This window comes from Cryobacterium sp. Y11, assembly GCF_002929535.1.
Taxonomy (GTDB): Bacteria; Actinomycetota; Actinomycetes; order Actinomycetales; family Microbacteriaceae; genus Cryobacterium.
On the sequence record NZ_PJJO01000049.1, the window covers coordinates 1 to 57,671 of the forward strand.

Sequence of the window (57,671 nt, forward strand, 5' to 3'; positions counted from 1 at the left end):
CGGAAGCTAAGACTCTCAGCGCCGATGGTACTGCAGGGGGGACCCTGTGGGAGAGTAGGACACCGCCGGACTTAACTTAGAAACACCAGGAAAGCCATCCCTCACGGGATGGCTTTCCTGCGTTAACGCGCCACCCCCGGGTGGCCATTCTGCGTTAACACGCACGCCCAGGTCCCTCGACCAACCCACCCGGCCTCGAGACGCCGACGGGCTGGCCCCTCGACCCCGTCGTGATGGCCTGGGCCCACGTGGCCGCAGCCACTAGCGGCGACGAAGTCCATCCAGGGCAACGGCGAGCACATCGTCGCCGAGCTGAGCGGCATCCTCTATGCCCTCGGGGCGGTACCACTCAGCGATCGAATTGACCATGCCGAAGAGCAGACGCGTGACAACGCGCGGGTCGATGTCGCTCCGCAGCGATCCCTCGTCTCGGGCCTCAACGACGAGGGCAGAGACGGCACGGTCGAAGGTACGTCGACGCGTCAACGCCAGACGCTCGACTTCGGTGTTGCCTCGCACTCGAAGGAGGAGGGTCACGTACGGGAGGCGCGACGTCAATACATGCACTGCGCCGCGAAGGACATAGGCCAGACGGTCGATGGCGCTACCGGTCAGGGCACCTGACTCGAGCAGCACCCCTTCGAGGCCATTGAGGGCCTCGTCGAGGGCGAGTTGCAACACTTCATCCTTTGAAGAAAAGTGGTGGTAGATGGCTGCCTTGGATAGCGACAGGCGCGTCGCGAGCACTCCCATCGAGGTCGCGTCGTAGCCGAATTCGTTGAATGCGGTGACGGCAATCTCGAGAATGGCCCGCTGGTCGTAACCGGGGCGCCCGCGCTTGGGGGTGTGTACTTCAGACATAGATCTTGAGTCTCTCACGCAGGCGTGCCGGTCACGACACCTAGCGGAGGTCGTAAACGCGTTTGTGCTTACCGGTACTGCGTTCCAAGGTGCCCGGTTCGACGATAAGCACGTTCACGCTCGAACCGATTCGGTCCTTGATGACTGCGATGAGCAGGGCGCGCGCGAGCGCAGATGCTGCTTCGTCGGCGTGCTCGTGCCGTTCGATGCGCACGGTGAGCTCGTCCATGCGCGATGGCCGGGTGAGTTCGAGCACAAAGTGTGGTGAGAGGTGTTCGATCCCGAGCACGATCTCTTCGATCTGAGTCGGAAACAGGTTGACCCCGCGCAGAATGATCATGTCGTCATTGCGGCCGGTAATCTTCTCCATCCGGCGCATTCCGGGGCGTGCGGTGCCCGGAAGAAGACGGGTTAGGTCGCGGGTGCGATAGCGGATGACGGGGAAGGCCTCCTTGGTCAGCGACGTGAAGACGAGCTCGCCCGTTTCACCGTCCGGCAGGGCGTGTCCGGTGTCACCATTGATGATCTCGGGCAAAAAGTGGTCTTCCCAGAGGTGCGGACCATCCTTGGACTCGATGCACTCATTGCCAACGCCCGGGCCCATGACTTCGCTGAGCCCGTAGATGTCGAGCGCGTCAAAGTCGAGGCGGTCTTCAAGTTCGAGACGCATCTGGTTGGTCCACGGCTCGGCACCCAGTACGCCGACCTTCAGGCTTGAGCGGCGTGGGTCGAGGCCCGCGGCCACCATCGCATCGGTAATCGTGAGTAGGTAGCTGGGCGTCGACAGAATGACGTCTGGTTCGAAGTCGGTGATCATCTGCACTTGCTTGTTGGTCTGGCCACCTGACATGGGAATCACGCAGGCGCCGAGCGCCTCAATTCCGGCGTGGGCGCCGAGACCCCCGGTAAACAGGCCGTAGCCGTAGGCGTTGTGCACCCTCATGCCGGGGCGTACACCCGAGGCGCGCAGGCTTCTTGCCACCAGACCCGACCACATGGCGAGGTCGTTTTTGGTGTAACCGACCACGGTCGGCAGGCCGGTCGTGCCCGAGGAGGTGTGAATGCGTGCGACCTGGTCCATCGGCACCGCGAACATACCGAACGGGTATGAAACGCGCAGATCCTCCTTCGTTGTGAACGGCAGCAGTGCCACGTCTTCGAGCGTGCGAATGTCGTCGGGGTGCACTCCGACAGCATCAAATTTGCGCGTATAGAGAGGTACGTTCTCGTAGGCGTGCTGCACGGTGTGCTTGAGGCGAATCAGTTGCAGCGCGCGGATCTCGCCCTGGGACATCCTCTCGGCCGCGTCGAGCTCTTCGATTGCCGGTGCGTGCAGACGGGTCTTGGTCAGCGTTGACATGGTGCCTTCCGGAGGAGTTAGAGGTGAGTGCGGGCGGGAACGGGCAGGTTGGTGGTGCGACTGTGGCCGCGAAATTCGGCCACAGTGACGTCGTCGTCCATCGTGACGCGCACGTCATAGATGCCGCTCCGACCGCTCTTTACCCGTAATAGCGCGGTCGCGGTCAGCTTCTGACCGCTCGTGGTGGGTTTCAGAAACGTGATGTCGGCGCCGGCGGCGAGCGTGACGTGGTTCGAATCGTTGCAGGCGATGGCGAAGGCCGTGTCGGCGAGGGCGAAGATGAACCCGCCGTGGGTGACGTCGAAACCGTTGAGCATGTCGTCGCGCACGATCATCGAGACGACGGCGTGCCCCGGTTCATCACGCTGCACGATCATTCCCAGAGAAGCGGATGCCCGGTCGTGCTGCATCATGGCCTGGCTGCCAACGGGCGGTGCTTCCGTCATACGCTTCTCCTCATTGAGTTGCCGTGCGGGTCGGGGGGTTGCCCGCCCGATAACGTGACTATATACTAACTGAACGATCGGTTGGTAATACATTGCCGTTCAGTGTGCAAAATTCCTGACGTGCGTCACCTTAGCGCCACCAGCTTGTACACGATAAAGATCCGATCACCGTAGTCAACGTAGACCAGGAGCCGATGATGACAAGCACCATCACGCCCGATCCGAGCGCATCCGCCGTGATTAGCGTCGAAGAACAGCACTTCAACGACTTGATCGACGCCGATTCGCGCATTGAGCCACGCGACTGGATGCCCGAGGGGTATCGCAAGTCGCTCGTGCGTCAGATCTCGCAGCACGCGCACTCCGAAATCATCGGCATGCAGCCCGAGTCGAACTGGATCACCCGCGCCCCGAGCCTCAAGCGCAAGGCCATCCTGATGGCCAAGGTTCAAGATGAAGCCGGCCACGGCCTGTACCTCTATTCCGCCGCGCAGACCCTCGGTGCCACCCGCGACGACATGACGGATGCCCTCATCGCCGGCAAGGCTCGCTACTCCTCAATCTTCAACTACCCCACCCCGAGCTGGGCCGACATGGGCTCGATCGGCTGGCTCGTCGACGGCGCCGCAATCTGCAACCAAGTGCCGCTCTGCCGTGCAAGTTACGGCCCGTATGGTCGCGCGATGGTTCGCATCTGTAAGGAAGAATCCTTTCACCAGCGGCAGGGCTTCGAGATTCTGCTCGAACTCATGCAGGGCACCGAAGAGCAGCGCCAGATGGCCCAGGACTCGGTCAATCGCTGGTACTGGCCGGCGCTCATGATGTTCGGCCCGCCCGATGACGACTCGCCCAACTCGGCTCAGTCGATGGCTTGGAAGATCAAGCGCCACTCCAACGACGAGCTGCGTCAGCGTTTCGTGAACATGCTCGTTCCCCAGGCTGCTGTGCTGGGTATCACTCTGCCAGACCCCGAGCTGCATTTCAACGAAGACACTCAGCAGTGGGATCTCGGCGTGATCGACTGGACCGAGTTTCACGAGGTGCTCGCCGGTCGCGGCCCGAACAACGCTCAGCGTCTGCAGCGTCGGCGCGACGCCCACGATAACGGAGCGTGGGTACGCGAAGCCGCGGCGGCATATGCACGTAAACAGTCCGCACGAACTAAAGAAATGGCAGCCTCATGACCACTCCCGGCGATTCTGCAGCAGAAATCTGGCCCCTCTGGGAAGTCTTCGTGCGCTCCAACCGCGGCCTCAGCCACGTGCACGTCGGCTCCCTGCACGCTCCAGACGGGACCCTCGCCGTGCGCAACGCCCGAGACCTATACACCCGTCGCAGTGAGGGCGTCTCGGTCTGGGTCGTACCCGCCTCCGCCATCACCACGAGTGATCCAGACGCCAAGGGCGCCTTCTTCGAATCGCCCGCTGGCAAGAATTACCGCCACGCGAACTACTACTCCAAGAGCGAGGGAGTCAAACACCTATGAGTGAGCGCAGTGAAGCGGATGCCCACGGCCACGTGGCCGTCGACGTCACCACTCTCGACGCCGAGCTGATCGAGGGCCCGTCCGTGGCAACCTCCGACGTGGCCGAGTACGCCCTATGGCTCGGTGACGACTCGCTTATTCTGGCCCAGCAACTCGGCGCCTGGATCTCCCGCGCCCCCGAGCTCGAAGAAGACGTGGCCCTCGGCAACATCGGCCTCGACCTGATCGGGCATGCGCGATCGCTGCTGCACTATGCCGGTACGGCATCGAACCGCACCGAGGACGACCTCGCCTACTGGCGCACCGAGCCCGATTTTCGTTCCCTGCACATCGTCGAGCAGCCAAACGGGGACTTCGCGCACACGATCGCGCGCCAGTTCATCGTGGCCCACTACCTGTTTGAGCTGTACAGCCGGCTACGGGCATCCGCCGACGCTACCTTCGCCGCGATCGCCGCGAAGGCCGTGAAAGAGGTCGACTACCACCGTGACCACGGCGTGCAGTGGGTGCTGCGCCTCGCGCACGGCACCGACGAGTCACGGCGGCGCATGATCACCGCGCTGAGTGACCTGTGGCCCTACGTCGAAGAGATCTTTCGCGACGACCCGCTCATCGACCGCCTCGAAGGAATCGCGGTTCGCCCCTCGAGCCTGCGACCCGCCTTCGACGAGGCCATTGCTCCGGTACTCACCGAGGCCGAACTCGACATTCCGCGCGGGTTCGTCGCCTCCGGTGGCGGCCGCACCGGCAAACACTCCGAGCACCTCGCCTTTCTCCTCGCCGAAATGCAGGTACTCACCCGCGCCCACCCCGGAGCGTCATGGTAACGGTCGAGCGCCGCGCTGCTGAGGTGCGTGAGGCCCTCGCGCGCCCGCGTCCCCTCGACGCTGCATCGCAAGCCGCCTGGGCGATTGCGGCTCAGGTCGTCGACCCCGAGATTCCGGTGCTCACCATCGAAGACCTCGGTGTGCTGCGCTCGGTAACAGTCACCGGCGACGCCGTTGCGGACTGCGCCGTCACAGTGACCCTGACGCCGACCTACAGCGGATGCCCCGCCATGGATGCCATGCGAGCCGACGTTCTCGAGGCGCTCACCTGCGCCGGCTACGAGAACGTCTCGGTCAGCCTCGTGCTCAGCCCCGCGTGGACCACGGACTGGATGAGCGAGATCGGCCAGAACAAGCTGAGGGAATACGGTATCGCCGCCCCGACTGGGCATGCCACCGTGCGCGGCTCCGGGCCGATCCGGCTAAAGATGGCCGTGAAGTGTCCGCGTTGTTCCTCGCTCAATACCCGCGAGCTCGCCCATTTCGGGTCCACCTCCTGCAAGTCCCTCTACGAATGCCGAGACTGCCTCGAGCCGTTCGACTACTTCAAGGTGCTCTAATGACTGCAACACGTCTTGAATCCACGAACAGTGCGCCGGTCAAGCGCCGCGCGCGCTTTCACACCCTGACGGTGGCCGAGGTGCGCCAGCTCACAGCCGACAGCGTCGAGGTCACCTTCACCGTGCCGCCCAAATTGCAGGGCGCGTTCGACTACCTACCGGGCCAACACCTCGCCCTCCGCGCCACGATCAACGGCCAAGAACTGCGTCGCAGCTACTCGATCTGCCGGCCCGCTGCTGCTAAAACCGGCGCATCCGGTCAGATCAGCGTCGCGATCAAACGCGACCTCGGCGGAGCCTTCTCCACCTGGGCCAACAGTGAGCTGCACGCTGGCGACGAACTCGACGTGATGAGTCCGCAAGGCAGCTTCACATCCACCCTGCGTGACCTCGATTACAAGCACGTCGTTGGCGTGGCAGCCGGTTCGGGAATCACCCCGCTGATGGCGCTCGCGCACACCGTGCTCGCCGCCTCGGCAACCTCGAGCTTCACCCTCGTGTACACCAACCGCACGGCGCTCGACGTGATGTTCCTCGACGAACTGGCCGAGCTCAAGGACCGCTATCCGGCTCGCGTCGCCCTGTACCACGTGCTGTCGCGCGAGCAACGGTCTTCATCGCTGCTCTCCGGTCGCATCGATGAAGAGAAGTTTCGGCGCATGCTCGATACGATTCTGCGCCCGGCCACGGTCGACGAATGGTTTCTGTGCGGTCCGTTCGAACTCGTGCAACTCTGCCGTGACACCCTCGAGAGCGCCGGCGTTGACCGGTCGCACGTGCGCTTCGAACTGTTCACCACGGGTGAGCCGTCGGCGGCGAACGGCGATCGTGGTCGCCCGGTCATCATCGGCAGCGGCGACAAGACCATCCAGATCGAGTTCACGCTCGACGGCCAGAGCAACACGGTCACCACGCCGGTCAACGCGAACGAGAGCATCCTGAATGCTGCCCTGCGGGTGCGGCCCGACGTGCCGTTCGCCTGCGCCGGCGGAGTCTGCGGCACCTGCCGCGCGAAACTGGTCAGCGGCGACGTCACGATGACCGAGAACTACGCGCTTGAGCCCGAAGAGCTCGCCCGCGGATACGTCTTGACCTGCCAGTCCCACCCGACCACCGACACCGTCGTCGTCGACTACGACGTTTAACACCGTGACGTCTAACCGATCAAGAAAGCGGATGCCGTGATAGAGCTCTCGATAGACAACGACGTCGCCCACGTGGTGCTGAACGCGCCAGACAAGCTCAACGCCCTCGATGAAGCCGCGATCGTCGAACTCGACGCGGCCTACCAAGCCGCCGAGCGGGCCGGCGTGCGGGCGTTGGTGCTGCGCGGTACGGGGCGGGCGTTCTGCGCCGGCCGCGACATCGCAGGCGTCGACCCGCGCACCGACGACGTGCTCGGCTACCTCTGCGACCTCGTCACCCCGCTGCTCGAGCGGATGAGCCGATTTCCGGCACCGACCTACGCTGCCGCCCACGGCGCCTGCCTCGGAGTGGGCCTCGGCCTGCTCATCGCCACCGATGTTGTCTACGTCGCCGACACTGCCAAGATCGGCTCGCCGTTCGCGAACCTCGGCGCCACCCTCGACTCGGGTGGACACGCCCTGTTTGTGGAACGCCTCGGCGCTCATCGCACCCTCGACCTGATCTACAGCGGCCGTCTCATGTCCGGGGCGGAGGCTGTCGCCGGCGGCCTGTTCAGCCAGGTGTTTCCGGCCGCGGAGCTGACCGAGGCGACCGTGCAGGCGGCCACGCGCGCGGCATCCGGTGCAACTCAGGCTTTTCTGGCGAGCAAGGCGCTCGTGCAGTCACTGCGTGACAAACGACTCGGGCTCTGGCAGAGCATGAGTGACGAGACCGCAGCGCAGGCCGCGCTCTGCGCTACCGGTGACTACCGCGAGGGCTTCGCCGCGTTCCAGGAGAAGCGCAAGCCCGCCTTCACCGGGCGCGCCTGACCAACCGGCCGATTCGGGGGCGAATTCAGGAAAACTGTCCATGTGCTGATCTCAATCTCCCGAATTCATGCGGTTGAGGTGCGTGGTTCGCTGTGGATTTCCTGAATAAGCCACGGGCCAGGCGGCGCTCGCGTCAGGCGAGAGCGAGCGTTCCGAGCCTCAGCGCACCGGCACGAGGCCTCTCGTGAACGCGGCGGCGACGCACGGAATCAAGCCGGATAATGCGCCTCAGAACACAGCCGACGACGAGCACTCGTCGTCCCGCAGCGCCAGTCTTTTTGCAGGGTCTGTCAGCTACTCTGAGGGAAACGGGAGAGGGGCCGAGATGCACACACGCTGGGCCCGTTTCGCCCGCGGCTGGATCGTCGCCGCGTTCTCCACCTTCGTCGCCGCTCTGTCACACACCCTGGGTGGTGGCTCGGCACCCGGCCTGTTAGCGGTTGTCGTGTCGCTCGCCTTCGCCGGTATGGTGTGCGTCGCGCTCGCAGGTCGTACCCTGGCGTTCTGGCGCGGCGCCGTGTCGGTTCTGGTCAGCCAGGTCATTTTTCACGGACTCTTTTCGCTGGGGGCACCGGGCGGTGCGCTCGGAGCTGACGCCCTTGCCGCGTCGGGTGCCCACCAGCATGCGGCGTTGCCCGGTCTGATCGATCCGATCGTTCTGAGTTCGACCACACATGTCCTCCACGATGGCGGAATCATGTGGTTCGCCCACTTCGGTGCCGTCATCATGACAATTCTTGCGCTGCGCTACGCCGAACGCGCGTTCTGGAGCCTCGTCGACAACGTTCGACTAGACATCCGTACGCTATTCGCGCCCGCACAACTGGCCGTGCCAATGGCGGCACCGCAGCGCATCCGGCACGATGCGCCGGTGTTCACGCCGCGCAATCTGGTTCTGGTGTTGTCGGCCATGCGCCATCGCGGCCCGCCCGCCGTCGCGCTCGCCGCCTGACGAACACACCAACCAGACCATTTCTTCCGCCGCACCGAACGCGTAGCAGAGGCCTCGCCGGCGCCGTTCGGATTGCACCGGACACCCCATGTTTAAGGACAATCAATCATGAAGTTCACGGCCCCCAGCAGCTCCCGTACAACACCCACCGCCGTCCCCGCTGCCCCGCTCGCCGCGAGCCGTCGGTTTGTCGTGGTGCGAAGCGCCACCACTTCAGCTCGCGACGAGACGGACCTCACCCGTCGAACTGCGGATTATAGCCGGACCCGCCAGTCGACTGGGCCGGCGGCGATCCGCGCGGCCAGAGCCGTGTTCGCGATCGTCGTCGTCGCCGCGAGCCTCGGCTGGGGCGCGATCCCGGCATCCGCTCACAACAACGTCGTCGGCTCATCGCCGGCGGCCGACGCGGTCGTCACCGAGCAGCCCGGTGTGTTCTCCGTCACGACCAGCGATCTGTTACTCGACCTCGGCGGAACTGGTGCCGGCAGCGCCATGGTCATCACCGGCCCGGCCGACGCGCCGCTCTTCTACGGCGACGGGTGCGGAACGGTCTCCGGCTCCACGGTCGAAACATCGGCGCAGCTCGGCGCGGCCGGGCAATACACGGTGATCTGGCAGACGGTCTCCACCGACGGCCACGCGATCTCCGACGAGTTCACCTTCGACTGGCAGCCGGCCGCCAACCAAGCACTCGCCGACGGGGCTGCCACCGCCCCGATCTGCGGCACCGAAGCGGATGCCGCCACGACGGATTCCGGCACCGCGCCCCCCGCAGATTCCGGCGCGACCACCGGCGGAGGCAGCTCGCTCGCCACGGTCGCCTGGATCGGGGGAACCCTCGGCGCCGTGCTCCTCGCAGGCGCCGTGATCCTACTCATCCTCCGCCGCAAGCCCCGTCCCTAACGCTCCTACCTAACTTCTCACGAAAGCGGGTGAATGGTTGCCTCAACACCCTCAAAGCAACCATTCACCCGCTTTCGTAGATCAGATCAGCGCACGGGGAACGTGTCAGGGGGGGCGGGTAAAGTTGTGTCCGTGAGTTGGAACGCTGAGCTGCCCTGGAACCCCGACGACGTTGAACCACCCCGCGACTTCGACGGCCCGGGTAACTTCGATGCTCCGAGCGACTTCGACGCCCCCGATGACTTCGACGCACCACCGCCAGAGGCCGACCGCCAGTTCGCCGACCGCCAGTTCGCCGAGCGGCAGCCGGCCTACTCGGGCGGAGCATCCGCTTCGACCCGCCCCGTCACCCGTATCGCCGCGCCTGTGCCAGTCACCCGCATCCGCGCCGCAAGCCGCAAGTTCACCACCGCAGCCGAAGCCCTGCACACCGTGTTTGGCTACGACTCCTTCCGCGGCGACCAGGCCGAAATCATCGCGCAGGTCGTCGACGGCAAAGATGCCGTCGTGCTCATGCCCACCGGCGGCGGCAAGAGCCTGTGCTACCAAATTCCCGCGCTCGTTCGGGCCGGCACCGGCATCGTCGTCTCGCCGCTCATCGCCCTGATGCAAGATCAAGTGGATGCCCTCACCGCCGTCGGCGTGCGCGCCGAGTTTCTCAACTCGAGCCAAGATTCGCAGACTCGCAGTCAGGTCGAACGTGACTACCTGAACGGCGACCTCGATCTGCTCTATGTCGCTCCAGAGCGCCTCTCCAACGAAGCCACCAAACAACTGCTTGACCGCGGAACCATCGCCCTGTTCGCCATCGACGAAGCCCACTGCGTGTCTCAATGGGGGCACGACTTTCGGCCGGACTACCTCGCGCTCAGTGAACTCGCCGACCGCTGGCCAGACGTTCCGCGCATCGCCCTCACCGCCACCGCCACGGACGCCACCCACCAGGAGATCACCACCCGCCTGCAAATGGGCGACGCCAAGCACTTCGTGGCGAGCTTCGACCGGCCCAACATTCAGTACCGCATCGTCGGCAAGTCCGAGGTGCGCAAGCAACTGCTGTCCTTCCTGCAGACCGAGCACCCCGGCGACGCCGGCATCGTCTATGCGCTCAGCCGCAAGACCGTCGACCAGACCGCCGCGTTTTTGCGCCAGAACGGCGTGAACGCCCTGCCGTATCACGCCGGACTCGACGCGGGCCTTCGGTCCCGCACCCAGTCCCGGTTCCTCCGCGAGGAGGGCGTCGTCATCGTCGCCACCATCGCATTCGGCATGGGAATCGACAAGCCAGATGTGCGTTTCGTCGCCCACATCGACCTGCCCAAATCGGTCGAGGGCTACTACCAAGAGACTGGTCGCGCCGGCCGCGACGGCGCCCCGGCCACGGCCTGGCTCGCCTACGGCCTGCAAGACGTGGTGCAGCAGCGCCGCATGATCGACGAGTCGCCCGGCGACCTCGGCCATCGACGCAAGCTCTCCGCGCACCTCGACGCCATGCTCGCCCTGTGCGAAACCGTGCACTGCCGCCGCGTCAACCTGCTGCGCTACTTCGGCCAGACCAGTGAGCCCTGCGGCAACTGCGACACGTGCCTCGAACCGCCCGAAGCTTGGGACGGCACCGTTCCAGCCCAGAAGCTTCTCTCCACCATCGTGCGCCTGCACCGCGAGCGCAATCAGAAGTTCGGCGCCGGCCACCTCATCGACATCCTGCGCGGCAAAGAAACCCCTCGCGCTACCCAGTACCGGCACACCGAACTCAGCACCTGGGGCCTGGGAGCCGACCTCAGCGACCAGGCCTGGCGCGGAGTCGTACGCCAGATGCTGGCCCAGGATCTGCTGGCCACCTCGGGTGAATACGGCACACTCGTGCTGACGGATGCCGCGGCCGAGGTTCTCAGCGGCCGTCGCGACGTACAGCTCCGGCGCGAACCCGACCGCCCTGCCCGTTCCAGCGCCGCCCGCCGCCCGGCCGCCGCCAAGGTTGCAGCGGCCGACCTCAGCACCGCGCAAGAGGCCCTGTTCGAGGCGCTCCGCGCCTGGCGGTCGGCCGAGTCGAAGGAGCAGGGCGTGCCCGCCTACATCGTGTTCGGTGACGCCACCCTGATCGCCGTCGCCGCGGCCGGCCCCACGACGCTCGCCGCACTCGACGGCATCACCGGCATCGGAGCCAAGAAGCTGGAGGCCTACGGCGAGGCCCTGCTCGCGGTCGTCGCCGCCGCCTCCGCCTGACCGCGTGCGCTTGTGGGGGAGAGCAGGCAGGAACAGCAATAAGTTGTCGTTATCCTACAAAACGGATGCTGCGCGCGGCATATATCGTTGTCGTCCCGCACCGCGCATTTCGCGACAGTGACCCGCAGTCCTAACGTTGCGATCACCACTTTCGCGCGATCAGTTAGGACCAATCATGGTTGATACCATCCAGAGCTCCAGCAGTCGATCGAAGAAGATCATCCCCGTCCTGGACGTCAGCGTTGACACTGGCCCCATCAAAACCATCGGCGATCCGACTGCCCCTACCGTCAACGTCGCTGCGCTTGGCCGCCAGCTGCTTGGAACCTGGGCCGACGTGCGCCTCGCCGCCCGCGACGTCACCGCGCGCCCCGACATGCAGCGCATCGACGGCCTTTCCATGGCCGAGCACCGACTGCGCGTACTCGAGCAACTTAAGGTGCTCGCCGCCACTGGCCACGTGCTGCGCGCCTTCCCCACGTATCTGGGCGGGCACGACGACCACGGCGGAAACATCGCGGGCTTCGAAGAGCTCGTCATCGCCGATCCGAGCCTGCAGATCAAGGGCGGCGTGCAGTGGGGCCTGTTCGGGGCCGCCGTGCTGCACCTCGGCACGAAGAAGCACCACGACAAATACCTGCCCGGCATCATGGACCTCTCTGTTCCCGGTGCCTTCGCCATGACCGAAATCGGTCACGGTTCCGACGTCGCGAGCATCGCTACCACTGCAACCTTCGACGCCGCGACCGGCGAGTTCGTCATCAACACCCCGTTTCGCGCCGCCTGGAAGGATTACCTCGGCAACGCTGCAAACGACGGCATCGCTGCCGTGTTGTTCGCGCAGCTCATGACCCAGGGCGTCAACCACGGCGTGCACGCCTTCTACCTGCCTATTCGCAATGAGAACGGCGATTTTCTGCCCGGCGTCGGCGGCGAAGACGATGGTCTCAAGGGTGGTCTGAACGGCATCGATAATGGTCGCCTGCACTTTGATAACGTGCGTGTTCCGCGCGAGAACCTGCTCAACAGGTACGGCGATGTCGCCGAAGACGGCACCTACTCCAGCCCGATCGGCAGTCCGGGCCGCCGCTTCTTCACCATGCTCGGAACCCTGGTGCAGGGTCGCGTGTCGCTCGACGGCGCCGCCACCGCCGCATCCGCTCTCGCCCTGACCATCGCCATCACCTATGGCAGCCAGCGCCGCCAGTTCACCGCCGGCAGCGGTACCGACGAAGAAGTCATCCTCGACTACCAGCGGCACCAGCGCCGCCTGTTTCCGCGACTGGCCACGACCTACGCGCAGACCTTCGCGCACGACGAATTTCTGGTGAAGTTCGACGACGTGTTTAGCGGAAAGGCCGACACCGACGACGACCGGCAAGACCTCGAGACCCTCGCAGCTGCGCTCAAGCCGCTCTCTACCTGGCACGCGCTCGACACCCTGCAGGAGGCCCGCGAAGCCTGCGGCGGCGCCGGATTCATGGCCGAAAACCGTCTCGTCGGCCTGCGCGCCGACCTCGACGTCTACGCGACCTTCGAGGGCGACAACAACGTGCTGCTGCAGCTCGTCGCCAAGCGGCTGCTCACCGACTACTCTCGCAAATTCGCCACAGCGGATGCCGGCGCCCTGGCCCGCTACGTCGTACAGCACGCAGCCGGTCGCGCCTACCACGGCACGGGACTGCGCACCCTCGGGCAGGCGGTGTTCGATCGTGGTTCAACGGCGCGCTCCATCGGGGCCCTGCGCGATACCGACGTGCAGCGTGAGCTGCTCACGGACCGGGTCGAAAGCATGATCGCCGAAGTCGCCGGCAAGCTGCGCGGGGCCACCAAGCTGCCCACGAAGCAAGCCGCCGACCTGTTCAATGCGCACCAGAACGAGCTCATTGAAGCGGCCCGCGCCCACGGCGAACTGCTCCAGTGGGAATCGTTCACTCGGGCGCTCGACGTCACGACCGATGCCGGCACCCAGCAGGTACTCACCTGGCTGCGCGACCTGTTCGGCCTCGGACTGGTGGAGAAGAACCTGGCCTGGTACCTCATCCACGGTCGGCTCTCCGCGCAGCGCGCCCAGGCCGTCACGGCCTACATCGACCGGCTGATAGCCCGTATTCGTCCGCACGCGCTCGACCTCGTCGACGCGTTCGGCTACTCGCCGGAGCACCTGCGGGCCACGATCGCGACCGGCATTGAACGCGAACGCCAGACCGAAGCCCGAGAGTACTACGCCGCTCAGCGGGTCGCCGGAACAGCCCCAGCACCCGAAAAACCAGTCAAGCGATAGGTCCGCACGCGTCGTACTCAGGTACGACAGATGTGGCGCATCAACCATCCCCACGGTTGATGCGCTACATTGGCCGTAAACCATACCGTTTGGTATGGGGGCTTCAACGTAGTGAAACGGGGCCTCACCCACTAACGGAATGAGGCAGTTGTGATCCAGGCACAGTCCCTGACCAAGCACTACGGAAGCAAGACCGCCGTCGACGCGGTCGACTTCACGGTGCAGCCCGGCAAGGTCACCGGCTTTCTCGGGCCGAACGGCGCGGGCAAGTCCACCACGATGCGCATGATCGTCGGCTTGGACCGCCCGAGCGCCGGTACGGTCATCGTGAACGGTAAGCCGTACCACGAACACAAGGCTCCGCTGCGTGAGGTGGGCGTGCTGCTCGACGCCAAGGCTGTGCACACCGGTCGCAGCGCCTACAACCACCTGCGCGCTATGGCCGCAACCCACAACATCCCCACCAGCCGCGTGAACGAGGTGATCAACCTTACCGGCCTCGAGTCCGTCGCCCGCAAGCGCGTCGGCGGATTCTCCCTCGGCATGGGCCAGCGCCTCGGCATCGCCGCCGCGCTGCTCGGCGACCCGGCCACACTCATCCTCGACGAGCCGGTCAACGGCCTCGATCCGGAGGGCGTGCAGTGGGTGCGGAAGCTCACCAGGCAGCTCGCCGCCGAGGGTCGCACCGTGCTGCTGTCTTCGCACCTGATGAGCGAGATGGCGCTCACCGCCGATCACATCATCGTCCTCGGCCGCGGTCGGGTGATAGCGGATGCCTCGGTCGCCGACATTATCTCCTCGGCCGCGCAGAACACGGTTCGCGTGCGCACCCCACACACCGCAGCACTCGCCACCCTGCTCGCCCAGCCCGATGTCACGATCATCAACATCGAGCAGGATGTGCTCGAGATCAGCGGACTGACCGTGAACGAGATTGGTGATCGCGCCGCCGCCGCCCAGATCTCCCTGCACGAGCTCTCTGCGGTGAGCGCCTCACTCGAAGACGCCTACATGAAACTCACCCAGAATGAAGTGGAGTATCGCACCGGCGATGCGTCCTCTCACACCGAAGCGGAGGTCTCTCGATGAGTACCGTAACACCCACCCAGCAGTCGGCGGCCCGCACAACGTTTGTGTCGGCGGGCTTCGGCCTCAGCTTCATTGGCCTGTTGAAATCCGAAACGATCAAACTGTGGAGCCTGCGCTCCACCTACTGGACCTATTCCCTCGTCATCGTCGCCTCGATCGGCATTGCAGTACTCATGTCATTTGCGCTGTCAGCCACGGCCGGATTCGATCCGGCCACCGGCGCCGCAATGCCGATGGACGACGCTCAGATCTTCGTGATCGCCTCCACTTCTGGTTTGGTTCTCGGCCAACTCATCGTCGCCGTTCTGGGCGTTCTTTCGATCAGCGGTGAGTATTCAAGTGGCATGATCAAGTCCACCCTCACCGCAGTCCCGAATCGTCTGGCGGCACTCTGGGCCAAGGTCAGTGTGTTGTTCGTTTTCACTTTCCTAATCGGCCTGGTCAGCGTCGTGGGATCCTTCTTGGTGGCTATTCCCAGACTGGGCGCCGAGGACATTACCGCGAGCCTGTTTGACGTTGATGTGCTGCTGCCGCTGCTCGGCAACGTGTTGTTTCTCGCGCTGATCGCGGTGTTCGCCGTCGGAATCGGCGCGATCGTTCGCAGCAGTGCGGGCGGCATTGCCACGGCGCTCGGCATCCTTCTTCTGCTCCCCACCGTTGTCGGTCTGTTTTCGCTGGCGGTGGAATGGGTCAATGACATCGTGCCGCTCCTGTTCACCGTGGCGGGCTCGGAAATGGTCTACCCGAACACCATGGAATCCTGGCAGGCGTTCCTGGTTGTCCTAGCCTGGGTGGCCGTGAGCCTCGGCGTGGCCGCGTTGCTGCTCAAGCGCCGGGACGCCTGACCCGTACCATCGAAGAATGAGCCGTAACATTTCTCCCCCCGGGCGCGCACTGGCGCCGGGGGGAGAAATGCGTCTGCCCACCCCGCCCGGGGCGGTACGGCGCTTCTGGACCAGGCATCCGCACTTGGCCGACGGCCTCGTCGCTGCGATCTACATCGTGCCGATGGCACTCACCCTGGTACTGAACCTGCGGGGTGACGACCCTGCTCCACTGGCGGACGTGTCGCTCAACGCCGGCATCATGCTGCTGCTGGCCGCCGCCCTGTTCGTTCGCCGACGGATGCCGCGGCTCGTCCTGGTCCTGACGTGGATCGGCCTGTTCACCTTTGCCGACTATGGTGAAGTGCACCTGATCGCGCAGCTTCTGGCGCTCTATGCGGTCGCGGTGTATTCCGACGTACGCAGCGCCTGGAGCGGCTTCGGCGCATCCGTAATGCTGGCCGGACTGGCTGCCTGGCTCACCGACGATCCGGCCGAGATCCACTGGCTTACGGTCGCCAGCCAGGTGGTGATCATGCTGCTCGCCGCGACTCTGGTCGGAGTGAACATGGGCAACAGTAAACGCTATGTGGCGTCGCTGCTCGACCTGGCGGCGCAATTGACTCGCGAACGCGACCAGCAGGCGCAGCTCTCTCGAATCTCCGAGCGCGCGCGCATCGCCGGTGAGATGCACGATGTGGTCGCCCACAGCCTCTCCGTTATGGTGGCGCTCGCCGACGGTGCCCACGCCATCGCCCCCAAAGACGTGGAGCGATCGCGCGCGGCGATGCTCGATGTCGCGGCCACGGGGCGTCGGTCTATGAGCGAGATGCGTCGGTTGCTCGGAGTGCTCGAGGTGGACACCGATAAGGCTCCGCGCGCTCCGCAGCCGGGCATCGACCAACTCGCCGACCTCGTCGGATCATTCCGGTCGACCGGGCTCCCGGTCGTGTTGGAACGCAGCGGGCGCGAGCCCAGCAACGCGAGCGTGCAGCTGACCGTCTTTCGACTCATTCAGGAGTCGCTGACCAACGTACTGCGCTATGCGGATACCCCGACCCGGGTGATCGTCAGCCTGATTTGTTCGCCAGGAGCCGCCCAGGTCACGATCAGCGACAATGGCCGAGAGCCGGCAGTGGCCAGCGTTCGCGGTGTCGGACGCGGCCTGATCGGAATGCAGGAACGGGTAGCGATCTACGGCGGAACCTTAGAGGCGGCGCCGGGAGTCCACGACGGCTGGCGCGTACACGCGACTCTGAACTTCGAGGACGAGCAATGACCACCCCTACCGCACCGATTCGCATCATGCTTGTCGACGACCAAGCCCTCTTGCGGGTCGGTTTTCGAATGGTTTTGGAGGCCGAAGGCGACTTCACCGTCGTCGCCGAAGCGAGCGACGGGGCGCAGGCGATCGCCCTCGCCGACAGCACGCATCCCGACGTTATCCTGATGGACGTGCGCATGCCGGGGCTGGACGGCATCGACGCGACCCGGCAAATCATGGCGGCCCAGCCCGAAACCCGCATCATCATCCTCACCACCTTCGATCTTGACGAGTACGCCTTTGGTGGCCTGCGCGCTGGTGCGAGCGGGTTCCTGCTGAAAAACGCCGAGCCGGGGGAACTGATCGCGGCGATCCGCACGGTGGTCTCTGGCGAGGCATCCGTTTCACCGCGCGTGACAAGGCGACTGCTCGACCTCTTCGGTACCAGGCTGCCCGGGAACGACGTTGGTGGCCAATCGGCACGACTCGCGGTGCTGACCGAGCGCGAGACCGAGGTCTTTCTGGCCATCGCCGAGGGGCTTTCTAACACCGAACTTGCCGAGCGGTTCTTTCTCTCCGAGTCGACGGTGAAGACCCACGTTGGCCGCATCCTGCACAAACTCGGCGTCCGTGACCGAGTGCAGGCGGTCATTCTGGCCTACGAACTCGGCCTCGCCGGCCAGTGATACGGCTTGCGTTACCGACGGCGGCCTTCGACTGCCCTGGCGCAGTCGATGCACAGCTCTGCCGTCAGAAGGGCAGACAACCGGGCGATCCCGATGGGTGTACCGCAGCGGATGCACGTACCGTAACTCCCGTCAACAATTCGGGCCAGTGACCGATCGATTGCAGCGACTTTCTCGTCGAACTCGCCGTGAACACCGACAATTCGCGACCACTCACTCGACAGGGTAGGACCTTCTGGATCGTGCTCATCGTCGGCCGACCCGTCGCTCCTGGCCTCGCGCACGCTCGTGAGCGATTCCGCCAACCGGTTCAGCTCGGTCCCGGTCACGTCGCGCTGATCCCTGAGAGCCTGGGCGAAGTGCCGGAGCTCGGCATCAGTAAGAGAAGTGCTCGCCATGATCTATCGTCGCACGTGTCGATCGCTTTGTTCCTGCGATGATCGAGTGGAGTTTTTCAACCGATGATCGGAGGAATAGGCTCAACGCATGCGTACCTTCTACCCCGAGCTTGAACCCTATGAGACCGGCATGCTCGATGTTGGTGACAATCAGACCATCTATTGGGAGGCCTCTGGCAACCCAGATGGCAAGCCGGCGGTGTATCTGCACGGCGGTCCGGGCGGCGCGTCCAGCCCTGATCAGCGTCGCGTGTTCGACCCGGCGAAGTACCGCATCATTTTGTTCGACCAGCGCGGTTGCGGCCTCAGTACTCCGCACGCGAGTGAGCCAGACGTTGACCTGAGTGTCAACACTACCTGGACCCTCGTGGCCGACCTGGAGAGACTACGCGAGCATCTCGGCATCAACCGCTGGCTGGTCTGCGGCGGGTCCTGGGGTAGCACCCTCGCGCTCGCCTACGCCGAGACGCATCCCGACATGGTCACCGAGCTCGTCGTGCGCGGCATCTTCACCCTGCGCCCGATCGAACTCGACTGGTTCTACGAGGGTGGTGCAGCGGCGATCTACCCCGACCTGTGGGAATCGTTTATTGCGCCCGTTCCCGAAAACGAACGCGGCCATCTGATCGAGGCCTATGGCCGCTTGCTGCACGACCCGGATCGGTTCGTGCGCGAACGTGCCGGTGTGGCCTGGTCCACCTGGGAATCCTCCACCATCACCCTGCTGCAGGAGCCGGCCAAAATCGCGCACTTCTCCGATCCGGCATTCGCCGTGGCGTTTGCCCGAATTGAGAACCATTTCTTCGCCAATAAGGGCTGGTTCACCCCGAACCAACTCATCGACAACGCCTCCAGGCTCGCCGACATCCCCGGCGTCATCGTGCAGGGCCGCTATGACATGTGCACCCCGGCGTTTACCGCCTGGGACCTGCACAAGACCTGGCCAGAGGCAGAATTCAAACTGATCCCCGACGCCGGCCACGCCTTCGACCAGCCCGGCATCCTCGACGCCATCATCGAGGCCACCGACCGCTTCGCAAGCTAGCCCGCTGGCTTTGAGACCGTCCGGCGGCGCCGGGCGGTCATCCGCTTGATGAAACGGGCCAGGGTGGTGAAGTCGTGCCGACGCAGCCCGTAGAACTGCAGCGGATTGATACCAAATGTTCGGTACAGGAACACCAGGTTGAGATTGCTCGAGAGCACGTTGCCGACCAGTGTGGCCAGGGCTGCCCCCATGGCACCGAGTGTTGGGGCCAGCAGGATGAGCATCGCAATATTGACCAGACAGGCGACCAAGAGGGATATGCTGCGCAATCCCGGGCGTCCGCGGGCGCTCAACCCCGAACCGGCGATTGAACCGGGCGTGCCCAGCACGACAGCGGCCAGCAGCACGGCGGCGACCGGGATGGACGGCCGAAATCCGTCGCCGAACAGAAATGGTATCCACCACAGCATGGTCACGCCGAGAAAAAGTGCGGCGGTGGCGCACAGAAAGGTTGATATGCGCGCGGACGAGCTGAGCCGGGCGTCGACCGAGTCCGCAGCATCGGTGACAAACGTGACATCTCGCACGGCCTGATTGATGATCAGTGGCAGTTCGCTCACGCTCACCGCGACCACATAGAGGCCCAGCTGATAGGTGCCGGCGAACGGCGTCATGAGCACCTGGTCGAGGCGGGACAGAAGAATGCCCGATAGCGACCCGACCCAGATGCGCACCCCGTAGTTGAGCAGACCAGAGACACGCGCCTGCTGGGGCACCTCCGCGGCTCGCGGATCGAGGCTGCGCATACGTCCGATATAAACGAACAGGCCCAGTACGGGCATGGCCGCGACGGTAATGGTCGCCACCAAGGGCGTGAGCGTGCCGGTGAGCCAGAACGGGACCAGCACGGCGAGCCGCAGCGATGAGGTCACTATCCGCTCGATCGCCACGAGCCGCCAGCTTTGGGTAGCGGATGCCACGCCGCGGAACACCCCGACGAGCAGGTTGGGCACGATGGCCAGGCTGGCAACCAGGATCAGCTGCTGCACGGTCGGATCATTCCCGCTCAGCCAGGTGGCCGAGAGGAGTACGGCGCCCATGGCCAGAATTCCCGCCACCGTGAGAATAAGTACTCCGCGGCTGGCCGCGTTCCGTGCCAGGCCCGGCGACTTCGCGATCGCCCAGGTCACGGCCTCTGGCACTCCAAACGTAGCCAGGGTGACGATCAGAGCCAGCGGCGCCGTTGCCGCCGCCACGGCACCGCGTCCGTCGACTCCGAGCGACTGGGCCAGGATCGGCCCCGAGAACAGTGCGACCAACGGAGGGAAGGCGTTTCCGATGAGGGCAATGCTCATATTGCGGGAGACCGAACCCGCACGGGCACCCGGTTTAGACGCCGAAGGGGCCGGAACGGGCGCTCTGCGCAGCCGGTTAGCCGCCATCAACGGCCACCGTACCGACCCCGGGAAGAGGGCCGAAGTCCTGGGGATCATCGCGGCGCATCCGTGCGATTTCAGCTAGGCCGACCGAGGCGGCCCACTGGGTATCGTTGCCTCCGTCCGCCACATTCTGCCGGTAGAGCGTGCCTCGTTGGGTGCCCGGAATGGCTGGATATTCGGCTTGGTGCTGGCCAACCTGGCGGGCGCGAATGCCGTGACGAACCGCGACAGCGTGCACCCACAGGTCGTCGGCGCGCGGGGCCGACTGTTGGAAGGCCTCGCCTTCGAGCCGCAAGGCGTTCAGCAGTGCGAGCGGATAGTAGATTCCGGAGACGCCCGTGCAGAGTCGGCGAAAGCTGGACTCCGTACTGCTCGCGCGCGCCCATCGGGAGTAGGGGGCGACCGCATCGCCCTCGAAGACAATCGTGTGTGCCCGCTGTCCGCAGACATCGCCCGGGTGCCGTGCGGCCGCTGAGAGCAGTTCTGCCAGCCACACTCTCGGGTAGAGCACGTCGTCGTCGGCAGCGACCAGCGGGAGCTGTGCCTCCGTCAGGGCGTAGGGGTACTGCTTCTTATGCGGACCATAGTCAGGGCACGGCAGAATTTCGAGACCGCGAGCTTGCAAGCGTACGAGTTGGGCGGGCAACTGGGCGAGTGTTTTTTCGTCGTCCAGCCACAAAATGAGGCGCCGTGGTTTCACCGCCCCGGCGGCGATGGATTCCACGGCGTAGTACACGGAATCGATGCGGTGCCCAAACGAGGTGAGGTTCACGGCTGCCAGACCACGACCGGTCACCGGGCGTCGACTGACCCGATTCACCAACCGGAGCCGCGCCAGCAGGAGCTTGACTCGAATTCTGTCCGCGACGTCGACCGGGTCACTCGCCAGATCGACCAGGAGTTTTTTTACTCGGTGTGTCACCAAAATCTGCTTCCGTTTTCGCGGTCAATGTCTACGTGAAAACGCCACTGTACACGCAGCATGCCAGCAGGGGGCGACCCCCGATCGGGGGGAACCGGCATGCGAATTGACCCGGCGTCGGCCTTGATCCCGTGCCCACATGGACCTACTGTTAGGCCGATGCGGTCGCGCGGCATGAACAATACTCGAATTGTTTCGGGCGCGGCCCGGTGCGGGGCCGAACGACCTATATGCGTGAGACGACCAAACAGACCGTGACAAAACAGCACACGAGCGCACACGAGACGCTCGAACGGCCCGTGCCGCTCGACGCGAAATCTGACGACGAGCGGGTGCCATCGACCGCGCAACGCGTGCCGCGCTCGACCAAGATTATTGCCGTCGTCGTATTGGTTCTCATCGGTCTGCGCCTCGACCTGCCGATCGGCATCACCGTCGGCTATCTGGCGGCCGCCGCGCTGTTTCCGCTCTGGCTGCCGGCGCTGGGCCGATATCGGGGCGCGCTCACCCTCGTGCTGATCGGCGTCGTCGCCGTCGGCTCTGGCATCTGGCTGACCGTGCTTGCCGCCCCAAACCACGTCATCGCGGTGAGCGAACTGGCTGGCAACTCCATCGGACTCGTGGGCCTGTTGTGCTCATTCGGATTCGTACTCTGGACCCGCAGCGTGCTGCCCGACTCGTGGGTGGCCCTCTGGTTTGGGCTCGGTCTGCTCGGTGGAGTAACCACAGACAACGCCCGGTTCTATGAGAATCCGTGGCGTTTTGGATTCTCCTTCGCGCTGACGGTGGTTATCCTTGCCATCGCGCACATCCTTGATCGTCGATGGTTCGACCTGCTTGCGGTGCTCGGGTTGACAGTCGTGTCAATGATCACCGATGCGCGTTCTTCCTTCGCGATCTTGCTCCTGACCGCCATGCTCGTGGCCTGGCAAATGCGGCCCACCAGTCGACTTCGTCCCCTGCGCAAAAGATCGGGCGCCGGGGTTATCGTCGCCATCGGCGTGCTCGCGGGCGTCGTGTACTATCTGGGGCAAGCTGCCATTGTCGCGGGGCTGTTGGGCGAAGCCACGCGCGCCCGCACCGTCGACCAGCTCAACACCGCGGGGTCGCTCATTTTGGGTGGGCGACCGGAGCTGGCCGCCACGGCCTCCCTGATGGCCCACCAGCCATACGGGTTCGGGGCCGGCACGCTGCTGAATCCCACCGATCTGCTCGCGGCGAAGACGGGAATGGAGTCGATTAACTACGCGCCCAACAACGGCTACGTCGAAAACTACATGTTTGGCGGCAACATCGAACTTCATTCGGTGCTCGGCGACCTGTGGGCGCGCTTCGGCATTCCCGGTGTCGTGCTGGCCGTCTGCATCCTCTTTCTGGTGCTGCGCGGCATCGGAGCGGCAGTGGCCGCGAATCGGGCCAGTGGAATTTTGCTCTTTCTCGTCGTGAACACCGTGTGGATGTTCTTCTTCGGCCCGCTCTATACCGCAGCGCGACTGCTCATCCTGGTGCTTGCGCTGACGCTCATTCCCAAGGTTCCCGCAGTAACGAAACCCGTCCGGCGCAAAGTAGCAGGTCCGGTCCCCGTCGGTAGGCCTCATGAAACCGCGCCCCGTGACTGACTCAGCAGTGTTCGCCGCTCGCGGAACGCCACGCGAGGCTTGGATCGACGTGGCAAAGGGGATCGCGATCACCCTCGTTGTGCTCTATCACGCGGTCATGTACCTTGACGCGGTCGGTCTGGCTGGTGCTATGGCGCCGCTCAACCCGCTGCTGGACACCTTCCGCATGCCTCTGTTCTTCTTCATGTCCGGCATCCTCGCGGCCAAGGCCATTCGATTGCCATACTGGGAGCTGTTTCGTAAGCGGATGTCCCTGCTGCTGTATCTCTACGCGGTCTGGGTCGCCGCCCAAACCCTTTTCCTGCTGGCCCTGCCGCCGATCGGCCCCGACGGGCCCAATGCCAGGTGGACCGACTTGGTTACCCTATTTATTCGGCCGAGTTCGAACCTCTGGTTTATTTACGCCCTGCCTATTTTTCTTACCGTGGCGTGGCTGACTCGGCGCTGGCATCCGCTCATTGTCATGTCTATTACGGGGGCGCTCGCCGTGCTGTTCGGGTCGCAGATTCTGCACACCGCCACGCCGTGGGACAAGATGGGCCGTTACCTGGTATTTTTCTTGGCGGCGATTTGGTTGGGTCCGCGCGTTCGGCGCCTGATTCCGCGGCTGCGGTTGTGGCATGTGGCCGTGCTGTGCGGGGTTTACGGCAGCGTTGTGCTGATTATGGTGAAGCAGTCGTTGACGCGGGTACCGTTCGTGCTGCTTGTCGTGAGCATCCTGGCAGTTCTGGTGGGAATCAGCGTGGCCGTCGTTTTGTCTCGCACTCCGCTGTTCGATTTCGTGCGTGTGTTGGGCAGTCACACGTTGCCCATTTATTTGGTGCATACCCTTCCTATGACGGCCTTCGCTGCGATCCTCCTGGCTGGCGGCGTGACGCTCCCGGAGGGCGTCGCGACGGCGCTCCCGCTGCTGCTGTGCGGCGCGGCAATCTTGCTCGCCCTGGCCGTCTACCGACGATTCGCCGCCGTGCCGGGAGTGTTCACCGTGCCGGTTACCTCCTGGGTAGCGCTGCCGAGCAGGGCCGTGCGGGCTGAGCAAACCGAAACATCCGCTTAGCGGCTGGAGGGTGTGGAGGCGGCGGTAACGATGCGAAAAGTCCATGGCGCTACATTGACGTTTTCTCACTTTCCGGTAACACTCGAATAACTATCGGTGACTCCCTACGGTTGCCTCACGCGCGTACCCGAGCGTGCACGACACGAAATGACTCCATGCCAAATCGCGCAAGAGGAAACAAGTCGAAATTACCCACAGGCCGACCCGTCGACGAGGGTGTGCCCGCGACCAGAAGGCGTCGCCGCGCCACCCGCAGACTGGCGCGTGCAGCAGCAGCAGCAGCGGTCGTCGTTATCGGACTGACCGGCATCGGCTTGGGAGTCAACCAGGCCCACGCAGCGGTGTCTGCCGCGGTGGGGGACTCCACGTCAATCCTTGACGGACCGCACGCCGCGCCGGCCGATGGGCTGCCGGTTGACGCGTCCGTCGACTGGGTCCCTCTCGACGCGCGCACAGACACAGCCCCGGTTGCGTCTTCCACCGCCGGGTGGGACCGGGGCGAGTGGGAGTGGCTCATCGCCTGGCTATTCCCGGCTAAACCGGTGCCCGTCGATCCTGCTCCCACGCCGATTCCTCTCCCCGACCCCACTTTTACCCCGGTGCCGATTCTGATTCCCGACCCGGCGCCCGTCCCGATTCTGATTCCAGACCCGATTCCCGCGCCAATCGTGGTTCCAGTACCAACCCCCACTCCAGTTCCCGACCCCATATCAACCCCTGACCCCACACCCATCGTCGCTGATTCTGGCGCGCCCAACGCCGGCAACACGGGAGTCCCCGCTGGCACCGCCCTGACCATTCACGACGGTGATCTTCGAATCACCGAACCGGGAACGATCATCAGCGGCCTGGACGTTCGGGGCATGATCATTGTCGAGGCGCCGAATGTGACCATCGAGAACTCGATCGTGCGCGGGCGGGATCTCAACGGGCCAATGGCTCTGATCGGAAACCTCGGAGGGTTTGTGAATCTGAAAATTATCGACACGGAATTGTTCCCCTCAACGCCCTCGCCCCATATGCAAGGTATTTACGGCTACAACTTTGAAGCCACCCGCCTGAACATTCACGGCGTGATTGACGGCATCCATCTCACTGGCGGCAACGTGGACATTATTGATTCCTGGCTGCACGACAATCTTCACTACCAACGGGACCCGAACCATGGCGGTACACCGAGCCATGATGACTCGATTCAGATTCAGGAAGGTTCCAACATTCGCATCGATGGCAATAGGTTCAGCGGCGCCTGGAATGCCACCGTCCAGGTCACCCAGGACCGTGGGGACGTGGCAGATCTGACCTTCACGAATAACATCGCCGACGGCGGTAAATGTTCCATCAATATTGCCGAAAAAGACCATGGGCCGGTCAAGGGTGTTGTCATCTCCGATAACTCGTTTGGCCGAAACACCCGCGTCGACGATTGCGCCGTGATTGCACCGTCATCGACCAAGGTGTCCATGGCGCGAAACTACTACACCCCCGACGACGCCCTGGTTCAGGTGCGCGCCGGATGACTCACCCGATCAGACGAAAAGAATGGGTTCCTTGGTCGAGGAACCCGTTCTTTTCGTCTGATGATTGCTCGTCGACGGTTAGGGGACAATCGTGCGCGGTTGTCGCAGAGCGACCGCATCGGGGCGGATGAGAGCGTCGAGTGCGCGACGCAGAATTGTGCTGGAGGTATTGACCGTGTACGGGAAGTACACCACCGCAACGCCGACGGCCGCGAACTCGCTCTCGAGGTGCACCCCGCGCGGGGTGCCTCGCCAATCGTCGCCTTTGAAGAACACGTCAAAACGGATGTCGCGCCACGTGTCGAGCTTGTCTTCGACGACTTCGGCGACCGCTTCGTCCACAAAGGAGATGTGGCGAACAATTTCGAGACGTTCGACCAGCGGTACGACGGGGGTGACGCCCTTGGTGAGCTGGAGCATCTCGTCGGACACAACACCGGCGATCAGATAGTCACATTGGCTCTTGGCGTGCTTGAGAATATTGAGGTGTCCAACGTGGAAAAGGTCATACCCGCCGGCGGCGTATCCGATCCGCAGGCCGTTCTGACGGGCCGAGAATCGCCGAGCAGACTGATCACCAGCGGACTGTGCTGAGCCGGGCCGGTTGGTCTCCGTCGTGGTTGGCGAGGGGGAAATCGAGTGGATCGATCGGTCTTCTGGCAGCTGGCTAGTGAGGGGGTGCTTGGGGGTCACTGGGGCTCAGATTTCTCTCAGGCTGCAGCGCGAGCTTCAACAGGATTCGGGTAAGAGAGGTGGTGAGAAATCCTAACCTTTTTCCGGCGGCATGACTAGGGGTGGCCGAACGACCAAGCGACGGCCGCGCTCGCGCCCGCCTCCATCTGAACTGGGTAGGCAATTGATTCTTGGTACACGTAGCGCAAATTACGAGTCGAAGTATAATTCCTGCACAATGGGGGCCACCCGAAGGTCGCCATCCAAACTGAGTAGAGGTTCTCTTATGGCGCCGAGCTTTCGGTCTCCGGTAGTAACCATCATCGCCGCAGCAGTAGTTGCTACGGCGATCGTTTTCGGCGCAGGGGCGGCTCAAGCGGACACGGCGCCGCCGAGCGCATCCACCCCTAAAACCGTATCGGCTGATGCTTTGCCTACTGCCCAAATCAACGGGGTGGTGTGGACGCAAGTTATCGTGGGAAACACGGTCTATGTCGGCGGTGAGTTTACGCGCGCGCGGCCCGCTGGAGCCTCGGCGGGTACGAGCGAGGTCACGCGCAATAATCTCATGGCGTACAACCTGTCGACCGGTGTCATGACGGCATTTAATCCCAGTCTGAACGGTGCCGTGCGGGCGATCACCGCCTCGCCAGACGGATTGCGCATCTATGTCGGGGGAGCCTTTACTAAGGTCGGTGCCGTGGCGCGAAGTCGCTTGGCCGCCTTCGCGACGGACACTGGGGCACTCCTGTCTGATTGGAAGCCAACAGCCAACGGTACAGTCAGGGCACTTGGCGCGTCGGGGAGCACCGTCTTCGCTGGGGGGAGTTTCACCTCGGCCAATTCACAGTCGCGCCAGAGGATCGCCTCGTTCATTGGCTCGACCGGCACGCTTGGAGCGTGGAAAGGCAAGATTCCCGATGGTGCGGTGCAGGCACTGACGGTTTCGCCAAGCGGCGACCGGGTTGTTATTGGTGGTTCGTTCACGTCCTACAACGGTGCGACGACTCCGGGCTATGGAATGGCGGCCACGAATTCCACCTCCGGTGCGGGTATGACCTGGAATATCGGAAAGCTCATTAAGAATGCCGGCCCTAACGGTGCCATTTTGTCGCTCACCTCCGATGCCGACGGCGTCTACGGCACCGGTTACGATTTTGGCAGCGGAGCTATGTTTGAGGGCACGTTCCGGGCCAGCTGGACTAATGGCAACACCGTTTGGATCGAGGACTGCCATGGTGACACCTATTCGGCCGTTCCGGTTGGCGACGTCGTGTACACAACCGCTCACGCGCATTTCTGCGGCAATATCGGCGGGTTTAAGGAGACGGTCCCACGCAGTTATCACCGCACGCTGACCTTCACCAAGGTGGCAACCGGAACCATCACCAGGAACGTCACGGGTGGGAGCTACTTCAATTTCGCCGGAAAGCCCAGGCCCACCCTGCTGGCGTTCTACCCGGACATCAACACCGGCACCTTCACCGGGCAGGGGCAAGGCCCGTGGAACGTGGCAGCGAACTCTCAATATCTGCTCTACGGCGGCGAGTTCACGATTGTAAATAACAAGAGGCAGCAGGGGCTCGTGCGCTTCGCGGTGTCTTCGATCGCCCCGGACAAGGAAGGGCCGAAGGCAACCGGCGCCAGCTTCAAGCCCACGCTCACCACGCCCAGCGCTGGAACAGTCACGGTGAGGTGGACCTCCAATTACGATCGCGACAATGAGCTACTTCGTTACGAGGTGCTCCGAAACGGCGTGGTCGTGCATACCCAAACGGGACTTTCCGTGGACTGGAGCCGCCCGGCGATCAGCTGGACCGACACCGGTCGTACGCCCGGAACGACGTACTCGTACCAGATTCGGGTGAGTGACCCGTTCGGTAATACCGTCACCGGCGACGCGGCCACCAAGAGAGCTCTCGGCGTCACCACCCTCAAGGAAACACCGGGCGTGACTGTGCCCACCGAACCGAACCTCGCTCCCGACGTGAATCTGTTGCCAGCTCCCGAGGTTGCCCCCGATGCGAATGTCGCGCCAGCCCCTGAGGTCGCGCCCGATGCGAACGTCGTGCCAGCCCCTGAGGTCGTGCCCGATGCGAACGTCGTGCCGGCGCCCGAGATCGTGCCCGACCTCGACGTCGTGCCGGTTCCTGAGGTCGTACCCGATGTGAACGTGGAACCTGCGCCGAAAGCCGGGCGGGAGTAGTCGGGCACGGCCACCGGGCACGATTAGCGCGAGCGCACAGCGAGCCGGGTCGGCCGGGCAGCGGCCCGCTTGAGAACCTGGGTCAGCAACGTCAGGCGGCGCTCCTTCGTAAAGAGCGGGTTGACCGTCGACGGTTCGGGCAAGGCTTCCCGCGCTCGGACGGACCGTTCTAGCGTGAGAATCGCCGTCGAAATGTCCGTCATGGGTGCATCGGTGCGCGCTACGGCGATGCCGCCGACAAGGGGCAGCACCTCACCGGGCCCACCGTCGGCGAATCCCGCGGCTCGCACCCCCACCCGCCATGCTTCAACGGGAACGAGGCCAAACGACTCGGGCATGGAGGGAAAGCAGGCAACAGCATCGATCTCTCCGGCGATGGCTGCTACGGATTTTGCCTCGCCGCGGTACTCGATGCGTGGGTCGCTCTCGATCAGGTGCATCACAGCGTCGAGAGCGGACTCCTGCCCAGGAAAGGGGGCGCCGAACAGAAGCAGGCGCCACGTGGAACCGGAAACGGGAAGGTGGGAGGGCACCGCCGGCCACAGGGACTGCAGCGCCTGGGCTACCTCGAGGTGGCCCCGTCGCCCATTGACCCGGCCGACGACGGCGAGGGTGAACGGGGCGTGCAGTGTCGGTGCTCTGACGGTAGTTACCGGGTCGAACACGGGCGATGTCACGGTCAGCCGCGTGCGGGCAACCCCGTTGCGCTCGAGCCACGCCGCCGTTGCCTCACTGCAGGCGCAGACAGGAAAGCGGCCAGGGGCCAGAAGCAGCCGCACCAGGAGATTTCCCAAGCGGCTGGGCAGGAGTTCGTGCACCGACAGGTAAAAGCTCTTGCGTTTCAGGCGCAGCAGGGGGATATACGCGGCGAGGGCGAGAGTCCACAAGACCACGACGTCAGCGTCGGCAATTTCCGGCCGAAGACGAATCGGATGCAGGAGGTCTGCGATTTTACTGAGCCTCAGGACGGCCAGCCCCGGGTCCACGATGACTGTCGCGGCTAGACCGGCCTGATCAAACTCTTCGGCCAGCGGTCCGGGGTTTGGCACGATGACAGCCACGGTGTGACCAAGGCTGAGAAGGCAGGAGATTTCCTGAATGAGTACACGGGAGGCACCGTAGGCGTCATTGTTTCCGTGCAAGATAGCGATGCGCATGTGTTGGCCTCATCAATTGTCGGCAGGTTTCACACACTGTACAGCGTGGGCGCGTACCCCAAAATGGGCGCAGACGCCCCCTTGGAAAGAAAACCCCACCCGTGTATTAATAGCTCAACGACGTCTCACTCGATTCGCTTTTTTCGATCGGGTCCCTAGCTTGGAGTTCGATCATGGCCGTGCACCACCCCGCCGATACTGGCCCAGATACCGGCCCCGACAGTGCGGGTCAACGGCGCAGACTGTGGTGGATCGTGGGGGCAGGCCTGCTCGTGCTGCTCGTGGTCATTCTGCTGGTAGCAAACGGATGGGCGTCGCAGCGCGCCGATTCGGCCGACGCGTCCGCGACTCCGTCAGTGACGAGTCCGTCCCCGTCCCCGTCCCCGTCCCCGTCCCCGTCTTCGACTTCGTCCCCAACGCCAGGTACCACTCCGGCGCCGTTGGCCAGCCCGGCACCGACAGCTCCGGCATCTCCCGCGCCGGCCGCTCCCGATCCGAGCGCCGGGATCGGTGTTCCGTCTGGCGATGTCGCTCCACCGCAGATCCTGGCTCCCGTGCCCCTGGCCGACGCGGCAGCGGCCGTGCCCGGTGTCGTGTTCAGCATCAGTGATCTCGAGGCCGTCGATGGGGTGGCCCGGGGACCGGGCGAAGTCGCCGGGCCGTCGCTCCGTTTCGCCGTCTCGGTTCGCAATGACACCGCGTCAACGGTGTCGTTGACCTCAACGGTCGTCAACTTCTATTTCGGGGCCGACCAGACGCCGGCCACCGAACTCGCCGCGCCCGGTGGCGTGCCACTTCCGGACGAGGTCGCTGCGGGGGGCACCGCTCGCGGCGTCTTCGTTTTCAATGTCCCCAATGAGGGGCGGAGCCTCGTGCAGATTGCCGTGGATTACTCGGCCGGAGTGCCGATTGTGCTGTTCGAGGGCCCGGCGCCGCACTGATCGCCCGTGACAACCGCTCCCCCATAGGGGGTATTCCATCTTGAGAAAATCTCACTAGACTCCGTTGAATGCGATGACCACCCGACGTCCTCGCTCCTCATCCGAGTAAGGAAACTCCGTGGGATCTCTCTTCGCGTCTCCCCTGAATCGAATCCGTCCGAGTTTGAGGCGCGAACCTTCGACACGCGCCGGTGTATTCGGCTTGATGACCGCTCTCGCGGTAGTCGCCGCCGTTCTCACGGTTCCACTTCAGGCCGTAGCCGATACTGCTCCTGTCGACTCGGCGACGCCGGTGACGATGGCCGCGGACTCTCTGCCCACCGCGCAGATCAACGGTGTGGTGTGGACGCAGCTGATCGTCGGCAACACCGTCTACGTGGGTGGTGAATTCACCAAGGCTCGACCTGCGGGTTCCGGCATTGGCGTGAACGAGGTGGTGCGCACCAACTTGCTCGCCTACAACCTGACCACCGGGGTGTTGATCCCGACCTTCACTCCGAACCCCAACGGTGCGGTGCGAGCGCTCGTCGCATCCGCTGACGGCACCAGAATCTACGCGGGCGGCTCGTTTACCACCGTGGGCGGAGTGAATCGGTACCGTCTGGCGGCCTTTGACGCCAGCACAGGCGCACTCGTAACGTCGTTTGCTCCGGTTCTGAACGCTCAGGTCAAAGCCCTCGGATTTTCGGGTGGTACCGTGTTCGCCGGTGGAGCATTTAGCATTGCCGGCGGCCAGCCGCGCCCTCAGATAGCCTCGTTTGACGCCGCGAACGGCGCGCTGAAGGCATGGTCAGGTACCCCGGAAGGCGGTGCCGTCAACGCGATAACCGTCTCGCCCGATGGTGCCAAGGTCATTATCGGCGGCGCCTTCACGTCGTACAACGGTGCAAGCACCCCCGGCTACGGGATGGCAGCCCTCGACTCCGTCACCGGCGCCTCCCTGCCCTGGATGGTCAACTCCCTCATCCGCAATGGCGGAATCAACGGCGGGATCACGAGCCTGACCTCCTCGTCCGATGGCGTCTTCGGCACGGGATATGACTACGGCGCTGGCGCTAACTTCGAGGGCACCTTCCGGGCCAATTGGTCGGACGGATCGATCATCTGGATGGAAGACTGCCACGGCGATACCTACTCCGCCACGCTGACCCAGAATGTCGTCTACACCACCGGTCACGCCCACTACTGCGGCAACATTGGTGGTCCGGTCGAGACGACGCCACGCTCCTACCACCGCACACTGTCGTTCACGATGGCCACCACCGGACTCATTACGCCGAACGCCGTGGGCAGTTACGACAACTTCGTCGGCAAACCTCGACCGAGCCTGCTGAGCTTCTACCCGGAGATCAACACCGGCACTTACACCGGGCAGGGGCAGGGCCCCTGGAACGTCGTGACCAACGGCCAATATCTGCTGTACGCCGGCGAGTTCACCAACGTCAACAACAAGGGGCAGCAGGGCCTGGCCCGATTCGTCAGTTCCCAGGCCGCGACCAACAAAGAAGGGCCTCGCGTGGCCAACGCGGCCTTCGTCGCGACTGCCTTCGTTCCAGACCTGCAATCCCTCTCAAACGGCACTGTGCGCATTGGCTGGAAGTCGGCCTACGACCGTGACAACGAACGACTCACCTACGAGGTCCTGCGCAACGGGGTGTCGGTCGGCACCGTCTCTGGTCTGTCGGTCGACTGGTCTCGACCCAGCATGGGTTGGACAGACACCGGGCTGACCGCCGGGCAAACGTATTCGTATCAGGTCAGGGTGAGCGATCCGTTTGGCAACGTGAAGACCGGCGCGGCGGCATCCGTTACCGTCGCCAGTGCGGGGAGCTACAGCGCCTACGCGTCCGCGGTGCGTGCCGATTCACCGACGTCCTACTGGCCGCTCGGTGAAGCCAGCGGAACGACGGCCTTCGACTGGGCCGCCGCCGCTAATGCGCAGACCGCCACCGGTGTGACTCGGGACGTCGGTGGCGCTCTCACCGGTGACAGCGCCTCTGCTTCGCGGTTCAACGGCACCACCACCGGGTTTGCAGCGTCGAGCGCGTTTGAAACGCCGCGGGGCGACTTTAGCGTTGAATCCTGGGTGAAGACCACGACCAACCGTGGCGGCAAGATAATCGGACTCGGCAATAGCACCACCACAAACTCCACCGCCTACGACCGCCACGTTTACATGGACAATGCCGGCCGCATCTGGTTCGGCGTCAAACCTGGTGTTCTGCGCACCGTCAATACGACGGGGTCCTACAATGACGGACAGTGGCACCACATCGTCGCCACTGTTGGCGCAAACGGCATGGCGCTGTACATCGACGGTTCCCTCGCCGCCCAACGCACCGACACGACGTCCGCAGCCGCGATCCAAGGCTATTGGCGCATCGGCGGCGACAATCTCAGAGGCTGGACCAGCCGGCCCCTGAGTGACTACATCGCCGCTGACATCGATGAAGTCGCCGTGTATCCGACCGCACTCGGGGCTGCATCCATCGCGAACCACTACGCCGTGGGCCGCTCCGGTCCTCAGGCCAACGTGCCGCCGACGGCGGCGTTTGGCTACCAGACGTCGCCACTTGCCGTCTCGGTGGACGCATCCGCTTCGACGGATGCTGATGGCACCGTCGCCGAATATGCCTGGTCGTGGGGTGACGGAACGAACGGGGCCGGCAGAACGGCCACGCACAACTACACCGTCGCCGGAAGCTATTCGGTCTCCCTCACGGTTACCGATAACTCGGCCGCGACGAGCGCGACGACGCAGACCGTGCTCGTGCCTTCTGTCGATCCCAATCTCCCCGTGGCAACCGACACGTTTTCCCGACTCTTGAGCAGCGGACTCGGCTCGGCAGACAGCGGCGGCGCGTGGACCACGACCGGATCGTCGGTGAACTACTCGGTCAGCGACGGGGCCGGGCGATTCAAGGCGTCGGCCGGGGCCACGGTCAACGGATATTTGTCGGGCGTCTCCGCGGCTGACAGCGATGTGAGCGTGACGATGGCACTTCAGCAGGCGGCCACCGGCTCGGGAGCCTATGCGTCGGTCATTGGCAGACGAGTCGGCACCGATGATTACCGAGCCAGGGTCAAGTTCCTGGCCACGGGCGTCGTGCAGCTGCAGCTCATGCATGGTGCGACGACCCTGGCAACGCAAAACATTGCCGGGCTGACCTACGCAACGGGATCTCAGCTTCGACTACGGTTGCAGGTTTTCGGCACCGCGCCGACGACTATACAGGCGAAGGTCTGGAGCGTCGGCGGCACCGAGCCGTCGATCTGGCAGCTCAGCACGACGGATGCCACTCCCGCCCTACAGGCGCCGGGCTCTGTCGGGTTGGCCTTCTACCTCGGGTCAACGGCCACGGTGTCGCCGGTCACGGCAGCCTTCGACGAATTGATCGCCACACGCGTGAATTGACCGATGCCGAGCGAGGGCCATCAGCGTGTCTGACCGTACGTGTTGAGAACCGGTGCTCGCGCACAATTCGTGTACCCAGTGCCACAGAGGGGGAGTCGTGACCACAGAATATCCGTGTGATGAGGCCAGCGTAGTAATTGCGGTCCTCACCTACTGTCGAGCCCATGACCTGGAGGAGCTATTGCCCGAGCTCCTAGACCAGGCAGGCACGGTGTCGCGATCGATCGAGATTCTCGTCGTCGACAACGATCCGAAGGGGGGCGCCCGCGACCAGGTGGTTGCGGCCGCCGAGTCGAATAGCTCCGTGCCGATGCGGTACGTGCACGAACCGATTCCTGGGATCGCAGCGGGTCGTAATCGGGCTTTGACGGAAGCAGATCATGCCCAACTACTGATCTTCATCGACGACGACGAGCGACCCACCGCACAGTGGCTCATGCAGCTTCTCGATACCTACGCTACTTTTCGACCGGCCGCCGTGGTCGGTCCGGTGCTCTCGCGGTACGACACGGAGCCCGAACCGTGGATTCGGGCTGGTGGCTTCTTTGAGCGCCGCCGATTCGCCACGGGAACGCCAGTTTCTCTCGCCGCCACCAACAACCTGCTCCTTGATCTCGTTCAGGTGCGCCGCCTTGGCTTGCAGTTCGACGAGCGGTTCGGTATCTCCGGCGGTTCGGATTCGCTGTTCACCCGGCAGCTGCATCGGCTTGGCGGGCAAATGATCTGGTGCGACGAGGCTATCGTCATCGACGTGGTCCCGGCCAGTCGACTCACTCGAGAATGGGTGCTGCAGCGCGCCTTCCGCATGGGTAATACCTGGAGTCGGATCAACCTCGACGACACCGCGCACGGCGAGCGGATGCTCGTGCGAGCCACCATGGTCGCTCGCGGCACCGTGCGGGTCTTGGGCGGCCTCGCTCGCTACCTGACCGGATTGATCATCGGGCAATTGCCCCATCGGGCCAGAGGGCTCCGCACGGCCGCCCGCGGTGCCGGCATGCTGAGCGGTTCGGTCGGGTCGGTTTATCAGGAGTACAAGCGGTAGCCCACTGTCGCCCCGTAAGGGGGGAAGTCATACGTGACAAAGATTCAATATACTGCGAACTAGTGCGGTGGCTACTCGAAGGCTACGGTCCCAACCCTAAGTGAGGCCTTCTGGTGGCTGTTCTTTTGCTCGAACCTTCGCGCCGTTTTTTCGCTCAATCGGCTAGCGAAACGCCGCGACTAGCGCGACTGGCACGGGCCGGCTGGATCGCTGTGGCCACGGTGGTTGCCGTGATCGCGGGAGTACTGATCGCCCCCTCGGTGGCACTGGCCGATTCCGCGCCGATCGACGCCGGCACTCCGGTTACGGTCGCCGCGGATTCACTGCCGACGACACAGATCAACGGTGTCGCCTGGACACAACTCATTGTGGGCAACACGGTATATGTGGGTGGGGAATTCACTCGCTCGCGGCCCGCCGGTTCAGCACGCGGCGTCAACGAAATTGTGCGCAACAACCTGCTCGCCTATAACCTGCGCACCGGAGCGCTCATCTCCACGTTCAACCCCAATGTTAATGGTGCCGTTCGGGCGCTGGTCGCTTCGGCCGACGGCACGCGGATCTTTGCTGGAGGGTCCTTCACCCAGGTCGGTGCGGAGACTCGGTACCGACTGGCGGCCTTCGACACCGCCAGCGGAGACCTGGTTTCTTCCTGGAAGCCGGTCGTGAATGCCCCGGTGAAGGCGCTGGGAATTTTCGGCGACACTGTCTATGCCGGAGGAACCTTCTCGACTGCCAGCGGTCAGGCCCGCACCAGGACGGCCTCGTTCGCTGCGTCTAACGGTGCACTCGGCACCTGGACGGGCCAGCCGGCCGGTGGCGCAGTCAATGCCTTAACCGTCTCACCGGATGGAAGCCGGGTCGTCATCGGCGGTGCATTCACGTCCTATAACGGCAGTTCAAATCCCGGTTACGGCATGGCCGCAACGGATGCCGCCACCGGCGCGTCGCTCCCGTGGAAGGTGAACTCGATCATTCGCAATGGCGGCAAGGACGCCGCCATCCTGAGCCTGACCTCCTCGGAACAGGGCGTCATCGGCACCGGCTATGTCTTCGGCACCGGTGGCACGCTTGAGGGCGCGTTTCGCGCCAGCTGGGATGAGGGCGCGCTGATCTGGGTCGAGGACTGCCACGGCGATACCTATTCGGCCGTGCCAATGGGCGACGTCGTTTACACCACCTCGCACGCGCACTTTTGCGGCAATATTGCCGGTCCGCCGCAGACCGACCCGTGGACATTTCACCGCACGCTGACCTTCACCTCGGAAGCGAAGGGAATCATCACCAGAAACCGCACGGGTGGCTCGTACTACAACTTTGAGGGAACCCCCCGGCCCGACCTGCTGGCCTTCTACCCCGACATTAATTCCGGCACATACACCGGTCAGGGTCAGGGACCGTGGAACATCACCGCGAATGAGGACTACTTGCTGTACGGCGGCGAGTTCACCATCGTCAATAACAAGGGTCAGCAGGGTCTGGCCCGGTTCGCCTCTCGCTCCATCGCCCCGAACAAGGAAGGCCCGCGGGTCACAAATACCTCGTTTGTGGCCGCAGACTTCGTGCCATCCGTTGCGTCATTTATGCCGGGGGGAGCCCGACTGAGCTGGACAACGGCGTTCGATCGCGACAACGAGAACCTCAGCTACGAGGTGCTGCGTGACGGTGCTGCGGTCGCGACCATCGTGGCAGCGTCGACCGATTGGAACCGGCCCAAGCTCAGCTGGAGCGACACTGGGCTGACTCCAGGACACAGCTACGACTATCGCATCCGAGTGACCGATCCTCTTGGCAATAGCCGCACCGGCGCCGTGGCCGCTGTCACGGTTGCAGACGGTGCGAGCGTGAGTGAGTATGCAGCATCCGTTATGGAAGACTCGCCGCGGTCGTACTGGCCGCTCGGCGAAAAGACTGGTTCAACGGCGTTCGACTGGACCGGTGGAGCAGACTTGGATGTGAAGTCGGGAGTGACCCGTAATGTTTCAGGAGCCGTCCCGGAACAGGCCGCCTCACGGTTTGATGGAACGAGCGACGGGTTCGCCTCGACGACAACCGCAGAAGCCCCCCTAAACAACTTCAGCGTCGAAGCATGGGTGAAAACGGAAAGTACCCAAGGCGGAAAAATCGTCGGCTTTGGTGATAAAGCCATCGGTAGCTCGGCCGGATACGACCGACACGTCTATATGGACAACAGTGGCAAGATCTGGTTCGGCGCCTATCCCAACGCGCTTCGTACCATCAATACGAACGACAGCTATAACGATGGGCAATGGCACCACATTGTGGCAAGCCTGAGCCCAGCGGGCATGACCCTGTATGTAGACGGAAAACGGGCGGCGCATCGTTCCGACGTAACGAAAGGACAGACATACCAAGGCTTCTGGCGAATCGGCGGGGACACCCTGAAGAGCTGGCCCGGCCTGCCGACGAGCGGATACGTCGCGGCCGACATCGACGAGGTGGCGCTCTACAGCAACTCGTTGAGCCGCCAGCAGATACTCGACCACTACGTCGCTTCCGGGCGCACCTCCCCGGTTCCGGTGGCGCCCGCCGATGCGTACGGAGCCGCGGTCTACAGCGCCGAACCCGACCTGTACTGGCGGCTGGGCGAGACGGCCGGCACAATGGCTCGCGATGCCGGCCAGCTGGGCAACTCCGGAACCTATTCGGGCACCGTTACCCAGGGAGCACCCGCGCTGATCACGGGAACGACCAACACCGCGGTCACCTTCAACAATGGAATCGTCAGCAGCGACACCCAATTTGTGAACCCGACCACCTATTCGCTCGAAGCGTGGTTCAGCACGACCACAACTCAGGGCGGAAAAATTATCGGTTTCGGTAATAAGAAGACCGGGCTGTCGACCAACTACGACCGTCACGTCTACCTGCAGGATGACGGGCGACTGGTCTTTGGTACCTGGACCGGTACGGCCAACCTGGTCACGTCAGCTGCGACCTATAACGACGGTGTTCGGCACCACGTGGTGGCCGTGCAATCCGCCGCTGGCATGCAGCTGTACGTGGACGGCGCCCTGGTCGGCACGAATCCGCAAGCGGCCGCGCAGGTCTACTCGGGGTTCTGGCGTATTGGCAGCGACCCCACCTGGGGCTCGAGCAGCCCGGCGCTCGCCGGAACGCTCGACGAGGTAGCGGTGTATTCCACCGCCCTGGCGCCGGCGGTCATTGGCCAGCACTATGCGCTCGGAACCGGAGAAAGCCCGGCCAGCAACGTGCCACCGACCGCAGCCTTCGACTCAACCGTCGACGACCTGGCGCTGCAAGTTGACGCGGCGGCGTCATCGGACGCCGACGGGCAGATCACGAGCTATGCGTGGTCGTTTGGGGATGGCGTCAGCGGCACAGCCGTCCAAGCCAGCCACACGTATGCCGATTCTGGAATATATGAGGTTACCTTGACCGTGACCGATGATGCCGGGGCCACATCGGCCGTCACGGAGTCGGTCACGGTGACCGCAGCCGTGGTCGAGCCGCCGGTTGAAGAAAATGCGGCCCCGGTCGCGGCCTTCACGGCGACGGCCACCGATCTCGCGGTCGCCGTCGACGGTGCCGGTTCGAGCGATGCGGACGGCACGATCAGCACCTATACCTGGGCCTGGGGCGACGGGACGACGGAAACCGCAGCCGCAGCAACGGCAACGCACGGCTACGCGGTGGCCGGCACCTATGAGATCCTGCTCACGGTCACCGACGACTCCGGCGCAACCGCGAGCGCGACTCAGAGCGTTGTGGTCACCGATCCGCCGCCGGCTCCAGCAACGGCGTTCGCAGCGGATGCCTTCAGCCGCGCCATCACCGCCGGCCTCGGCACGGCGGACGTCGCCGGCTTGTGGACCACGACGGGATCAGCGGCGAACTACTCGGTAGCTGATGGAACCGCCCAGCTACGTGCCACGCCGGGCAGGATGCTCAACGGCTACCTGACCGCCGTGTCATCCACTGACACCGACCTGACCGTGACAACGGGCGTGCAGCAGGCGGTGACGGGCGGCGCTGTTTACCTCACGGCGATCGGCCGTCGGGTTGGCACAAACGACTATCGGGCACGCGCTAAGTTGCTGGCCTCTGGGGCTGTGCAGGTGCAGCTCCTGCGTTACTCGTCGAGCCTGCGGTCTTTGACCGTACCTGGCCTCAGTTACGCGGCGGGAGATCAGCTGCAGCTTCGGGTGCAAGTCACCGGCACGTCACCGACAACGCTCAAGGCAATGGTATGGAAGTTGGGCGAGCCTGCCCCCGATACGTGGCAGGTCAGCGCGACGGATTCGACGGCCGCACTGCAGCAGGCTGGTTCGATCGGGGTGGCGCTCTACGTGAGCTCCTCGGTCACGGTGAGTCCGATGATCGCGACCTTCGATGACCTGATCGCCGTGTCGCCCCACTAGTGTGCACACACTACGAGTTGTCCGATACCAGACAACGAAGATGAGAGGGACCACGCCAGATGCGAATTGTGACCACGCGGGCAAGGTTGTACCGAACCCTGCGCAGCGCTTATCTTGAGCGTGCCCACGTGTTACCAGAGGCCACCATCCTCTATCGCGTGAAACGCTACGACTTCCACGAATCCCTGGTGGAGGGGCTCACTGTCGTGCAGGCCGGGCCGGTGCGCGCGGCCTGGCTGCTGGCCAGGTCGAAGGTCACCACCCTCGAAATCAACGAACCGCTCATGCTCTCCAGCGTGTGGGGCAGTGCCCTGGCCATCCGCGGTTTACAGGCGCGGTCCCTGCTCGGTGGCCCCCGCGCGACGATCGTCAGCTACGCCATGGAAAACTCAAATCCTCTCGTTCGCCCCGTCGGCGAGGAGGGTCGACTGCGGCGCTTTGCCAACAGCCGCTTGTCGCGGTTTGTCTGGCGGCACACCGATCGCATCGCCTTTGGCACGGATGCTGCGAGAATCACCTATGACGTCGCCCTACGGCGGCCATCGGCTGGAATCACCAGCACCGTCATTCCGGCGTTGCCGGCCCCGTGTGCGTGCCCGCTCGATCCGGGCCCCGGCGAGCCGCGCGTGGTTTTTCTCGGAGCCCTCGTGGCCCGGAAGGGTTTTCCCGACCTGCTTGCGGCCTGGCCGAGCGTCACAGCTCTCATTCCCACAGCTCGGCTGACCATTATCGGCAAGGGGGCGCTCGAAGACCGAGCGCGCCAGGCCGCAGAGCAGGACCCGTCGATAGAGCTCATCATCGACCCGCCACGGAGTGAAATTCACGGGTACCTGCGGCGCGCGAGCGTACTCACCCTGCCGTCTCAACCAACGGCAACGTGGCGCGAGCAAATAGGTCTCCCCATCGTCGAGGGTCTCGCACACGGGTGCAATATCGTCACGACGTCGGAGACTGGCCTCGCAAACTGGCTCACCGAGCACGGGCACGACGTCGTCGCGCCGGGGGCCGGGGTTCCAGCCCTCGCAACGGCGGTCGTACACGCCCTGCAGAAACGGGTAGGAAGTGGCGCAGCAGCCGTGGCAGATCTGCCGAAGGTTGACGGGCGTCTAGCTGCAGACGCCTGGATGTTCGTCGGGGCACGCTAGAAAAACCGAGTTCGATGCGCGGACCTCAGCGCGCTCGAACGGCGCGCACCGCACACTCGTACGCCTCCACATGCGCGGCCACTCCGGTCTGCCAGGAGCGGGCCGACAGTTCGGGCTGCGCTGCACGGCGCGGGCTGCGCACGGCGGCAAGCGCGTCGGTGAGGGCCTGAGGCGAGAGTGCTCCCGGGTAGGTCACTACCCAATCGCCGCCGACCTCGAGCGCCAGAGCCTCGGTCACGACGTTCCGCGGCACCAAAACGGGGCGGCCCAGAGACAACGCCAACAGAGCGGCTCCTGAATTGTGCATTTCTTGGTAGGGAAGAACGACCAGCTCGGCCTCGCCGATCTCGCGGGCGAGCGTCTCGTCGCTCGCGTAGCCCAGGCTGAAGACGATGCGGGGGTCTCCGGCTGCCAGGGCTGCCAGCGTTCGGGCCAGCTCTGGAGTGTGGGGCTGACCGACAATTCGTAACGTCGCGGACTCAGCTGCGGCATCCGCTCGCGACGTGAAGCAGTCGATGAGGGTATCGATTCCCTTATAGGGGCGGATGAGGCCGAAATAGAGCAGACGCCCGGGAACAGTCGACGTGCAGGGGTAGTCGGCATACCACTCGCGATAGTCGCCGTGCGCGATGGTGCGTTCGAGTGTGCCAGCCGGCAGCGGAGTGAACGGGTTGAGCCGAATCCAGAGGGTGGTGCGGCGGTCGAACCCGTGCAGCAGGCGCCGCTCGGTTGGCGAATTCTCTTCGTGGCTGCGCAGATTGTGCAGCGTACGCACCACGGCCGTGTGGCGTAGCCGCAGTCGCGTCAGCAGGAGTGCGAACAGCAGGTGCCGGGCCAAAGCCCGAGCCGGAGTGCGACCCTGCAGCAGGATCTCCGGCCAGTGCACGTGAAACACGTCATAGGGCGCCGTCAGCGCGCGCCACCAAGAGAATCCGTCGACCTGCACGTGCTGGCGCAGCCCCCGGTCGAGTTGCACGAGGTAGGGGTTGGTCGTGGTGCGGCCCTCCGGAAACGACTGGAGGACGCGCACTATTTGGTCCGCGCCGATTCGGGGTCGCGGCGGCCGGAATCATCAAACGCGGCCTTGGGCGCCCTGGTAGCCGTGACCCGGTTGATCGGACCGGTCATCGGCGTCGACGCGCCAATCATTGGCGTCAGCGGCCCGTAATAGACGTCCGCGCGGTGTTCGCGCACCTGGTTGAGCACGACGCCTAGAATGCGAGCATTGACGGCTTCGAGCGACTCGAGGGTGGTTGTGAGCTGCTGGCGTGTGGTTGCCTTGTAGCGGGCCACGACGATGGCACCGTCGGTGAGGCGGGACAGCCCGAGGGCGTCGCTCGCCGGAAGTAGCGGCGGGGAATCAACGACGATGAAGTCGTAGTCCTCGAGCAGGCGCTTCATGAGCGTTTTCATCGCGGCCGAACCGAGCAGTTGCCCAGGATTAGGCGGCACAGCGCCGGAGGGAAGCACGTCGATTCCATCCGACCAGCGCACGATGGCGTCTTCTGGTCCAACATCACCGAGCAGAATTGTGGTGAGGCCGACATCGCCCTCAAGGTCGCACAGCTCGGCAATCGACGGGCGTCGCAGGTCGGCATCGATCAACAGCACTCGAGTGGAGCGCTCCGCCATGGCAAGAGCCAGGTTGATTGCGGTCGTTGATTTTCCGTCGCGCGTGACTGCGGAGGTGACGACGGCGCTGCGCGGCGGGCTATCGACGTCGATGAATTCGAGGTTGGCGCGCACCCGGCGGTAGGCCTCGGCGAGTGCGCTGTGCGGCATTACCCGCATGACCAGGCCCGCTGGGTCGGTGCGTCGTTTGCGGCCGACCATGCCGAGCAGCGGGTTGGACGAGACCCGGTCGAGGTCCTTTTCCGTACTGACCCTGGTATCAAGCACTTCCCGGGCCAAGGCGTAGAGAATGCCGAGCATGAGTCCAACCAGCGCGCCGGTCAGCACGATCAATTCGGTATTGGGCGCGAACGGATCGGCCGGCAGTTGCGCGGGAGACACCGTCTTTACCGAGATCGACGGCAGGTTGTCTGGGCCTGTGGGCGCCAGCGTCTCGACAGTCGTGGCCAGAGACCGCGAAACAGCATCGGCCAGCATCACGGCCTCAGCCGCTGACCGGCTGGTGACGGTGATATTGATGAAAACGGTATTGAGCGGCGTGACGGCGGTCACACGTGACGCGAGGGCCTGGGTGGTCGTATCCAACCGCAGTCGGGTAATGACCGGGCCGAGCACGGTCGGTGTTGTTGCGAGCTGGGCGTAGGACTGAACAAGATTCTGCGTGAAAGTGGATGTCTGCAGTAACTCGCTCGTGGTCTCTCCACGGTCGCTCGTGACGAAAACGCTGTTGGTGGCCTGATACTGCTCGGGCAGGGTGGCCGAGTAGCCCCACGCTGCAGCGCCACCGAGCAGTCCGACAATAAGGATGAGCAACCATCGTCTCGTGATGGTCCTCAGATAGTCGATAGGTTCCACAGCATTTCTCCGTTCGGTTGCGCACACACTACAGTCAAGCTGATCAAACCTCACACTCATTGCCCCGAAGCGCACCCCCCAGTAAGAGGGATTCCACTGGCAATCCACCGCAGCGGTGGACAGCGCGGCCCTATTAGAGCGGATGCTCAGCTACGGCCGGGTCGCGCCAGCGCCCGCCAGCGCGGTCATATCCCGAAACCATTTACTCAGGGCGAGGACGAGATAGAGCCCATTGGCCACGAAAAGAACTGCGTACAGCCCGAAGAACAAGATCGGAGCGCCGAGCAAGACGAAGGCCAAGCAGAGTACCCCGTAGTCGGTGGGCACCCCGAGGAGCGAGCGCAGGAAGGTGCGCGGGGCTGTCGATAACGGGGCCAGTGGAGCGTGCTTGGCTTTGAGTAGGTCGTTTAGGATCATGGCGAAGAATGACACGGCCGCGACCGCGGTGAATCCGATCGGAACCAGCAGCCAGGCCGGGTCGTTGAGGGCAAAATGGGTGAACGCGGTGATCAGGACGGCCAGGTGCAGGGTTGAAATTTTAATGGCGTCGATCACATGGTCGAGCCATTCGCCGGACGGTGAGCCACCGCCGCGCAAACGGGCGACTTGGCCGTCGGCCGAGTCGAAGGCGTAGCCGATGGCCAGCAGCAGCCAGACGACGATGCCGAGTAGCCAGCTCGGCTCGACGATCGCGAGCAGCCCGATGGCGGAAAAGGTGAAAACGGCACTGATGGTCGTGACGTTATTGGGGGTGAGTCCCAGTCGATAGGCGCCGGCCGCGAGGTAACGGCCGACCCGGCGGTTCACGTAGATCGAATAGGCCGGCGCCCCGCGGGCGGCCGTCTTCTGGGCCGAGGACAGCCGCCGCACGGTCTCGAAGTACGTTTCGGACGACCGAACGGTTCGAGCTGGAGCGCTGGTCATAGTGGGATCCCCCTGGACGGTGTTGGTGACGGTTGTCGACTGAGGGTGTCTGGAAGGCTCCAGGTTGACGCGCCGGCGCGTCTGCTGCTCTGCTGGTGCGTACTGTGGCCCACGGACACTCTGCGGGCGAGGCCTTCGTAGCTCCCCGTGACGCTGTCCCAGTTATAGAGCTTCGCTGCGCGTGCCTGAAGTGCCAGGCCGACCTCGGCGACCATGGCGGGGTTCACCTCCGAGTCCTCGATCAGGGCTGCGACCGAGTCAGCGTGGTTGAAATAGGAGCCGTGAGAGCCGAGCACCTCCCGGTTGAAAATGACGTCCCAGGCGATCACCTTGGTGCCGGCGCCCATCGCTCGCAGCAGTGACGGGTTCGTGCCACCAACGGAGTGCCCGTGTAGGTACGTGCTCGCATGCGTGTACAGCTGGTCGAGCTGGTCCTGATCCCAGACGCTTCCGAGCAGGCGAATGCGGGAATCCGACGCTGCCAAGTCGGCAATGCGGTTGGTGTGGTCAAGCGCGTAGGGAGCAGAGCCAACCACAACGAGCGGAAGACGAGCTCCGCTCGCACGATACCCTTCGACGATCACGTCTACGTGGTTTTCCGGCTCAAACCGAGCGACGACGAGGTGGTAACCGCCGGGACGGAGTCCAAGCTCGGCGAGCCGATCTGTGGGGGTATCCCGCAGAATTTTGGTGCCGTAGGAGATGAGTTCGGTGGGTACCCCGAACTCGTCCTGGTAGTAGTTCACAATTCCTTGCGCATCGGCGATGAGGGCATCCGCTTCACGAACGGCTACCTCCTCAGCCCAGCGATAGTAGCGGCGGCCGGCTCCGCCCCATTTGTCGCGTTTCCATTCGAGCCCGTCAACGTGCACAACGCTGGGGATGCCGCGTAATCGCAGCAGCGGAACAAAGGGAGAATTGGCGGCATTGAAGACGAACGCGACGTCGGGACGGCCATGGGTGATCGCGTGCAGCACCGACAGCAGGGTGTGGCTGAGGGTTTCGAGAGTTTTATGCCGTAGCGCTGGCAGCTCGACCAGCCTCATACCGAGATACTCTTTTGGCGCCGGTTGGGCGGCGCGACGGCAGTACACGGTGACGTCGTGGCCGCGGTCGACCAGGCGGCGCCCGATTTCTTCGACGGCCGTTTCGAATCCGCCGTATGCCGCGGGTACTCCTCTGGTGCCGATCATTGCTATGGTCAGGCGCTTGTGGCTGGGCGGCGCAGTCTGTTCGGTCCCTGCGGTCATGTCAATATGCCCCTACTGGTTGAATGACGGTCTTGAAGGTGCGCCAAATGATCATGAGGTCGCCCGTCAACGACCAGTTCTCGACGTAGTACAGGTCGAGCCGAACGCTGTCTTCCCAGCTGAGGTTGGAACGCCCGCTGACCTGCCACATGCCGGTGAGACCGGGCTTGATGTACAGGCGGCGGTACACGTGCGTCTCGTAGCCCTGCACCTCTTCGGGAAGAGGAGGGCGAGGGCCAACCAGGCTCATGTCGCCAACGAAGATGTTCCACAACTGGGGCAGCTCGTCGAGCGAGTACTTGCGTAGCACGCGACCGATTTTGGTGATGCGCGGGTCGTTGCGGATCTTGAACAGCACGCCGGAAGCCTCGTTCTGATCGAGGAGGCCGGCCAGATCGTCTTCGGCGGTCTGCACCATGGAGCGGAACTTGATCATGCGAAAGGTTTGGCCGTTGCGGCCGCAGCGTTCCTGGCGAAACAGTACCGGTCCGGCGCTGTCGAGCTTGATCAGCGCGGCGATGACACCCAGCAGGGGGAGCAACGCCACAATCGCGAATCCGGTCGTGACGATATCGAGGGTGCGTTTGAGGGCGTGTCGGCCGCCCTCGAAACGCGGGATTTCGACGTGAATCAGTGGGAGGCCATCAACCGGACGAAAGTGGATGCGGGGACCGGCGACATCCGTCAGCCGGCTCGATAAAACAAGTTCCGCCGACGTGCCCTCGAGGTCCCAGCCGAGGTTGCGAATGTAGGAGCTCCCGCCGCTGGGCTGCCCGGCAACAATGACGGTGTCGACGCCCATGGCTGCAGCTGCGGCGGCGACGTGCTCGAGGTCGGATACGATCGGAATCATTCGGTCGCCAGCAGCTATGTCGGCGCTATCGCTGTCTTCGAGCGCTGCCCCGACGATGTAGTACGCCGCGCCGGACTTGGTGTCGATTTGACTGACGACATACTCAACGTCTTCACGATTTCCCACGACGATGACGCGGGCCAGGTAATGACCAAACCTGCGCTGGTGCAGCAGCCATTTGCGCCACAACCACCGTTCCAACACGAGAGCGACGATGCCCAGCGGTAGCGCGAGAATGAAAAAGAGGCGGGCGATGTCGACCTGCAAGATGAGAAAGGCGATGGCGAGCATGCCGAAGGTGACAGCGCTCGCATTGACGACCTGTTTGTACTCGTGGGCTCCCACGCCGACGACGCGCGAGTCGCGGGTGTGAAACAGCTCGAGGGCGACCAGCCAGGTCGCGATGATCAGCAGGGATACGAGCCAATAATTGGCGCTGAACGATCCGGGCACAGCCGGAATGCCGCGCACGCCGAATCGAAATACCAGTGCAACACCAACGGCCAGGAATATGACGGCCACATCGGTCAGTCTGAGCTTGGTGCGGTAGCGCCGCGCCCAGATGAGCCCGGACGACGGAGTGTCGATCGCCATGTCGCCGGGGGCCGGCGTAGCGGATTCGACCAGGTGGAGTTTTGGTGCGCGCGGAAGGGGCGTGCGTGCCGGTATCGGTACGGGGGAGTCGGGTTCACTCATGGGAGTCCGTCACAGGAGACCTGGTCATGGCCGTGAACGGCGCGGTCAAAGCTGGCGTGGGGAAGCCGAATCGGGCGCTGAGTCGGCGGTGAGCTGTGTGTGTCACGTGTGCATTCCCTGCAGTCGGGTTTAAGGGAACAGGTGGTCTAAGCGACAAGATGACGCTGCTGGCACTTGTCACTCGGTAGAGCGCGGACGTGAAGCTGATTCTTTCTCAGCAACTTACTGGCAGAGACTACCCCGTTTCAAGTCGGCGTCGCTGTAACCTCAACTGGGGGGCAAAATCTCCCCCTGGGGGAAGTAGTCCCGCGCACGCCGTGTTTGTATCGCCATGAAGGGTACTGGCGGCACCTGGCGTGCGGGATTAGGGGTCTGATCCGGTATTCCCGGTAGGGGAGCGCCGCTCGGCGCGGGCCGTAGGCTGAACGGAGCCCACTGATGTGCGGAAAGAGTGCCCATGATCGAAAACATTCCGAAATTTGCCGTCGTTGACGGACACAACGATCTCGCCTGGGCCTGTCGGGAACACCGCGACTATTCCGTCGCCGGGCTCGACTCCGAGCACGATTCCGGGCGCAGCACGCTGCAAACGGATGTCCCGAAGCTACGCCGAGGCGGCGTGCAGGGCCAGTTCTGGTCTGTGTGGGTGCACACCGACCTCGACGGCACCGATTCGGTACAGGCCACGCTCGAGCAAATCGACTTCATTTACCGCATGATCGCGGCGTACCCCGATGATTTCGAGCTTGCCGTCACCGCCGACGACGTCGAGCGAGTGCAGCACAGCGGTCGCATCGCCTCGCTGCTCGGGGTCGAGGGCGGCAACCAGATAAACAATTCATTGGCCGTGCTGCGCCAATATGCCCGACTGGGCGTGCGTTACCTGACACTGACCTGGAACTCGTCAACCGAGTGGGCCGACGCGGCGGTCGGCGACGTGACCCACAACGGCATAAACGAGCGAGGCCGGGCCGTCATTGCCGAAATGAATCGCATCGGCATGATGATCGACCTCTCACACGTCTCGGCCGCGACCATGCAGGACGCCCTCGATACCACGGTGTTGCCCCTCATCTTCAGCCACTCCTCGTGTTTTGCGCTCAATCCGCACCCGCGCAACGTACCGGATGCCATTCTCACCCAGCTGGCAGTCAACGGCGGCGTGCAAATGATCACCTTCGTACCGGCGTTCATCTCCGCCGACTATCGACGATGGGAAGACGGAGGCTCGGTGGGAGACAAACCGCTCGTAACGGTTGCGCACGTCGCCGACCACGTCGAGCACGCCCGCAGCGTGGCCGGCGTTGATCACATCGGACTCGGCGGCGACTTCGACGGGTGCCCCGACATGCCGGTCGGGCTGGCCGACGTGTCGGAATACCCGAACCTCTTCTGTGAACTATCCCGGCGGGGCTGGAGTGACGCCGACCTCGCAAAGCTTGGCTACCAGAACGTACTGCGCGTGCTGCGTGCCAACGACCCCGCCTACCGCGCGTTCGTCGGGTAGCCGGCGACCCGCAGAACGGATGCCGCGGCATCCGTTCTGCGCTGCGCGCCGGTTCTGCACAGGCGTTGCCCAGTCGGTCTGTTTATGGTCAGGGGAGGTCGTGGAGTGCGACCCCGGACGATGGCTCAGTACCCGGAACACGACAAGACTGACCGAGGAGTGTTAGTCATGTCGTGGATCGTACTTATTGCGTCCGGAGTACTGGAAGCGGTCTGGGCGACGGCGCTCGGTAAATCCGAGGGCTTTTCCAAATTGTGGCCCACCGTGATTTTTGGTGGAGCGCTCGCGCTCAGCATGGCTGGCCTGGCCTGGGCGATGCGGGAGATCCCGATTGGAACGGCCTACGCCGTCTGGGTGGGGATCGGCGCGGCCCTGACGGTGGCCTGGGCCATGATCAGCGGGGATGCCAGCGTGTCCTGGCTGAAGATCGCCCTGCTGGTCGGTCTGATCGGCTGCATCGTCGGCCTCAAGCTCGTCGATACCCCGCACTGACCTGCAGGCAGGTTCCCCGGGTGTGTGCACGAGAACGTGCTAGCCGAGGAGCTCGTCAACGTAACACCAGCGCCAGGATTCCCGTGGCTCGGCGCTGCACATGGTGGCGTGGGCGGACTGTTGGAAATGCTTCGTTGCGTGCTTTCCCGTTGACGAATCGCAGCACCCCACGTTTCCGCAGGTCAAACACATTCGAAGGTGCACAGGCGCTGTGCCCTCGCGCACGCAGTCGCTGCATTGCGGATCCGGCGGCACTGGATGCTCACCGGCTGCCTGTAAGTGCTCGCAGCCGCCCACGCCCCGGGGGACTCCTCCGGTGTCTGGACGGGTTTCGGTGCGCGAGTCGCGGTCAGCATCCTCTGGCGCGGAGTCCAACATCGATTCCTCAACGTCGAGCATGTCCAGAACTTCACTGATCACTTCGTGGGCGTATGCGCCGGTGCGGCGCAGTTTCAAAATTCTGTCACGCTCCGCATCGAGCATATTCAGCCGTAGCTGTACATAACGCTTGCTGGGAGTGCGGTCCGCAAGCTCCGATCGTCCGAGGCGTTCCCAGGCTGCTCGGTTGCGTTCTTGTGTGCGGCGTTCGAGCATGGCCAGCACCTCCGGCGAATCGTCGGGGCGGGCATGCTGGCGCAGATTTTCGATCCCGGCGGCGGTGGCCTGATCCATTAGGGCGGCCTGACTGAGCGCATCCGCGTGCGTATCTGGGCCGTGCACGCCGAGGATGCGTACCAGCGATGGCAGGGTGAGGCCCTGCACAACCAGCGTTCCGGCCACCACCACCAGGGCTGCGAGAACGAGGACGGGGCGGTGTGCGACGTCTGCAGGCAGGGCGAAAACGGCAGCCAGTGTGACCACGCCGCGCATACCGGCCCAGGACACGATGGTGGGCAACTGCCAGGGCGGTGCGGGGTCAACTCTGCGTATTCGGGGTATCAGCCGAGGCAGATAAATTGCGGGGAACACCCAGACCGGCCGCAATACGAGAACCGCGACGAGTATGACAGCACAGGTACCCCAGATTCGCGCGGCGCCGAGTGAATCGCCCGAGGTCGCCTCAATGATTGAGCGCACCTGCAACCCGATCAGCAGAAAGACAGAGTTCTCGAGCAGAAACTGCACAGTGGCCCAGTTGCTGCGCTGGCTCAATCGCGAGGCGCCGCCGGGCATGGCGGGCGTCTTGGTGCCGATTACGAGGCCGGCCACGACAACAGCCAACACGCCAGATGCGTGGATCGCCTCCGCTGGAATATAGGCCACGAATGGAGCAGCTAAGGACATGGACGTGTTTATGGCCACATTGCGCACTCGTCGTCGAATCTGCAGTAGAAGCCATGCCGCGATCAGGCCGATCACGACACCGCCACTGGCCGCAAAAACGATGTCAGACGCCACTTGCCAGACGGTGACGCTGCCCCCGATGGCAACGATCGCCGTGCGAAGAAGTACCAGCGCAACCGCATCGTTGACCAGCGACTCACCCTCCAGAAGGCCAACGACCCGGCGTGGCAGCCCCACTCGGCGGGCGATCGTGGTTGCCGCTACCGCGTCGGGTGGAGCTACCACCGCGCCCAGGGCGAACGCCGCCGCCAGAGGAATCTCCGGGATCAGCCACCAGACGATGAGGCCGATGGCCACGGTGCCGAAAATGACGTAGCCGACTGACATCAGGCTGATCGAACGCAGGTTCGTGCGGAACTCGACCAGGGAGGTGCGGATGGCGGCTGCGTAGAGCAGTGGCGGCAGGATTCCCACCAACACCAGTTCCGGATCCAGCTCTACCGGTGCAATGAACGGCAGGTATGAGCCGATGACTCCGATGACCACCAGGAGTAGCGGAAGGGACAGGTTCAGACGTCTAGCGAGTGCACTGGCGGCGCAGACGACGGCGACGAGAGTGAGCAGACCGAGTGAGACATCCATTTTTTACCGCCACGAGTTGCTGGGGACTGACTAAGGAAGGATATGTCCGGCAGCGGTGAAGAGCCGATACCACTCTTCCCTGGTGAGTGCGATATCAGATCCCGCGGCCGAATCGACCAGGTGCGAGATGCTGGTCGTTCCGAGCACGACCTGCATGTGGGCAGGATGACGTGTGATCCAGGCTACGGCAATGGCGGCAGGGGGAGCATCGTAGGTGCGCGCGAGGTCATCAATGACATCGTTCAACGCGGCGTAGTTTTCTCGATCGTTCAAGAAGATGCCGTCGAAGAAACCTTTCTGAAAGGGTGACCAGGCTTGAAGCGTGATGTTGTTGAGTCGGCAGTAGTCGAGGATGCCGTTGTCCCGATCGATGGACTGGTCCAGGCCCGCCATGTTGGCCGAGATTCCGGCGGCGATCAGCGGCGCATGCGTGATGCTCAATTGCACCTGGTTGACGATGAGCGGTTGGGCTACCGAACGTTTCAGCAGCTCAACCTGGCCCGGAGTGTGATTGGAGACGCCGAAATTGAGCACTTTTCCTGCATCGTGAAGAATGTTGAAAGCCGCGGCCACCTCATCTGGTTCCACGAGGGCATCGGGGCGGTGCAGCAGCAGCGTATCGAGATAATCGGTCTTCAATGCCGCGAGCGATTCGTCGACCGATCGCAGGATGTGCTTCTGAGAGAAGTCCCAGAAGCCCGATCGAATGCCGACCTTGGACTGGATGGCGACGCTGGCTCGTTCCTTCGCCGAAAACGTCACGGCGTCACCGAAGCGTCGCTCGCACTCGTGGGGCGTTTCACCATACACATCGGCGTGATCGAAGAAATTGATGCCGGCATCTCTGGCGGCTCCAACCAATGATCGAATCTCCTGGTCAGCCAGGGGAACGATGCGCATCAGCCCGAGGATGATGCTGGAGACGGGGAAGTGAGTATTCGGTAACGTCATTGCCTTCATGTACCCATTCTGGATGCAGACAGGCGTAAACCGCGTTTCCTTCCTCTGATTTATTAAAGCTGGAGGGCCAGATCGCCAAGGGCGGTGATCGTGTGATCCGGTGCTGCGAAGTAGCTCGGGTATGCCTCGCCGGTGCGGTTGAGCCAGGCGGTGCCCAGGCCCGCCTGGGCTGCCCCGTGGATGTCCCAAGGATGCACGGCCACGAGGAGCAGATCGGCCGGTTTCACTCCGCAGGCAGCCGCGGCGAAGTCGTAGGCGGCCCGTACCGGCTTCCATGCCGGGGCATCTTCGACGGTGAGTACGGCCTCGAATTCGCCCCGGAGCCCGGCCCTGGTCAGCAGGGACTCCGCTACCTGATCCGATCCGTTGGACAGGGTAACGAGGCGCATCCCAGCGCTTTTCAGGGCATGGATTCCGCCAGCGATGTCCGGGTGCAGGCTCAACGATTCGAAGCCGTGCATGATGTGGGTCACGGCATCGTCGAGACTGCGCGTGACGGTGACGTCGCGGAGGGCTCCGCGCAGAATCTCCGCACCGATCGCCGAAAATTTTGCTGTTCCACCCGCGGCAGCCAGGGCGAACCCGTCCCGCAGCAGTGCGGCGAACCAGACCTGGGCCAGATATGCCGGGGCTCCGATCTCCACGAATCGGCCGCTCAGCGGGGACATGTCGGAGAGGGTCTCGTTGACGTCGAACACGATCACTGACGGTGTGCTGTTCATGGTTCGTTCCTCTGGTTGGTGGGTGTGTCGGTCGGTTCCAGGCTTTCGATGAAGCGGCGCACGTCGTCGACCTGCGCGTCCGTGAGGCCCCTGTTCATATCGGGCTGCACCAGAAGCGTGGGCCACGTCTGCGCGGTGGCCCAGTCGACGGCGTCCTGGCGCAGGATGTCGTCGACCCAGATCACCGCGTCGGGCTGCGGATCCTGCCGGGCCAGCCATCGGGCAACCCAGTGGAGTTTCGCAGTGGGCGCGGGCGCTGACGGATCGGCGTGCAGGTTGCGCGGAAAGGCGATGCCCGCGGTATGGGAGGACAGTCCAAGGTCTTTCGTCAGGTGAAACGTGTGCGTGGGCGACCAAGTCGTCGCCCAGACGATGGATCCGAGCGCGGCGAGCTGCCGCACGAGCAGCGCACGCGGCGCATCGAGCATGAGCCTCTGGTTGACGACCCGCGGGTTCAGCACCCCATCGACATCAAGCAGGATCAGAACGGTGCGTGTGGTCATGATTCGAGCCTAGGCTCTGCGCATTAACACCGAGCGCCGGGAATACAAAAGCCACTCCCCGAGTTTCTCGCAAGTGAGTCTTCTAGGGAGTGGCGGTGGTGGCCCCGACCGGCGTCGATCCGGTGACCTTTCGATTTTCAGTCGAACGCTCTACCAACTGAGCTACAGGGCCCCAAAGAGGCGTTAAAAACGCTTCTTCTAAGAAAAAAGCCCTTCCTGTCGAAAGGGCTATTTTCTTTGCGACCCTGACCGGACTTGAACCGGCGACCTCCGCCGTGACAGGGCGGCGCGCTAACCAACTGCGCTACAGGGCCTCGAGGTGAAAATTATGAATCTGTGTGCGAGGCACGTGGTAAGACTATTCTATTTATCGTTTTTCATTTACTACCGTGTGCACGTGCTGTTTTGCGTAGCCCCAACGGGATTCGAACCCGTGTTAACGCCGTGAAAGGGCGCCGTCCTAGGCCGCTAAACGATGGGGCCGTGAGCCACAAACTTCATGGCTGCCGAAGAGTAAGCATACGGACTTGTGGGACGAAGGCCAAATCGACGCGCCGAACATCCGCTCACAACATGCCCAGTTCGCAACGACAGTTCGCACCGCGCCCGCAAATGTGCGGGCCACGGCCCGTTTCGGGGGTTAGATTCGTCGATAAGACTGGGTGAAACGTGCCCACTTTGTTACTCTGAAGAGTCTGCTGCAGTGCAAGCTGCGACTGGAATGCCCGTTGGGAAACAATGATTCGTACTACTCGCATGATCGGTCGCACCAGAAATTCTGCGACCATCGGTCTACGACCGAGCAATCGGTGGCCCAGGCACACCCTCGCGTTGACCAGCGTCATGGCCGCTATGACCCTGTTAGTCACGCTCGTGAGTCCGGCCGCCCCGGCGCGGGCAGTTGACTATCCGTCCTGGCAGGACCTGCAGAATGCCAAGGCGAACACCACCGCCGCGGCGGCGCAGGTTATCGAAATCGAGAACCTTATCGCCGGCCTGCAGGTGCAGCGGCAAGAGACTCAGGCTGCCGCGGACAAAAGCGCCAACGAACTCGAGGTCGCTCAGCAGGAGTTTGACGACGCCACCCGCCGTGCAGACGACATTGCGAAACAGGCCGAGGACAGCAAGGCCACAGCGGATGCCGCCACCAAGCAGGCCGGTCAGCTCGCCGCGCAGCTCTACCGCACCGGGGGCACCGACCTGAGCGTCAACCTGTTTCTCGAAGGCAATGGTGACGGCGCCGACGCTGACCTGTTGCTGGCGAAACTAGGCAACATGAGCAAACTGGTCGAGCGTAGTTCTGACGTGTATGACGAGGCGCAGACCGCCACCAACAATGCCCAGTCGCTGGGCGACCAGGCCAAGGTCGCGCAGTCTGAACGGGACAAGCTGCGGATCGCCGCCGAAGAAGCACTCGTCGCCGCGCAGAATGCGGCAGAGGCCGCAGCGGTCGCGCTCGCCGAATCCGAAGCCAAGGGCGTTGAACTGAATCAGCAGCTGCAGTTTATGCGCGACACCCAGGCCACGACGACGGCCGGGTATGAAGCCGGTGTGGCCGAACGTGCTCGCATCGAGGCTGCTCGCATCGAGGCTGTTCGCATTGAGGCCATCCGGGTCGCAGAGGCGGCCGCAGTGGCGGCCGCGCGCACCGGTGGCGGTGGCGGTGGTGGCAGTGGTGGTTCCGGCGGATCGGTGAGCATGTCCGGCTGGGGCGTTCCAGCCAGCGGCCGCATCACCGGCGGCTACGGCCCCCGCTCGACCATTTGCGGCGATAGCGGCCAGTGCAGCGGAAGCTTCCATTACGCGACCGACCTCGGCACCGGATGCGGCGCGCCGCTCTACGCTGCCCACGCTGGCGTCGTGACCTGGGCCGGGCGCCTCGGCACCTACGGCAACTTCGTGAAGATCAGCCACGGCGACAACGTCTCGACCGGCTACGCCCATATTCGGGATGGCGGCTACAGTGTCAGTGTTGGCCAGTCAGTGTCGGCGGGGCAGCTCATTGCCAGTTCCGGAAAGACCGGCGCCGCCAACGGCTGTCACCTGCACTTCGAAGTATGGATTGGTGGCAACCGTATCAATCCCGTTCCATTCATGGCTGACCGGGGAGCATCACTTGGCTAACAGTTCCACCCCTGCACCGAGCACCAACGCACGCGCACGAGCTCGAACCAGATCTAAGCGGCTGTTTTCTGCCGTCGCGATCGGCGCAGCGTCGGCGCTGACAGCATCCGTTGCTGCGGCTGGCGGTGCTGCGTTCGCTGCGCCCGATTATCCGAGCTGGAATGACGTTGAAAAGGCTAAGCAGAACGAGTCGACCAAGCAGGCCGAGATTGCCACGCTCGGCGAGCTGCTCGACGGTTTGGCCACCGAGGCCGCTGAGGCGGTGACGACCGCGCAGATGGCAGCCGAGGCCTATCGCATCACCCAAGATGCGTTGGATGCCGCGACCACACGGGAATCCAGCCTCGCCAAGCAAGCCGAATCGGCCGAGGCTACCGCAGCGACGTCGAAGATGCGGGCCGGCCTGATCGCGGCGCACCTCGCAAAATCTGGCAGCAACGGCCTGTCGCTCAACCTGTTTCTGAACGGCAACAGCGCCGACGATTTGCTCAGCCAACTCGGCACGGCCAGCAAGCTCAGCGAACAGTCTGAGCAGATTTATGCCGAGGCGTTGCAGGACCAGAACGCGGCAGAATCCCTCGGTGAACAGGCGGCCTCAGCCAGCGATGAACGCGAACGCCTCTCCGGGGAATCGAAAATCACTTTCGATGCCGCCGCAGCGAGTGCGGCCGCCGCGCAGGCAGCGTATGACACCCAGCAACGCAAGTCGACCGAACTGTTCGAGCAGCTCGCGCTGCTGAAGGACACCACGGCTGAAGCTGAACGTAGCTTTCACGCCAGCGAGGATGCGGCAGCTGCGGCCGAGGCGTTCGCCCAGGCGCAGGCATCCGCCGCTGCGGTAGCGGATGCTGCGACCGTGCCGACAAGGCAGAATGACGCTGACGCTGACGCTGACGCTGACGCTGACGCTGACGCTGGTGCTGGTGCTGGTGCTGGTGCTGGTGCTGGTACTGGCGCCGGCTCTGCTGCGGGGTCAGGGTCGGGCTCCGCCGCGGACTCAGGTTCAGCCTCGGGTTCCGGCGCGACCACTTCCGTTGTGCCGAGCGCGCCGAGCAGCCCGGCCGGTGGCGGCAACACCACTACGGTGCCCAACGCGAGCGTTGTCGACGCGGCTCTCTCGTTCGCCCGGGCTCAGCTCGGTGACCGGTACGTCTTCGGCGGCTCAGGCCCTGACGCGTGGGATTGTTCGGGACTGACCAAAGCAGCCTTCAATGCGGCCGGCGTCTACATCGGAACGCACTCTGCGACCGACCAGTACAACACCATGGCCCGCCAGGGCAAGCTCGTCTCCTTCGCCCAGGTGCAGGTGGGCGACCTGGTGTTCTGGGGCAGCCCGGGCAACTACTACCACGTGGCGATTTACGTTGGTGGTGGCCGGGTTCTCGAAGCACCCAACCCCTCGTCGCCGGTACGCGAGCATAGTATCTGGTCGTCCTGGGCCGTTGCGCCCTACGTCGGTCGCCCCGCCGCTTAACGAAAAAAGGGCTTCGGCCCAACGCGGGTCGCGGGTGCTGGGGTCGCGGGCATCCGTTTAAACGTGCCGTCTTGCGCGGGACCTGCGCCAGTGCGCGGGAGTTCGGGTCGAGCTGGAACTCCCGCGCACCGTGTCGCGTGGGACCTGCGCCAGTGTGCGGGAGTTGGGCCTCCCGCGCAGCGGCGCAGCTCCCGCGCACCGTGAACGTGGCCGGCCGGGCCCGGAACAATCAGGGGACGGACGAAGCTGAGGGCTAGTGGCCCTCGGCAGCGAGCTTCGCGACGCCGTCGACGACGATCTGGTTGGCCTCGGCTGCATCGCCCCAGCCCTCGGTCTTGACCCACTTGTTCGGTTCGAGGTCCTTGTAGTGCTCGAAGAAGTGCTCGATTTCCTTGCGGGTGTACTCCGGAATGTCCAGGACATCCTGGATGTGATCCCAGCGTGGATCGCCGGCCGGAACGGCGATAACCTTGGCGTCTGAACCGCCGTCATCGGTCATGTTGAACACGCCAACGGGGCGCACGGAGACGCCAACTCCCGGAAACAGCGGGTAGTCGAGCAACACGAGCACGTCGACGGGGTCGCCGTCGAGGCCGAGAGTGTTCTCGAAGTAGCCGTAGTCAGTGGGGTACATGAAGCTCGTGTAGAGCACGCGGTCGAGATAGACCCGACCGGTTTCGTGGTCCACCTCATACTTGTTGCGGCTCCCGCGGGGGATTTCGATGACTGCGTCGTATTCGGCCATGGCCTTGTTTCTCCCTTGTTCTAAGTCTGCGGATAACGTTACTGGATGAAGTCTTCCCGTCGCCCGCGCCTGACCCCGGCCACCGCCGATATCCGCCGGGCCGTGCGCGCGCTGCTGCCACCCAACGGACTCGTTCTGGTCGGCCTCAGTGGCGGCGCCGACTCGCTCGCCCTGGCCGCAGCGACCGCCTTTGAGGCCGAGCGGGCTGGCATCCGGGCCGGCGCGGTGATCGTCGACCACAACCTGCAGGCCGGTTCAGCGGATGTCGCGGCACGGGCAGCAGATACCGCGCGCCGCCTCGGCCTCGATCCGGTCCTCGTGCTGAGTGTGCACGTCGAAAGCGATGGAACAGGTCCGGAAG

Annotated in this window: 47 protein-coding genes, 3 tRNA genes and 1 riboswitch (1 of these 51 running past the window's edge); of the genes, 29 read left to right on the plus strand and 21 right to left on the minus strand. The window is 63.9% G+C overall.

The window, feature by feature from the left end:
- Nucleotides 1-261 precede the first annotated feature (261 nt).
- The 3 genes from CXY75_RS04115 to paaI are packed head-to-tail and all read right to left on the minus strand — an operon-like array spanning nucleotide 262 to nucleotide 2,667.
- Nucleotides 262-861: a TetR/AcrR family transcriptional regulator gene (locus tag CXY75_RS04115; protein WP_104081583.1), complete on the minus strand. Its 600-nt coding sequence runs from the start codon at nucleotides 859-861 to the stop codon at nucleotides 262-264.
- A 40-nt stretch (nucleotides 862-901) separates the two neighbouring features.
- A complete protein-coding gene (gene paaK / locus CXY75_RS04120; protein ID WP_104081584.1) occupies nucleotides 902-2,221 on the minus strand; it encodes a phenylacetate--CoA ligase PaaK in 1,320 nt (439 codons plus the stop codon).
- Between the two features lie 17 nt (nucleotides 2,222-2,238).
- Nucleotides 2,239-2,667 (minus strand): hydroxyphenylacetyl-CoA thioesterase PaaI, encoded by a 429-nt coding sequence (paaI, locus tag CXY75_RS04125; RefSeq protein WP_104081585.1) that lies wholly within the window; start codon nucleotides 2,665-2,667, stop codon nucleotides 2,239-2,241.
- 194 nt (nucleotides 2,668-2,861) lie between these two features.
- On the opposite strand from paaI, the gene paaA reads away from it, so the two are divergent.
- From paaA to CXY75_RS04195, 14 genes are all read left to right on the plus strand, one after another.
- The gene (paaA, locus tag CXY75_RS04130; protein ID WP_369826664.1) at nucleotides 2,862-3,851 is read left to right on the plus strand and encodes a 1,2-phenylacetyl-CoA epoxidase subunit PaaA; all 990 of its coding nucleotides are present in this window, start codon (nucleotides 2,862-2,864) and stop codon (nucleotides 3,849-3,851) included.
- Entirely contained in the window at nucleotides 3,848-4,153 is a 306-nt protein-coding gene (gene paaB / locus CXY75_RS04135) for a 1,2-phenylacetyl-CoA epoxidase subunit PaaB (RefSeq protein ID WP_104081586.1), read from the plus strand. The genes paaA and paaB overlap by 4 nt, the downstream gene beginning before the upstream one ends.
- Nucleotides 4,150-4,980 carry a 1,2-phenylacetyl-CoA epoxidase subunit PaaC gene (paaC, locus tag CXY75_RS04140; RefSeq protein ID WP_104081587.1) on the plus strand — a complete coding sequence of 277 codons (831 nt, stop codon included), beginning with the start codon at nucleotides 4,150-4,152 and terminating at the stop codon, nucleotides 4,978-4,980. Before paaB ends, paaC begins: the two co-directional genes overlap by 4 nt.
- The gene (gene paaD / locus CXY75_RS04145; protein WP_104081588.1) at nucleotides 4,974-5,540 is read left to right on the plus strand and encodes a 1,2-phenylacetyl-CoA epoxidase subunit PaaD; all 567 of its coding nucleotides are present in this window, start codon (nucleotides 4,974-4,976) and stop codon (nucleotides 5,538-5,540) included. Before paaC ends, paaD begins: the two co-directional genes overlap by 7 nt.
- Nucleotides 5,540-6,685: a 1,2-phenylacetyl-CoA epoxidase subunit PaaE gene (gene paaE / locus CXY75_RS04150; protein WP_104081589.1), complete on the plus strand. Its 1,146-nt coding sequence runs from the start codon at nucleotides 5,540-5,542 to the stop codon at nucleotides 6,683-6,685. The genes paaD and paaE overlap by 1 nt, the downstream gene beginning before the upstream one ends.
- Nucleotides 6,686-6,721: 36 nt before the next feature.
- Nucleotides 6,722-7,495 carry an enoyl-CoA hydratase/isomerase family protein gene (locus tag CXY75_RS04155; RefSeq protein WP_104081590.1) on the plus strand — a complete coding sequence of 258 codons (774 nt, stop codon included), beginning with the start codon at nucleotides 6,722-6,724 and terminating at the stop codon, nucleotides 7,493-7,495.
- A gap of 325 nt (nucleotides 7,496-7,820) precedes the next feature.
- Nucleotides 7,821-8,447 (plus strand): hypothetical protein, encoded by a 627-nt coding sequence (locus tag CXY75_RS04160; protein WP_104081591.1) that lies wholly within the window; start codon nucleotides 7,821-7,823, stop codon nucleotides 8,445-8,447.
- Nucleotides 8,448-8,555: 108 nt separating this feature from the next.
- Nucleotides 8,556-9,350 (plus strand): copper resistance CopC family protein, encoded by a 795-nt coding sequence (locus CXY75_RS04165; protein WP_104081592.1) that lies wholly within the window; start codon nucleotides 8,556-8,558, stop codon nucleotides 9,348-9,350.
- Nucleotides 9,351-9,482: 132 nt separating this feature from the next.
- Nucleotides 9,483-11,576, plus strand: coding sequence for a DNA helicase RecQ (gene recQ / locus CXY75_RS04170; protein ID WP_369826665.1), 2,094 nt, complete (start codon nucleotides 9,483-9,485; stop codon nucleotides 11,574-11,576).
- Between the two features lie 175 nt (nucleotides 11,577-11,751).
- The gene (locus tag CXY75_RS04175) at nucleotides 11,752-13,860 is read left to right on the plus strand and encodes an acyl-CoA dehydrogenase (RefSeq protein WP_104081594.1); all 2,109 of its coding nucleotides are present in this window, start codon (nucleotides 11,752-11,754) and stop codon (nucleotides 13,858-13,860) included.
- A gap of 150 nt (nucleotides 13,861-14,010) precedes the next feature.
- Nucleotides 14,011-14,949 carry an ABC transporter ATP-binding protein gene (locus tag CXY75_RS04180; protein ID WP_104081595.1) on the plus strand — a complete coding sequence of 313 codons (939 nt, stop codon included), beginning with the start codon at nucleotides 14,011-14,013 and terminating at the stop codon, nucleotides 14,947-14,949.
- Nucleotides 14,946-15,794 (plus strand): ABC transporter permease, encoded by an 849-nt coding sequence (locus tag CXY75_RS04185; protein WP_104081596.1) that lies wholly within the window; start codon nucleotides 14,946-14,948, stop codon nucleotides 15,792-15,794. The genes CXY75_RS04180 and CXY75_RS04185 overlap by 4 nt, the downstream gene beginning before the upstream one ends.
- Nucleotides 15,795-15,810: 16 nt before the next feature.
- The gene (locus CXY75_RS04190; RefSeq protein WP_104081597.1) at nucleotides 15,811-17,052 is read left to right on the plus strand and encodes a sensor histidine kinase; all 1,242 of its coding nucleotides are present in this window, start codon (nucleotides 15,811-15,813) and stop codon (nucleotides 17,050-17,052) included.
- The gene (locus CXY75_RS04195) at nucleotides 17,049-17,723 is read left to right on the plus strand and encodes a response regulator transcription factor (RefSeq protein WP_104081598.1); all 675 of its coding nucleotides are present in this window, start codon (nucleotides 17,049-17,051) and stop codon (nucleotides 17,721-17,723) included. Before CXY75_RS04190 ends, CXY75_RS04195 begins: the two co-directional genes overlap by 4 nt.
- An 11-nt stretch (nucleotides 17,724-17,734) precedes the next feature.
- Here the strand turns inward: CXY75_RS04195 and CXY75_RS04200 are convergent, their stop codons facing one another.
- Complete coding sequence (locus tag CXY75_RS04200; RefSeq protein WP_104081599.1) at nucleotides 17,735-18,121, minus strand: TraR/DksA family transcriptional regulator; 387 nt, start codon at nucleotides 18,119-18,121, stop codon at nucleotides 17,735-17,737.
- A gap of 88 nt (nucleotides 18,122-18,209) precedes the next feature.
- Here CXY75_RS04200 and pip point away from each other — a divergent pair, with 88 nt between their 5' ends.
- Nucleotides 18,210-19,166: a prolyl aminopeptidase gene (gene pip / locus CXY75_RS04205; protein ID WP_104081600.1), complete on the plus strand. Its 957-nt coding sequence runs from the start codon at nucleotides 18,210-18,212 to the stop codon at nucleotides 19,164-19,166.
- Here pip and CXY75_RS04210 read toward each other — a convergent pair.
- Complete coding sequence (locus CXY75_RS04210) at nucleotides 19,163-20,461, minus strand: oligosaccharide flippase family protein (RefSeq protein WP_158251113.1); 1,299 nt, start codon at nucleotides 20,459-20,461, stop codon at nucleotides 19,163-19,165. The genes pip and CXY75_RS04210 overlap by 4 nt on opposite strands.
- Nucleotides 20,462-20,537: 76 nt before the next feature.
- On the minus strand, nucleotides 20,538-21,467 hold the full coding sequence (locus CXY75_RS04215; RefSeq protein ID WP_104081602.1) for a hypothetical protein: 930 nt from the start codon (nucleotides 21,465-21,467) through the stop codon (nucleotides 20,538-20,540).
- A gap of 254 nt (nucleotides 21,468-21,721) precedes the next feature.
- On the opposite strand from CXY75_RS04215, the gene CXY75_RS04220 reads away from it, so the two are divergent.
- From CXY75_RS04220 to CXY75_RS04230, 3 genes are all read left to right on the plus strand, one after another.
- Nucleotides 21,722-23,086 carry a hypothetical protein gene (locus CXY75_RS04220; RefSeq protein ID WP_146069361.1) on the plus strand — a complete coding sequence of 455 codons (1,365 nt, stop codon included), beginning with the start codon at nucleotides 21,722-21,724 and terminating at the stop codon, nucleotides 23,084-23,086.
- Nucleotides 23,079-24,143: an acyltransferase family protein gene (locus CXY75_RS04225; RefSeq protein ID WP_158251114.1), complete on the plus strand. Its 1,065-nt coding sequence runs from the start codon at nucleotides 23,079-23,081 to the stop codon at nucleotides 24,141-24,143. The genes CXY75_RS04220 and CXY75_RS04225 overlap by 8 nt, the downstream gene beginning before the upstream one ends.
- 155 nt (nucleotides 24,144-24,298) lie before the next feature.
- Nucleotides 24,299-25,663, plus strand: coding sequence for a right-handed parallel beta-helix repeat-containing protein (locus tag CXY75_RS04230; RefSeq protein ID WP_146069362.1), 1,365 nt, complete (start codon nucleotides 24,299-24,301; stop codon nucleotides 25,661-25,663).
- A gap of 78 nt (nucleotides 25,664-25,741) precedes the next feature.
- Here the strand turns inward: CXY75_RS04230 and CXY75_RS04235 are convergent, their stop codons facing one another.
- On the minus strand, nucleotides 25,742-26,200 hold the full coding sequence (locus tag CXY75_RS04235; protein WP_104081651.1) for an adenylyltransferase/cytidyltransferase family protein: 459 nt from the start codon (nucleotides 26,198-26,200) through the stop codon (nucleotides 25,742-25,744).
- A 421-nt stretch (nucleotides 26,201-26,621) separates the two neighbouring features.
- Between CXY75_RS04235 and CXY75_RS04240 the strand changes: the two genes are divergently transcribed.
- A complete protein-coding gene (locus tag CXY75_RS04240; RefSeq protein WP_146069363.1) occupies nucleotides 26,622-28,541 on the plus strand; it encodes a hypothetical protein in 1,920 nt (639 codons plus the stop codon).
- 23 nt (nucleotides 28,542-28,564) lie between these two features.
- On the opposite strand, the gene CXY75_RS04245 is transcribed toward CXY75_RS04240, so the two are convergent.
- The gene (locus CXY75_RS04245) at nucleotides 28,565-29,698 is read right to left on the minus strand and encodes a glycosyltransferase family 4 protein (protein ID WP_104081607.1); all 1,134 of its coding nucleotides are present in this window, start codon (nucleotides 29,696-29,698) and stop codon (nucleotides 28,565-28,567) included.
- A gap of 173 nt (nucleotides 29,699-29,871) precedes the next feature.
- Here CXY75_RS04245 and CXY75_RS19710 point away from each other — a divergent pair, with 173 nt between their 5' ends.
- The 5 genes from CXY75_RS19710 to CXY75_RS04275 all read left to right on the plus strand — a co-directional run bounded on the left by CXY75_RS19710 (nucleotide 29,872) and on the right by CXY75_RS04275 (nucleotide 40,647).
- Nucleotides 29,872-30,639, plus strand: a complete 768-nt coding sequence (locus CXY75_RS19710) for a hypothetical protein (protein ID WP_158251115.1) — start codon at nucleotides 29,872-29,874, stop codon at nucleotides 30,637-30,639.
- 205 nt (nucleotides 30,640-30,844) lie between these two features.
- The gene (locus tag CXY75_RS04260) at nucleotides 30,845-34,054 is read left to right on the plus strand and encodes a LamG-like jellyroll fold domain-containing protein (protein ID WP_104081610.1); all 3,210 of its coding nucleotides are present in this window, start codon (nucleotides 30,845-30,847) and stop codon (nucleotides 34,052-34,054) included.
- 97 nt (nucleotides 34,055-34,151) lie between these two features.
- Nucleotides 34,152-35,099, plus strand: coding sequence for a glycosyltransferase family 2 protein (locus CXY75_RS04265; protein ID WP_104081611.1), 948 nt, complete (start codon nucleotides 34,152-34,154; stop codon nucleotides 35,097-35,099).
- A 212-nt stretch (nucleotides 35,100-35,311) separates the two neighbouring features.
- Nucleotides 35,312-39,502, plus strand: a complete 4,191-nt coding sequence (locus tag CXY75_RS04270; protein ID WP_199182363.1) for a LamG-like jellyroll fold domain-containing protein — start codon at nucleotides 35,312-35,314, stop codon at nucleotides 39,500-39,502.
- Between the two features lie 59 nt (nucleotides 39,503-39,561).
- Nucleotides 39,562-40,647 (plus strand): glycosyltransferase, encoded by a 1,086-nt coding sequence (locus CXY75_RS04275; RefSeq protein ID WP_104081612.1) that lies wholly within the window; start codon nucleotides 39,562-39,564, stop codon nucleotides 40,645-40,647.
- 25 nt (nucleotides 40,648-40,672) lie between these two features.
- Here the strand turns inward: CXY75_RS04275 and CXY75_RS04280 are convergent, their stop codons facing one another.
- The 5 genes from CXY75_RS04280 to CXY75_RS04300 all read right to left on the minus strand — a co-directional run bounded on the left by CXY75_RS04280 (nucleotide 40,673) and on the right by CXY75_RS04300 (nucleotide 46,857).
- Entirely contained in the window at nucleotides 40,673-41,677 is a 1,005-nt protein-coding gene (locus CXY75_RS04280) for a glycosyl transferase (RefSeq protein ID WP_233201723.1), read from the minus strand.
- Entirely contained in the window at nucleotides 41,677-43,134 is a 1,458-nt protein-coding gene (locus CXY75_RS04285) for a polysaccharide biosynthesis tyrosine autokinase (protein ID WP_158251116.1), read from the minus strand. Before CXY75_RS04285 ends, CXY75_RS04280 begins: the two co-directional genes overlap by 1 nt.
- 150 nt (nucleotides 43,135-43,284) lie before the next feature.
- Nucleotides 43,285-44,058 (minus strand): CDP-alcohol phosphatidyltransferase family protein, encoded by a 774-nt coding sequence (locus CXY75_RS04290; RefSeq protein ID WP_104081615.1) that lies wholly within the window; start codon nucleotides 44,056-44,058, stop codon nucleotides 43,285-43,287.
- Nucleotides 44,055-45,308, minus strand: a complete 1,254-nt coding sequence (locus CXY75_RS04295; RefSeq protein WP_104081616.1) for a glycosyltransferase — start codon at nucleotides 45,306-45,308, stop codon at nucleotides 44,055-44,057. The genes CXY75_RS04290 and CXY75_RS04295 overlap by 4 nt, the downstream gene beginning before the upstream one ends.
- Nucleotide 45,309: 1 nt before the next feature.
- Entirely contained in the window at nucleotides 45,310-46,857 is a 1,548-nt protein-coding gene (locus CXY75_RS04300; RefSeq protein ID WP_233201724.1) for a sugar transferase, read from the minus strand.
- 457 nt (nucleotides 46,858-47,314) lie between these two features.
- On the opposite strand from CXY75_RS04300, the gene CXY75_RS04305 reads away from it, so the two are divergent.
- Nucleotides 47,315-48,364, plus strand: a complete 1,050-nt coding sequence (locus CXY75_RS04305; protein ID WP_104081618.1) for a dipeptidase — start codon at nucleotides 47,315-47,317, stop codon at nucleotides 48,362-48,364.
- 92 nt (nucleotides 48,365-48,456) lie between these two features.
- A riboswitch (guanidine-III (ykkC-III) riboswitch) is annotated at nucleotides 48,457-48,521 on the plus strand.
- Nucleotides 48,522-48,532: 11 nt separating this feature from the next.
- The gene (locus CXY75_RS04310) at nucleotides 48,533-48,856 is read left to right on the plus strand and encodes a multidrug efflux SMR transporter (RefSeq protein ID WP_104081619.1); all 324 of its coding nucleotides are present in this window, start codon (nucleotides 48,533-48,535) and stop codon (nucleotides 48,854-48,856) included.
- A gap of 39 nt (nucleotides 48,857-48,895) precedes the next feature.
- On the opposite strand, the gene CXY75_RS04315 is transcribed toward CXY75_RS04310, so the two are convergent.
- The 7 genes from CXY75_RS04315 to CXY75_RS04345 all read right to left on the minus strand — a co-directional run bounded on the left by CXY75_RS04315 (nucleotide 48,896) and on the right by CXY75_RS04345 (nucleotide 53,450).
- Complete coding sequence (locus tag CXY75_RS04315; RefSeq protein ID WP_104081620.1) at nucleotides 48,896-50,782, minus strand: Na+/H+ antiporter; 1,887 nt, start codon at nucleotides 50,780-50,782, stop codon at nucleotides 48,896-48,898.
- A 30-nt stretch (nucleotides 50,783-50,812) separates the two neighbouring features.
- Complete coding sequence (locus CXY75_RS04320; RefSeq protein WP_104081621.1) at nucleotides 50,813-51,742, minus strand: aldo/keto reductase family oxidoreductase; 930 nt, start codon at nucleotides 51,740-51,742, stop codon at nucleotides 50,813-50,815.
- A 53-nt stretch (nucleotides 51,743-51,795) separates the two neighbouring features.
- Complete coding sequence (locus tag CXY75_RS04325; RefSeq protein WP_104081622.1) at nucleotides 51,796-52,464, minus strand: haloacid dehalogenase type II; 669 nt, start codon at nucleotides 52,462-52,464, stop codon at nucleotides 51,796-51,798.
- Nucleotides 52,461-52,967, minus strand: coding sequence for an HAD domain-containing protein (locus CXY75_RS04330; RefSeq protein WP_104081623.1), 507 nt, complete (start codon nucleotides 52,965-52,967; stop codon nucleotides 52,461-52,463). The genes CXY75_RS04325 and CXY75_RS04330 overlap by 4 nt, the downstream gene beginning before the upstream one ends.
- Before the next feature lie 96 nt (nucleotides 52,968-53,063).
- Nucleotides 53,064-53,139 (minus strand) — tRNA-Phe (locus CXY75_RS04335).
- Between the two features lie 68 nt (nucleotides 53,140-53,207).
- Nucleotides 53,208-53,281 (minus strand) — tRNA-Asp (locus CXY75_RS04340).
- 96 nt (nucleotides 53,282-53,377) lie between these two features.
- A tRNA-Glu gene (locus CXY75_RS04345) sits at nucleotides 53,378-53,450 on the minus strand.
- Nucleotides 53,451-53,810: 360 nt separating this feature from the next.
- Here CXY75_RS04345 and CXY75_RS04350 point away from each other — a divergent pair.
- Together CXY75_RS04350 and CXY75_RS19715 are read left to right on the plus strand one after the other, a co-directional pair.
- Nucleotides 53,811-55,091 carry a M23 family metallopeptidase gene (locus CXY75_RS04350; protein WP_104081653.1) on the plus strand — a complete coding sequence of 427 codons (1,281 nt, stop codon included), beginning with the start codon at nucleotides 53,811-53,813 and terminating at the stop codon, nucleotides 55,089-55,091.
- Nucleotides 55,084-56,565 (plus strand): NlpC/P60 family protein, encoded by a 1,482-nt coding sequence (locus CXY75_RS19715; RefSeq protein WP_158251117.1) that lies wholly within the window; start codon nucleotides 55,084-55,086, stop codon nucleotides 56,563-56,565. Before CXY75_RS04350 ends, CXY75_RS19715 begins: the two co-directional genes overlap by 8 nt.
- Nucleotides 56,566-56,818: 253 nt before the next feature.
- Here the strand turns inward: CXY75_RS19715 and ppa are convergent, their stop codons facing one another.
- Nucleotides 56,819-57,310 (minus strand): inorganic diphosphatase, encoded by a 492-nt coding sequence (gene ppa, locus CXY75_RS04370; RefSeq protein WP_104081627.1) that lies wholly within the window; start codon nucleotides 57,308-57,310, stop codon nucleotides 56,819-56,821.
- A gap of 45 nt (nucleotides 57,311-57,355) precedes the next feature.
- Here ppa and tilS point away from each other — a divergent pair, with 45 nt between their 5' ends.
- A protein-coding gene (tilS, locus tag CXY75_RS04375) for a tRNA lysidine(34) synthetase TilS (RefSeq protein ID WP_104081628.1) crosses the window boundary here: on the plus strand, nucleotides 57,356-57,671 show its beginning. It continues 665 nt past the right edge of the window; the window shows 316 of its 981 coding nt (coding positions 1-316); it begins with the start codon at nucleotides 57,356-57,358; its stop codon lies off the right edge, out of view.

Bases quoted from the DNA above. Each gene is read 5' to 3' on its own strand.
- CXY75_RS04115 (WP_104081583.1), bottom strand. From the start codon at position 861: ATGTCTGAAGTACACACCCCCAAGCGCGGGCGCCCCGGTTACGACCAG.
- paaK (WP_104081584.1), bottom strand. From the start codon at position 2,221: ATGTCAACGCTGACCAAGACCCGTCTGCACGCACCGGCAATCGAAGAG.
- paaI (WP_104081585.1), bottom strand. From the start codon at position 2,667: ATGACGGAAGCACCGCCCGTTGGCAGCCAGGCCATGATGCAGCACGAC.
- paaA (WP_369826664.1), top strand. From the start codon at position 2,862: ATGATGACAAGCACCATCACGCCCGATCCGAGCGCATCCGCCGTGATT.
- paaB (WP_104081586.1), top strand. From the start codon at position 3,848: ATGACCACTCCCGGCGATTCTGCAGCAGAAATCTGGCCCCTCTGGGAA.
- paaC (WP_104081587.1), top strand. From the start codon at position 4,150: ATGAGTGAGCGCAGTGAAGCGGATGCCCACGGCCACGTGGCCGTCGAC.
- paaD (WP_104081588.1), top strand. From the start codon at position 4,974: ATGGTAACGGTCGAGCGCCGCGCTGCTGAGGTGCGTGAGGCCCTCGCG.
- paaE (WP_104081589.1), top strand. From the start codon at position 5,540: ATGACTGCAACACGTCTTGAATCCACGAACAGTGCGCCGGTCAAGCGC.
- CXY75_RS04160 (WP_104081591.1), top strand. From the start codon at position 7,821: ATGCACACACGCTGGGCCCGTTTCGCCCGCGGCTGGATCGTCGCCGCG.
- CXY75_RS04165 (WP_104081592.1), top strand. From the start codon at position 8,556: ATGAAGTTCACGGCCCCCAGCAGCTCCCGTACAACACCCACCGCCGTC.
- CXY75_RS04175 (WP_104081594.1), top strand. From the start codon at position 11,752: ATGGTTGATACCATCCAGAGCTCCAGCAGTCGATCGAAGAAGATCATC.
- CXY75_RS04185 (WP_104081596.1), top strand. From the start codon at position 14,946: ATGAGTACCGTAACACCCACCCAGCAGTCGGCGGCCCGCACAACGTTT.
- CXY75_RS04190 (WP_104081597.1), top strand. From the start codon at position 15,811: ATGAGCCGTAACATTTCTCCCCCCGGGCGCGCACTGGCGCCGGGGGGA.
- CXY75_RS04195 (WP_104081598.1), top strand. From the start codon at position 17,049: ATGACCACCCCTACCGCACCGATTCGCATCATGCTTGTCGACGACCAA.
- CXY75_RS04200 (WP_104081599.1), bottom strand. From the start codon at position 18,121: ATGGCGAGCACTTCTCTTACTGATGCCGAGCTCCGGCACTTCGCCCAG.
- pip (WP_104081600.1), top strand. From the start codon at position 18,210: ATGCGTACCTTCTACCCCGAGCTTGAACCCTATGAGACCGGCATGCTC.
- CXY75_RS04210 (WP_158251113.1), bottom strand. From the start codon at position 20,461: ATGAGCATTGCCCTCATCGGAAACGCCTTCCCTCCGTTGGTCGCACTG.
- CXY75_RS04230 (WP_146069362.1), top strand. From the start codon at position 24,299: ATGCCAAATCGCGCAAGAGGAAACAAGTCGAAATTACCCACAGGCCGA.
- CXY75_RS04240 (WP_146069363.1), top strand. From the start codon at position 26,622: ATGGCGCCGAGCTTTCGGTCTCCGGTAGTAACCATCATCGCCGCAGCA.
- CXY75_RS04245 (WP_104081607.1), bottom strand. From the start codon at position 29,698: ATGCGCATCGCTATCTTGCACGGAAACAATGACGCCTACGGTGCCTCC.
- CXY75_RS19710 (WP_158251115.1), top strand. From the start codon at position 29,872: ATGGCCGTGCACCACCCCGCCGATACTGGCCCAGATACCGGCCCCGAC.
- CXY75_RS04260 (WP_104081610.1), top strand. From the start codon at position 30,845: ATGACCGCTCTCGCGGTAGTCGCCGCCGTTCTCACGGTTCCACTTCAG.
- CXY75_RS04275 (WP_104081612.1), top strand. From the start codon at position 39,562: ATGCGAATTGTGACCACGCGGGCAAGGTTGTACCGAACCCTGCGCAGC.
- CXY75_RS04290 (WP_104081615.1), bottom strand. From the start codon at position 44,058: ATGACCAGCGCTCCAGCTCGAACCGTTCGGTCGTCCGAAACGTACTTC.
- CXY75_RS04295 (WP_104081616.1), bottom strand. From the start codon at position 45,308: ATGACCGCAGGGACCGAACAGACTGCGCCGCCCAGCCACAAGCGCCTG.
- CXY75_RS04300 (WP_233201724.1), bottom strand. From the start codon at position 46,857: ATGAGTGAACCCGACTCCCCCGTACCGATACCGGCACGCACGCCCCTT.
- CXY75_RS04305 (WP_104081618.1), top strand. From the start codon at position 47,315: ATGATCGAAAACATTCCGAAATTTGCCGTCGTTGACGGACACAACGAT.
- CXY75_RS04310 (WP_104081619.1), top strand. From the start codon at position 48,533: ATGTCGTGGATCGTACTTATTGCGTCCGGAGTACTGGAAGCGGTCTGG.
- CXY75_RS04315 (WP_104081620.1), bottom strand. From the start codon at position 50,782: ATGGATGTCTCACTCGGTCTGCTCACTCTCGTCGCCGTCGTCTGCGCC.
- CXY75_RS04320 (WP_104081621.1), bottom strand. From the start codon at position 51,742: ATGAAGGCAATGACGTTACCGAATACTCACTTCCCCGTCTCCAGCATC.
- CXY75_RS04325 (WP_104081622.1), bottom strand. From the start codon at position 52,464: ATGAACAGCACACCGTCAGTGATCGTGTTCGACGTCAACGAGACCCTC.
- CXY75_RS04330 (WP_104081623.1), bottom strand. From the start codon at position 52,967: ATGACCACACGCACCGTTCTGATCCTGCTTGATGTCGATGGGGTGCTG.
- CXY75_RS04350 (WP_104081653.1), top strand. From the start codon at position 53,811: ATGGCCGCTATGACCCTGTTAGTCACGCTCGTGAGTCCGGCCGCCCCG.
- ppa (WP_104081627.1), bottom strand. From the start codon at position 57,310: ATGGCCGAATACGACGCAGTCATCGAAATCCCCCGCGGGAGCCGCAAC.